Origin of the sequence: Rhodococcus opacus (assembly GCF_012396235.1) — a bacterium.
GTDB lineage: Bacteria > Actinomycetota > Actinomycetes > Mycobacteriales > Mycobacteriaceae > Rhodococcus_F > Rhodococcus_F opacus.
Genome location: NZ_JAAXPA010000005.1, coordinates 115343 through 172220, shown reverse-complemented (window position 1 = coordinate 172220; position 56878 = coordinate 115343). Strand labels below are relative to the sequence as shown.

Genomic DNA, 56878 nt, shown 5'->3' with positions numbered 1-56878 from the left:
CTCGTGGTCGTTGGCGTAGTTACCCCAGCCGAGCGCGTTCATGGCCGCGGACACCTCGGTCAAATGGTCGTACATCCGGGTGACGTCGCGGGCGTCGTAACACGGCTGACGGCTGACGTCGGCGGTGTCCGCGGTGGTGAGGGCGCCGTCTCCGACGCGGTGGACGAGGAAGTACTCGATCTCCGCGCCGACGTTGACGGACAGGCCGAGATCGGACGCCTTCTTCAGCGTCTCCTTCAGGATCACCCGCGGCGCATACGGCCAGGGTTTACCCTCCACGTGCGGGTCGCAGTGCACGATCGCCAGTCCGGGCTTGACGAACGGGATCGGCGTGAACGACGAGACGTCCGGTACGGCAACGAGATCGGAATCCTTGGGCTCCTGCCCCATGTGCCCCGCCGCGTACCCGGCGAAGCCCACGCCGTCGTCCTGAAGCTGCTCGACGGCCTCGATCGGGACCAGTTTGGCGCACGGCTTGCCGGACAGCGTCACGAACAGGGCGAGGATGAAGGTGGTTCCGGTGGCCCGGGCCACCTCGGACAAGGTCTGCGGTGGGGTTGTCACGATGTTCTGCGCGGTGAACGCGTCAGCAGTGTCGACAGCCATGGGTAGCTCCTGAACTGGTGGTCTACGGGTGAGGGGGTCTGTGGGTCAGCGCATCTCGCCGGCACCCTCGTAGGGGTGCAGGCTGAAGAGGAGGTCGTCCTCCTCGAAGCGTGAGTAGCGGAAGTCGGACGGCTCGACGTTCGGGAGGCTGGTCGTGCCGTCGTCGAGGAGCATGTCGGCGACGAGGCGGCCGACCGCCGGCGAGATCTTGAAACCGTGACCGGAGAACCCGGTGGCCAGGAACAGTCCGTCGACCGGTGCGGGTCCGATGATCGGGTTGTAGTCGGGAGTGACGTCGTACGCGCCGACGTAGCTCGAGGTGATCCGCGGATCGGGCATGTCGGGCAGACGGTTCCCGAGCTTGCCGATGTTCTTCTCGATGGTGCTGTCGTCCGCGCGGTTGCTGTACTTGTCGGGGTCGATGTATTCGGGCGCAGCGTGGTCGCTGTTGCCGACGAGCAGTTCGCCGTTCGGCTCGCGGCAGATGTACTGCAGTCCGGCCAGGTCCGACAGCACCGGCACCTCCGGAGTCGGAACACCCTGATCGATCAGGACAAGCTGCGCCCGTTGGGCTTTCACCGGGATGTCGACGCCGACACCGGCGCCGAGTTCGGGGGCCCACGGACCGGTCGCGAGGATCACCTGCTCGGCATGCACTTCGTCGCCGTTCGCGAGCGTCACCCCGTAGACGCGGCCGTCCGCGTTCTGCAGCAGCGACGCCACCGGCGTGCTCTGGCGGATCGTGACGCCCAGCTTGCGGGCCGAGGCACCGAACGCCATGCCGGCCATGTACGCCTCACCGCGGCCACCGAGGGGCTCGTACGCGAAGGCGGCGAAGTCGTCGAGATGCAGCCCCGGCCACAGTTCGGCCATCTTGTCGTGGCCGATGTAGTCGACGTCGATACCGAGGCCCTGCATCATCGCGACGTTCGCCTTCAGCGGGTCGATGTTGTTCTCACCGACGCCGACCACGTATCCGCACTGGCGGAATGCCATGTCGTCGCCGAAGATCTCGGTGGCCCTGGTGAAGATTTCGACGCCGTACCACGACATCGCCGCCAGCGACGGCGACCCGTAGTGGCACCGGACCACGCCACTGGACTTGCCGGTCATACCCGAGCACAGGGTGTCACGCTCGAGGACCAGGACATCGGTCTCTCCGCGGTCCGCGAGCGACCACGCGATGGCGAGACCTTCGAGTCCCCCACCGACGATCACGAACTTTGCTGTCTGTGTCACGTTGCTTCCTTCATTCGGCCGGATGATCGGGCGCTGTCGGCATGGGTAGCGGTTCGTTTCATGTCATGAATCGCTGTTGTTCACTATGAAACAGTTCTACTATGTCGATCGTGTTACGGCAACGTTGTTGGTGCATCACCAATTTACGGCGTTCAAACGCTCTTTCAATAAATATCCTCGCTCTGATCTGCACGTTTCCGGCTCTGTCCGATTGATTTACGTCATCGAAATACGTCGTGTGGTTTCCTGTTGCTACTCCTCGTTTCATGCAGAGGAGGTCGCGGACCCAACTCACCACACCTTCAGGGAGAACCCATGACCACGACCGACAAGCCCACCGCCGTCCCGTTCCGCGTCACCGCTGGATTCCACGAGAACCTGCCTCAGATGCCGGTCTCGGAGTACCCGGGCACCAAGGGGTACATCGACGACGTCTTCGCCAACCCGGACGGCTCGGAGATGTCGGCCGGCTACTTCGAACTCCAGCGCACCGACGCCCCGCTCGACTACTACTACGCCTACGACGAGATGAAGGTCGTCCTCGAAGGGGAGTTCACCCTCGAGAACCTCGACACCGGCCAGGTCGAGGTGGCGAAGGCGAAGGATGCGATCTTCTTCCCCAGGGGCTCGCGTATCCGCTTCACCACCCCCGACCGCGCACTGGCCTACTTCGTCGGCCACCGTTCCTTCGCTCCCTGATCCGCGATGACGGTATCGATGAGGTCGACCAGCGTCCCACGGTGGCGATCCGACTACTCGGCCGTCGACGACCTCGGAGCGGGCGCTCTCGTCACCCGCTACGTACTGGTCTCGGAGCGCTCGGTCGGCGCACAGGTCATCCGTGAGCTGTCCGAGCGCGTGGCGCCCGTTCCCACTCGCACGGTGATCGTGGACGACGGGGCCGGATCCGGGTTCGGCGGGCTCGGCGAACTGCTGTCCGAGGCGCGCATCGGGTGGCGGTTCGTCGTGGCGGGCCCCGAGCGCATGGTGGGAGCGGTGCGTGCCCGGCTGATCTCCGCGGGCGCGTTGCCCGCCGAGATCGCCGCGATCATCGCCCCCGACGCCCCGGTGCGCGACGTGTTCTGCGCGCACTGCCATACCACGTCGCCCTCGGTGCCGGTCGCCATCGGCGGCCGGACACCGTGCGCCGGTTGTTCCGCCGAACTCACCGTCTACTACCACTACTCCCGACGCCACAGCGCCTACCTGGGATATCGAGCCGACTCGGAGGAACTGCCATGACCACGGCCCTCGAAACAGTTGCGGGCGAGAGCATCACCGGAGGGCTCACCCTGACAGTGCGCGAGGCACGGCTGCTGTGTCCGGGCATCCGTCACGTCGTCCTCGCGGACCCGGCAGGCCGCACCCTGCCGTCGTTCACCCCGGGCAGCCACATCGCCGTCACCTGGGCCGAGGGTCGGCAGAATTCCTACTCGCTCACCGGCCCCTCGATCGAGCCGGACCACTACGCGATCTCGGTCCGGCTCGACGAGAACGGCCACGGGGGTTCGCGCTGGGTCCACGACCTCCAGCCGGATCAGCGCATCCGTGTGAGCCTTCCGCGGAGTGCGTTCGCGCCCGTGCTCAATGCTCGGCACCACCTGCTGGTCGCGGGTGGAATCGGCGTCACACCGATCCTGTCGCACGTCCGGGCCGCGCTCGAGTGGGGTCGTTCGTTCGAAGTGATCTACTCTTTCCGCGACCAGTCGGGAGCGCACGCCGACGAGTTGGCGGCGCTGTGCGGTGACCGGATGATCACGGTCTCCACGCCCGGAGAACTCGCGGACCAACTTATCCCGAAGCTGGCGGACCAGCCACTCGGTACCCACGTCTACACGTGCGGTCCCGCGCCGATGATCGCGGCGGTGGCCGAGTGGGCCCGCGACTGCGGCTGGCCGCCGGGGCGCGTGCACTCGGAGGCGTTCGGGGCGGGCCCGCTGCCCGAGGGGGCGCCCTTTGCCGCCACGCTCGGGCGCACCGGAATGATCGTGCCCGTGCCCTCGGGAACCAGTCTCCTCGAAGCGTTGCTGGACAAGGGAATCAACGTTCCGAACCTCTGCCGACAGGGTGTGTGCGGCGAATGCCGGTTGCCGGTTCGCGGCGGTGAGATCGAACACCGCGACCTCTTCCTCACCGAGGAGGAGAAGGCCTCCGGAGATTCGATCATGCCGTGCGTATCACGTTCCGCAGGAGACCGATTGGAGCTGGATCTGTGACAACCACCGACTCGCGCGCCGACCACATCGCGCGCTTTCCGTTCCCCTTTCCCCGCGACCAGTACCGCTACAGCACCAACGTCGAACCGGCCGGACACTCGACCGACACCGCCACCGGCAGCTGGGGTGAGACCCGCATCGCCATCGACGCCGACTACCACCGCGAACTCGCCGAACGCGAGCGCATCCTGGCCGAGGATCCGTCGCGGCACCAGTGCCTGCCCCACATGGTCCCCGCCGCGTGGGACGCGATGCTCACGCTGATGCGCATGCTCGCCGACGAATACCCCGGCACCATGACCCTCGAACGGCGCGAGGGCAGCTGGTTCTGGAAGAACGACCTCCTCGGGATCGAGCACAGCTTCGTGTTCGGCGATCTCGACACGTTGCCGGCGCCGCCGCTGGTATACATCTGCGGCCAGATCCAGGAAGACGTCGTGCTGCTCGACCAGCGTGAGGGCGAATTGTGGGGCGACGCCGGACTGGTGACGTTCGCGGCGGACTGGTCCTTCGGATTCGACGTGGGCATGAGCTTCCTCGAAATTCACGGCCCCGTCCCGCGAATTCACAGCGAGAAGATCATCACCCGCGCACACAACTTCCTGATGCGGCTCGAGCCCGGCCAGAGCTACCGGCGCACCAACTGGTCGTTGACCGTGGACGGCAAACTCGACACCTCGACCGAGACCTATCCCCGGTGGGGGAAGGACCGGCGCACCCTCGCCGACGGTCCGCTGGACGAGGTCGGGGACCGCCTGTTCCTGAGAACCGAAGTGCAGCATCTGATCCGGCTCGCGCACTCCGGCACCGTCATGTTCCTGATCCGGACGTATCTGCTTTCGTTCCGGGACGTCGCATCCGTTCCGGAGTGGGGCGATCGGCTGTACCGGGTACTCGAGGACCTCCCGGTGGACATGGCCGAATACAAGGGCATCAGCCGCACCCGGGAACCCGGCATGAGATGGCTGCTGACCCATGGGAATGTCGCACCGTGACGCTGGCCGACGGGCGGCCGCGGAGGTCGGCATCCCAGAGCGATCAGGCTCTCGACCTCGTTCTCGCGACGGTCTCCGTGATCGCCCGCGACGGCCTGCGCGGTCTGACGACCCAGGCCGTCGCCCGTGAGGCCGGCGTTTCGGACGAGGGCGTCCTGCACAGTGTCGGATCGACGGACGCCCTCGTCGACGCCGCACTCCGTTACGCACTGGACAAGAGCGCGAGCGTCTTCGCCGACATCGCCGCCGGATCGTCGCTCGACCACTTCGTCGAACACCTCACCGACCTCGTCGCCCGCGACCCCGACCTCCAGGTCTTCCAGTACGAGTTGATGCTCGAGTCCCGGCGCACGCCACGCCTCGACCCGCACGTGAAACTGCTGTACGCCACGTACATCGAGGCGACGTCGCAGGCACTGACCCGGCTGGGCATCACCGCCGACGAAGACCTGACCCTGCTGGTGTACTCGGCGATCGAGGGATTCATCATGCACCAGCTGATCGCGAAGGATCGTCCCGCGACCGAGCGCGCGATCGGGCGACTATGCCGGATTCTGTCGACCGCGAGGTAACCCGGCACGTGAGTGGCAAAGTGCGCCCCGGCACGCTTTGCCACTCACGTGCGGTCGAGGATCTCCGCCACCACGACCGACGCCGGTCCGGAGACGCGCACCGACCCCCGCTCGACGAGGAGGCAGTCGCCCGGCTCGACGAGACCGAGGTCCGTCGTCAGCCGCCCACCGAGGACCAGGGCGAGAGCGGCCAGCCGTCCGTCGGCGGTCACGTCCCGCGCCGCTCCGATGTCGACGATGTTCACGGAGGCCGCGGTGGTGGTCCTGTGGACCATGACGTTGAACGCCTCGGTCGGCCCTTCCGCCACGCAGTCGGGGCCGCGCTCACCGGCGAAGGCCGTCGGACTCAGGCGCGGAATCACGGTGGGGCCGCCGCCGAAGTCGAGTGACACGGGCTGGTAGCCGATCACCGTGAATATCCGATCCACCCCGGGAAACGGCGAGAAAGTCGAGCCCGCGTCGAGCGTCGCGACGCTGAAGCGCCACCGGGACGCGGCACCGGCGGCGATCTCCGCAGTGGTGCCCGCGCCGTTGGCCCATGGGGTGGTCCGGCGATCCGAGCGCCGGATGATGCGGGCCTCGCGAACTGTGGTCACTCCTTCTCCTCACCTAGAGAGTTCACTGCCAAGATACTTTGTTTCGCACATCGGCACGCAGGCGCACGCCGAATTCCGTTACGCAGTTGTCACGCGGCGAACCATTTCCGCAATCTCCGCTTTGGTTCACTGACACTAGACATTGATTCCCAAAGGCGGACACGACAAGTGTCGCGCCATCCTCGATCAAGGTGGACGACTATGAACGAAGCAGTCGCTGCGGCCGACACCGCCTGGGTTCTTGCGGCCTTCACGGCAGTGAGCCTCATGGTGCCGGGCCTGGCAATGTTCTACGGCGGAATGGTCAGCGTGCGCAACACCCTCAACATGGCCATGATGACGTTCGGCGCGTTCGCCGTCGTCGGCGTGCTGTGGATCGTGTTCGGCTACTCCGCCGTGCTGGGTAACTCCCTCGGCGGTCTCGGCATCCTGGGCGACCCCCTCGAGTACTTCGGCTCCAGTTCATTACTGGAGGCCCCCGCCGAACCCGGACTGCCGCCCGCCCTGGTCTCCGGATTCCAGCTGTTGTTCGCCGGCATCACCGTCGCGCTCATCTCCGGAGCGCTGGCCGACCGGATGAAGTTCGGTGCCTGGATGGTGTTCGCCGGACTGTGGGCCACGTTCGTCTACTTCCCGATCGCACACTGGGTCTTCGCGTTCGACTCCGAGGACGGATCGGTGATCGGTGGATGGATCGCAAACACCCTCGGCGCCGTCGACTTCGCCGGCGGCACGGCCGTGCACATCAATGCCGGCGTTGCCGCTCTCGCGGTCGTCCTGGTCCTCGGGGCCCGCAAGACGTTCCCCGTCTCGCCGCGCCCGCACAGCCTTCCCCTGACCATGCTCGGCGCAGGAATCCTGTTCTTCGGTTGGTTCGGGTTCAACGGTGGCTCGGCTCTCTCCGCCGGAAACAGTGCGTCCGTCGTCATCCTCAACACGGTCGCCGCGTCGTGCGCCGGCATCTGCGCCTGGCTGGTCGTCGAGAAACTGCGCGAAGGCCACGCCACGTCGCTGGGCGCCGCGTCGGGTCTGATCGCGGCGCTGGTCGCCATCACGCCGGCCTGTGGCGCCGTCTCACCCCTCGGCGCGCTGGTCGTGGGAGGCGCGGCCGGCGCGGTCTGCTGCTTCGCGGTCTCCTGGAAGTACCGGCTCGGCTACGACGACGCACTCGACGTCGTCGGCGTGCACCTGGTCGGCGGCATCCTCGGTACCGTTCTGATCGGTTTCCTCGCGGATCCGGCCGCTCCCAGCGGTGCGACGGGACTCTTCTACGGTGGTGGCGTCGACGTGCTGTGGCGCCAATGTGTCGCCGTGGCAGCCGTTCTCGCGTACTCCTTCGCGGTCACGCTGGTGATCGTCCTCGCACTGAAGAAATTCATGGGCATCCGCGCCGACCAGGAAAGCGAATACGACGGTCTCGACGTCTCCGTCCACGGCGAGACGGCCTACGTGCTCGATGCCGTCGGCCTGACCGGCGCCTCGAAGCACGGCACCGACGCGGTGCTCGGTGCAGAAGCGATCACGACCAGGGCGGCGGACCCCGCGAAGGCCTGATCCAGCGTCCGACACAGGCAGTGGCCCAGCCCCGCGGAATGCTGTGGGGGCAGGGCCACTGCCTGTGTCCCAGCTAGGTCAGGCTCTGAGCCAGACCCCGAAGCCTCGCGCTGTAGTTGTTCGGCTGGGCCGAAAGGAACTGACTCAGCACGATCAGGTCGAATTCCTGCATGGCAGCCGAATCGGCAGTAATCGAGGCATGATTCGTCACTTCGTGCTCCAGTAGTTCGACCGCCTCACGCCACCCACGGATCGCGGGTCTTCCGAGTTCCATCTGCGGCTCGAATCGCAGTGGTTCGACGAGTGGGCTGCCGAGAATCTCCTGCAAGTGCTCCTCGAGGCTTTGGCGCGCGAGTCGGATGATCAGCTGAGTCTGCCCTTCGTGCCACTGCATGGTTGCCGGGCGGCCCGGCTGCAGAATCGACGCGACCGACATCGTCGAATCGAACTCCTCTGCGCCAGAGGTGATTCGGGCCGTACCCGACAGAGGGATCTGAACGACGTAGAAATCGCCGGGATCGTTCGGGTTCATCCGCGCATCGGTCCCGTAGTCGAAATAGTAGAGACCGATCGTGCCCGCGGTGGCCAGGTGAACCGGCTCGAGGCGGTCGAAGGGCAGCGCGGCCTTCTCTTCGGACGCTATCTGAACTGTCGATATCACGGTAACCACAACCTTTCGAACCATCCGCCACTCTACGCGCCGGCGCGGGGGCGAAGGAAGGTCGAAATCCCGATTCTGCCGTCAGTCCTCGTGATGGTCCGGGTACGCCGTGACGGCGAGGAACCGGATGGGCAACCGCACGAGATCGTTGGGCCCGTGCAGACCTTCACCGTCGAGCAGCAGCGAATCCCCCGGCCGCAGCGTGTACTCGGCTTCACCGTGCCCGTAGACCATGACACCTTCGAGCATGTAGAGCAGCTCGGTGCCGGCGTGCTGGAACAGCGGAAACGTCTCGCTGGAGTCGGTGAGCGTGACCAGAACCGGCTCGAGTCGCTTGTGCTGCCCGCGCAGTGCGCCGAGAAGTTCGTAGTGGTGCCCCACCCGGGTGCCTCGCCCGACGATGACCGCACCGTGGCCCGCCTCGACGTACACGGCGTCGCGTGCGGTGTCGGCACCCCGGAACAGGGAGGTCACGGGCACGTCGAGTCCGGCCGCCAGACGCGCCAGCGTCGACAGACTGCACGAGGTCTGCGAGTTCTCGATCTTCGACAGCATGGCCTTCGAGATTCCGACTTTGGCCGCCATGTCCCCCACGGAGAGTCCACTGGCTTTACGAAGCGACCGCACCTGCCTGGCGATCACCTTCTCGAGATCGGGCCCGGTCGGCGTATCGGACGGCACCTCACGCTCGACGGGCGCTGGGTCTCCCGTGTCGCGGTGGACCTCGGTCTCGGGTCGAGTGGTCACGTCCGCATCGTAGCAGCGCCGTTTACTGTCAGGAAACCGCGACTCACTACGCCGGACGGTGAATCGGTGCGCATACGAGCAACAACCATGCGCATGCGTGCAAGACGACGCCGCGCCCGCGCCCGCATGCTTGTGACAGCCATCACAACACCACCGGGAGAGTTGACGCTATGACCGCAGTACACGAGAACGTCAGTGCCACAGGACTTCCTGATGGAACCGCGACCGAGTTGTTCATCGGCGGGCAGTGGCGCGCGGCGTCGGACGGCGGGACGTTCACGGATCTGAACCCGGCCACCGGTCGCCCCCTCGCCCAGATCGCGTCCGGCACCGCGCAGGACATCGACGACGCGGTCCGGGCCGCCCGCACGCAGCTGAACGGTGAATGGGGTTCACTGCCCGGCGCCGCCCGCGGACGAATCCTGAACAAGGTCGCCGATCTCATCGAACGCGACGGCGAGATCCTGGCCCGGCTCGAGGCCCTCGACGTCGGCAAGCCCGTCGGCCAGCCCACCATGCTCGACATCCCGATGGCCGCCGGCACGTTCCGGCACTTCGCCGGCTGGGCCGACAAGATCACCGGCCAGTCCATCCCGACCGCCGGCTACTTCGGCCAGCCCACCCACTCGTACACCGTCCGCGAACCGGTCGGCGTGATCGGCGCGATCGTCCCGTGGAACACCCCGTTGATGATCTCGGCATGGAAGATCGCCCCCGCGCTCGCTGCCGGGAACACCCTGGTGGTCAAGCCACCGGAGGACGCACCGCTGTCGATCCTGCACCTCGCGACGCTGCTGGAGGAGGCCGGACTGCCCGCGGGCACCGTCAACATCGTGCCCGGCCTCGGCGAGGTCGCGGGCGACGCGCTCGCCGGCCACCCCGGCGTCGACAAGATCAGCTTCACCGGCAGCCCCCGCGTCGGCCGGATCATCGCCAAGCGCGCCGCCGACACGTTCAAGCGCACCACCCTCGAACTCGGCGGCAAGTCCCCGCAGATCATCCTCCCCGACGCCGACCTCGAGGCCGCCATCAACGGCACCGCGATGGGACTGTTCTTCAACCAGGGCGAGGTCTGCGCCGCGGGCACCCGCATCCTGGTGCACCGCTCGCTGTACTCGCAGGTGGTCGACGGTCTCGCCGCCGCCGCTGCCGCGCAGGTCCTCGGCGACCCGTTCGATCCGGCCACCACGATGGGCGCCCTGGTGAACGCGAAGCAGCGTGACACCGTCCTCGGCTACATCGAGGCCGGACGCAGCGAAGGCGCACGGGTCGCCGCCGGCGGTGGCCGCCCGGACGGGGACGGGTTCTTCGTCCAGCCGACCATCTTCGCGGACGCGAACAACGACATGAAGATCGCGCGAGAAGAAATCTTCGGCCCCGTCGGCACCGTCATCGCGTTCGACACCACCGACGAGGCGATCGCGATCGCCAACGCCACCGATTACGGGCTCGCCGCCTCCATCTGGACGCGCGACGTGTCCCACGCCCACACCCTCGCCGGCAAGGTCCGCGCCGGAGCGGTCGCGGTCAACGGCTGGGCACCCATCGACCCCGCCCTGCCCTGGGGCGGCATGAAGACCAGCGGCACCGGCCGCGAACTCGGCTGGGCCGGAATCGAAGCCAACACCGAGGAGAAGGTCGTCACGATCATCCTCTGACCCCCACCGCATCGACGTCGTCGGACAGGAGCAGGACTTATGAAGACCCAGGCAGCAGTGCTGTGGGAACCCGGTCAGCCGTGGCAGATCGAAGAACTGGAACTCGACCCGCCGAAGAAGGGAGAAGTGCTTCTGCAGTTGGCGGCGTCGGGGATGTGCCACTCGGACGAGCATGTCCGGGACGGCAGCCTGCCGCTCGAGTACTACCCGTTCATCGGTGGCCACGAGGGCGCCGGAGTCGTGCTCGAGGTCGGGCCCGGTGTCACCAGCATCGAGAAGGGCGATCACGTCGCTCTCGGATTCATCCCCGCGTGCGGCCGGTGCCGGCAGTGCGCGACCGGCCAATCCAGCATCTGCGACCTGGGAGCCCACCTGCTCGAGGGCTGGCAGATCTCGGACGGCACGGCGCGGCATCACGTTCGCGGCAAGGACGCCGCCATCCAGTGCCTGATCGGGACGTTCTCGCCGTACACGGTGGTCAACGAGGCGTCGTGCGTCAAGATCACGAAGGACATTCCCCTCGACAAGGCGGCGCTGGTCGGCTGCGGCGTCACCACCGGCTGGGGGTCGTCGGTGTACGCGGCCGGCGTCCAGGCCGGTGAGACCGTCGTCGTGATCGGCATGGGCGGCGTCGGGTGCGGGGCGGTCCAGGGCGCAGCGCTCGCCGGGGCGCGGCACGTCGTGGTCGTCGACCCGTCGGAATTCAAGCGGGAGCAGGCCAAGATCTTCGGCGCGACCCACACCGCGGCGAGCATCGACGAGGCGCTGCCGCTCCTCCAGGATCTGACGTGGGGCCAGCTCGCCGACAAGGTGCTCATCACCGTCGCGAATGCGAGTGGCCGCATCATCGCCCCGGCGATGAGCCTGGTGGCCAAGGGCGGCACCTGCGTCCACGTGTCGGTCGGCGACGTCACGCAGAACGACGTCGACCTGAACCTGTTCGATCTGACGGCGATGCGCAAGACCCTCAAAGGCGCGTGGTTCGGCAACGCGAACATCCGGTTCGACATCCCTCATCTGCTGCGCCTGTACATGGAGGGTCAGCTGAAGCTCGACGAGATGATCACGAGGACATACACACTCGATCAGATCAACGACGGCTACGAGGCGATGCGGAAGGCCGAGAACGTCCGCGGCGTCATCATGTACTCGTAGATCGGCACAGTCGGGAGCGGTTGGGCGCTGCACGCCTCTCCGCTCCCGGCATGGTTCCCTGTCCCATGCCGTACGTGTTCCTGATTGCCGCGATCGTCGCCGGTCTCGTCGTCTCGGGAGTGGTCGTTCTCAATCTCGGCGGAGCTCATTGATACCGTGGTCGCATGATCGCTGGTGGGGCAGGTACGTATCGTGCCTAAGCTCGTGGATCACGACGAACGTCGGCGAAGCATCACCGCCGCCGCCTGGCGGCTGATCGCCGCCCGCGGTATCGACGCCGCCAACATGCGCGACATCGCCACCGAGGCCGGCTACACCAACGGCGCCCTGAGTCACTACTTCGCCGGCAAGGACGAGATCCTCCGGACGTCGTACGAGCACATCTCCGAGGCCACCGACCGCCGGATCGCCGAGGCGCTCGGCGACGCGACCGGGCTCGACGCGCTGCGCATCCTCTGCCGCGAAGTGATGCCGATCAACGAGGAGCAACTCCTCGAGGCGCGGATCGCCGCCTCGCTGTGGCCGCGGGCCATGTACGACGAGCAGATGGCCGCGACCAACCGCCGGACGATGGACAATTGGCGTGAGCAGATGGCGATCTTCCTGGATCAGGCGCGCGAGGAGGGCTCCGTCGGCGACATCGACGTCAGCATCGTGGTCGAGCAACTCCTCAACATGATGATGGGCATGCAGATTCTGGGTGTCCTCACGCCGGGCGAAACGTCGGCGGCACGTCAGCTGGAGATGCTCGAGCAGTTCGTCGCCGCACTCTGAGCCGGCCGCGGCTCGACCAAAAACGTTGCCCCGGAATCTGTTAGCTCGGCATTATTGACCGAACGGTCAGTATGTTCGGGCGCGAAACTCACTGTTTACACGAGGGCACCTCGGCTGTAACGTACGTCACTAAGCTTTTTATTCAACACCCGTAGAACCAAAGGATCGCGACATGCCCACCCTTTCCCCTGCGCGTATCGACCACCCGCTGTCGCTGCCGACCGTCGAAGAAATCGCCTCCCTGCGCGAGATCCTCGAGGCCGCCGACGCGCTGACCGAGCAGACGAGATTCGTCTACGTCGGCCTCGAGGAACCGGACAAGTCGACGCTGTACACGGCGGAGGCCCCCGAGACCGATCGCCGCTTCCGCGTTCTGCTGCACGACATCTCGTCGCCGAACGCGGTGGACGTCGTCGTGTCCGTGACCCAGCGGTCGGTGATCAGCTCGGTGACCCTCGACGCCGTCCGCGACGGTCAGATGCCCGTCCTGGACGAGGAGTTCGAACTCGTCGAACAGGTGCTGGCCGCCGACGAACGCTGGCTCGCCGCGCTCGCCGCCCGCGGACTCGACGTCGCCGACGTCCGGGTCGCTCCCCTCTCCGCGGGTGTCTTCGACTACCCCGGCGAGACGGGCACGCGGATCCTCCGGGGGCTCGCGTTCCGCCAGGACCACCCGAAGGACCATGCCTGGGCCCACCCGATCGACGGGCTCGTCGGATTCGTCGACGTCATGAACCGGACCGTCACCGACGTTCTCGACCTCGGCGCCGTCCCGGTCCCCGAGGAATCGGGCAACTTCGACGACCTCGCCGTCACCGGCCCCCTGCGCACCACCCAGAAGCCCATCGAGATCACCCAGCCCGAGGGCCCCAGCTTCGTCGTCGACGGCAACCGCGTCGACTGGGAGAAGTGGTCGTTCCGTGTCGGTTTCGACGCCCGCGAGGGTCTCGTCCTCCATCAGCTCGGATTCGCCGACGGCGACCGGGTCCGCCCGATCATCCACCGCGCGTCCATCGCCGAGATGGTGGTGCCCTACGGCGATCCCTCGCCGGTCCGGTCGTGGCAGAACTACTTCGACACCGGCGAGTACATGGTGGGCCGCTACGCGAACGCCCTCGAACTCGGCTGCGACTGCGTCGGCGACATCACCTACTTCGACGCCGTCATCGCCGACGAGTTCGGCACCCCCAAGACGCTGAAGAACGCCGTGTGCATGCACGAGGAGGACTTCGGCGTGCTGTGGAAGCACACCGACCTGTGGGCCGGCTCCGCCGAGACCCGCCGCCAGCGCCGTCTCGTCATCTCCTTCTTCACCACCATCGGCAACTACGACTACGGCTTCTTCTGGTACCTGTACCTCGACGGCACCATCGAATTCGAGGTCAAGGCCACCGGCGTCGTCTTCACGTCGGGTCATCCGGGCGGCGACTACCCGTATGCCTCGGAGATCGCCCCCGGCCTCGGCGCCCCGTACCACCAGCACTTGTTCAGCGCCCGCCTCGACATGATGATCGACGGCGACCGCAACTCCGTCGAGGAGGTGCAGACCAAGCGGGTGAAGATGGGCCCCGGGAACCTGCACGGAAACGCGTTCACCCTCGAGCGCACGCCGCTGACGAAGGAATCCGAGGCGCAGCGCCTCGCGGACAACAGCGTCGGACGCGTGTGGCACATCAGCAACCCGAACAAGCTGAACCGTCTGGGCAAGCCGGTGGCGTACGCACTCCACCCGGAGGGTCAGCCGATCCTGCTGGCCGACGACGACTCCTCGATCGCGGCGCGGGCGACGTTCGCCACCAAGCACCTGTGGGTCACCCAGTTCGACGAGAAGGAGCGTTACGCGGCAGGGGATTTCGTGAACCAGCACGCGGGTGGCGCCGGACTGCCCAGCTTCGTGGCCGGCGATCGGGATCTGGAGAACGAAGACGTCGTCGTCTGGCACACGTTCGGCCTCACGCACTTCCCGCGACCGGAGGACTGGCCGATCATGCCCGTCGACTACACCGGATTCACGTTGAAGCCCAACGGCTTCTTCGACCGCAACCCCGCTCTCGACGTTCCCCGCACGACGTCGAAGCACTGCGCGACCGGAGGCGGCAGCTGCCACGCGGACGGGGGAACAGATGTCTGACACCACCACGGGTTCGGGAGCCGGCACGTTACGCGGATCCATCGGCGTCGTCGGGATCGTCTTCCTCGTCATCGCCGCGGCCGCACCGCTGACCGCGATCGGCGGCGCTCTGCCCGTCATGATCGCGATCGGCAACGGCGCGGGCGCCCCGACCGCCTATCTCATCGCCGCACTGGTCCTGCTCGTCTTCAGCGTCGGATACGCGGCCATGAGCAGCCACATGGTCGACACCGGCGCCTTCTACGCCTACGTCGCCAAGGGGCTGGGCGAATCCTGCGGGCTCGGGGCCGCCGGGCTCGCACTTCTGACTTACACCGCCATCCAGGCCGCCGTGTACGGTCTGGCCGCCGCGACGATTCGGGGCCTCGTGGTCCAGTACGGCGGACCCGACCTGCCGTGGTGGATGTGGGCGCTCGTGCTCATCGCACTCGTGGCCGTGCTCGGATACCGCAGCATCGACCTCGGCGCCAAGGTCCTCGGGGTGCTCCTCGTGCTCGAGATCGGCATCATCCTGGCGCTGTCGTTCGGCGTGCTGGTGCGGGGCGGGGCCGCGGGTATCGACTTCGCGTCGTTCACCCCGACGTCGTTCTTCAGCGGATCCCCCGGTGTCGCATTGATGTTCGCGATCGCGTCGTTCATCGGCTTCGAGGCGACCGCGATCTACGGCGAGGAGGCCCGCAACCCCCGGCGCACGATTCCGATCGCGACGTACGCCGCCGTGATCGCCATCGGACTGGTGTACGCGCTGGCGAGCTGGGCCGTGGTGCTCGCGTTCGGCAGCGACAACGTCTCCGCCGCAGCCGCCGCCGACACTGCCGGGCTGACGTTCGCCGCCGCCGCGCACTTCCTGGGCGGACCCGCGGCCGACGTCATGGCGATCATGCTCGTCACGAGCCTGTTCGCCGCACTCCTCGCCTTCCACAACGCCATCTCCCGGTACGTGTTCGCCCTGGCCCGCAAGGGCGCCGCTCCGCGCGCACTGTCCCGCACCCACACCAAGCACGGATCCCCGCATATCGGCTCGGTCGCCCAGACGATCTCCGCGACGGTGGTCGTGGGGGTGTTCGCCCTCGTCGGCGCGGACCCGGTGCTGGAACTGTTCACCTGGATGGCAGGTCTGGCCACCGTGAGCATCCTGGTGCTGATGGTGCTCACCAGCGTCGCGATCATCGCCTTCTTCGCCCGCACCCGGCTGGATACCCGGCTCTGGCACACGCGCATCGCTCCGGTGCTCGGATGCGTGGGTCTGGTGGCCGTCACCGGGTTGGTGCTCGACAACTTCACCACGCTGATCGGCGGGTCGGAACTGCTCGCGGACATCCTGCTGGCAGTGATCGCTCTGTTCTTCGTCGCCGGACTGGTCGTCGCCCGGGTCACCCGGCAGAGCCGGGCGGACGTCGGGCAGCGTCGCGAACTCACCCCCACGATCTGAATTCGACGATGTTCGAGATCCCTGCCGTGCACGCGGCGATGCTCGTCGGAGCGGTCGGGGCCGTCGTGCCGATGTGGCGGGCGCACGGAGCGGACTGCCGGGTGCGGATCGCGCACGGTGCGATGGCGGTGTCCATGGTCGCGATGATGATCCCCGGCGTGCCGGCGGGGATTCACCTGCTCGAGGGTGCCGTCCTCATCGCCCTCGCCGTCTTCGTCACCGGTGAGACCATGCACCGCCGGACAGCCGTTCCCTGCGCGGTGGACCTCACCGCCATGGGGGTGCTACTGCTCCTGGCCCCGACGTCCGCTCCCGCCTCGACGGCGTCGGCGCCGGCACCCTCGGGCCACCACCACGGTGGCGCAGGGATCTCGACGGGTTGGTTCCCTCTCGCTGTGCTCGTGTGCTGGGCACTGTTGACACTGCATCTCTTTCGCTCCACCCCGCGCCCCGAACACGGGTCCGGCGTCACGACCGCCGCGACGGGATCCGCACTGATGATCCTGGGCATGGCTCCCATGGCCGTCTGACATCCATCCCACCGACAGCAACCTGGAGGAACCGATGAGTTACGCCGATGCCGTCTACACCCACGGCAAGGTCTTCACCGTCGACGAGAACTTCACGATCGCCACCGCCCTCGCGGTGCGCGACGGACTCGTCCACGCGGTGGGCAGCGATGCGGAAATCGAAACCCTGATCGGGCCGGACACCGTGGTCACGGACCTCGGCGGGAAGACGATCCTCCCGGGAATCAACGACTCGCACCTGCACGCCATCGCCTACGGGCTCGACACTCCGCCGCTGTCGCTGGACGTGTCGTTCCCGGCTGTCCGGTCGATCGCGGACGTCCGTGAACTCGTGCGGGAGGCCGCCGCCGCGGCCGAGGACGGCGAGTGGATCATCGGAACCGGCTGGGACGACGGGTATCTCGACGAGTGTCTCGCCGAGGCCGGTCGGACGCCGACCCGCTGGGACCTCGACGAGGTGTCCCCGAACAATCCTGTTTTCCTGCAGGACTTCTCGCGCCACACGTCGTGGGTGAACAGCGCGGCGCTCACGCTCGCCGGGGTGGACGAGACCACCCCGTTGCCGCCGGGCAGCCTCATGCCCGTCGGTGAGGACGGCCTGCTGACCGGCATCGTCATGGAGGGTGCGCAGGCGCTGGTGCAGCGTGTTCTCCCGGCCCTCACCCGGGAGCGCCGGGAGGAGGCACTCCGCTCGGCGATCTCGATTCTGCAGAGCGAGGGCATCACCAGCTTCACCGATCCCGCGATCGGCCCCGGCGGCGAGGCCCTCGCCGGTGGCGCGATGGGCGCCGAGGGCCTCGCGGTGTATGCCGACCTCGCCCGCCGCGGCGAACTGGGCGCCCGCGTCAACCTTCTCCTCCTGCCCACCGGAATGTCCGGGTCGGCTGAGGATTTCGGACAGAACCTGGCGGACATCGAGGTCCCGGAATCGGTGGATCCGCGGATGTTCCGGGTGCTCGGGGTGAAGGTGTTCGCCGACGGCATCCCGCCGAGCAAGACCGCGTGGATGCACGAGGAGTACGTCGGCGGCGGCTGCGGCTCACTCTGCGTCGGCGGCGACACCGACGAGCGTCAGGTGTACGAGGTGACCGAGATGGTCCGCATCGGCCACGAGTCCGGCTACCAGATCGGTGTGCACGTCACCGGTGACCGTGCCATCGACACCGTCGCCGACGCAATCATCGCCGCGCAGAATGCGCACCCCCGTGAGGATGCCCGGCACTACCTGATCCACGGCGACTTCATCAGCGAATCCACCCTGAAGCGCCTGGCCGACAACGGCATCGGCGTCAACATGAACCCGACGATCAAGTGGACGATCGCCGACCTGGAGGTCGGGGTGGTCGGGACCGAACGAGCCGCCTACGAATGGCCGTATCGCAGCGCCGTCGAATCCGGGGTGCACCTGATGAGCAGTTCCGATGCACCGGTCACACCGCCCGATTGGCGCCAGGGCATCTCGACGATGATCCTGCGCGAGAGCAAGGCCAGCGGCGCAGTGAGCGGGCCCGACCAGTGCATCGGGCTCGCCGACGCCGTCCGCACGTACACGATCAACGCAGCCTGGCAGGACTTCGCCGAGGACTGGAAGGGGTCCCTCGAGGTCGGCAAGGTGGCCGACCTGTGCATCCTCGACGGCGACCTCGAGACCATCGACCCACACGACATCCCGGCAATGCAGATCGTCTCCACCGTGCTGGGTGGAGAGGTCGTGTTCCAGCGCGTCGCCGCGAGTGTCGCGTCGTAGTCGGCTTACCTATCTGAGCCGGAACGGCCCCACATCAGATGTGGGGCCGTTCCGCGGGAACCGTCGTGGACCACTCCCGTTATCCGCGGCGGGTCTTCTCCGGCACCGGAGCAAGGGCTGCTCCGTACTCGGGGCTGAGCCCGACTTCGTCGAGGAGGACCGAGAACTCCCTCATGCGAAGGGACTTGTAGTCACCAACCGTATCGGGATCGTAGGTGTAGAACCCCTGGCCGTCGCGGAGACCGTTTCGACTCGACGCCATGTTCGCGGCAATGATCTCCGGCGCCTCGAATCGATCACCGAGCATGCCCGCAAGGTACCGCGACGCGTAATACAGGATGTCGCCACCACCCCAGTCGATGAATTCGACGAGTCCGAGCACCGCGAATCGCAAGCCGAAGCCGACGCGGACAGCCTTGTCGATATCTTCGGCGCTCGCCACTCCTTCTTCGACCATCCGCGCGGCTTCGTTCATCGCGAGCGCCTGAATCCGCGGAACGATGTATCCGGCGGAGGCCGAACACACGACCGGCACCTTCCCTACCCGCTCGAGCAACCCTACGACGTCGTCGATCACAGCATCGTCTGTCTGTTCGCTTCTGCTGATCTCCACAAGAGGCATGAGATCTGCAGGATTGAGCCAGTGCGCGTTGAGGAAACGCTGCGGCCCCTCGATCAGCGTCGCAAGTTCTGTGACGAGGAAACTCGACGTCGTCGATGCCACGGGAATGTCGTGCCGGGCAACGTCGCTGATCAAGCTCAATGCAGCGGCTTTGGCAGTCATGACCTCGGGCACACTCTCGAACACCACGTCCGCATCGGACAACGCCTGCAATCCGTCCTCCCGGCCGAAGATGCTCACGCGGCCGGCGGACTCGCGCGCCTGCTCCGCTGTGATCCGCCCCAGGTCGATCTTGGCACACAATTCCCGGTCGAGATCGAGGCGAACCCGCTCCGAGTACAGCCGTTCGTCATCGGGTTCACGCACTTTCATGTCGATCAATGCGACAGATAGTCCACCGTGAATGAACGCGAGCGCAATGCCCTGCCCCATTCGTCCCGCACCGACGATTGCGACATGCGGGACCCGTCCCATCACGCCGGTACTCCGATGTGAAGCAGTTCGCGCATGTCCTCGCGCGACAGCTGCGACAGGCCAAGCCCCTCCAGCGTGCGACCCTCCTCGTACAGGTCGATTCCGCTGATCGCGGACGCGAGATTCAGAAGTCCCTGTGCGACCGGTGTCGGCACACCTGCCCACCGGCCCACCGACACCAGGAATGAGAGACCGAGGCGCGTGTCTTCGAGCATGTATCTGTGGCTGTCCAACTCGATCTTCTCACGCCAGTCACCGCTGTCCGTCAGCTTCTCGTGCGCGGCCCGACCGTACATCCACTCCTCTCCGTCCGACGAATAGTGGTCAGCCAGTGGAAAATGCGGCGCTCGGTAGCCGAGGGCTTCGCGCACTGCAATGCGCTCCCGGTCCAGCGCAGTGGTGACCCTTCTGATGGACGGCTGCGTGCCTTCGTTATGAATGTCCCACTCATCGAAATGCTCGAGAGGACCGGCGTTCATCATGATCAGCGGAGGGTGGATCACCGGCCCGGCGTTCATCAAAGCACCGCTCAGCCCGTCCTCGACAGGCTCGACGCTGGGATAGACCTCTCGTAGGACCGCCAGGGTGGAGTCTGTGAGGCGGGCCGGAAAGACCCCCGTCGGAAGCCTCGTCGCATACCCACTCACCACGACCTCGGCTGGTCCGTGCTTGCGCGCCAGATACGGCAACGTTCCTGTCTCGGCAAATGCGACATCGTGACGGTTGCCTGCATCGGCCATTGCCTTGACAAAGAGATAGCTTCCGAACGTGCCAGGTGGGAGAAACACCACCTGGCCGTTCTCGACCAGCGGCGCGAGTTGCGGCGCAAGATCGTCGTGGGTGTGTGCCGGGAGCGGGATCACAACCACTTCCGCGCCGGAGATCGCCTCGGCCAGAACACCGGTGGGCGCGATTGTGCCCGGTGTGTCACCGAGAGCAACTACCCTCTCCCCCTTGTGGTCCCGAATAGTGAGTCCGCCGTGACGCAAGATGTCGGCGAGAGCGCGGGGGTCCCGTCGCCAGAACCGCACCTCGTGCCCATTCTCCGCGAGTGCAGCCGCTGCCGCGTAGCAGCCGTGACCGCCACCGAGAACGCTAACCTTCATGTGAAGCTCTCCCTCTTCTGGCCATCTCGTGACCGGTTGGATGATCAGTGAATGCGGACGCCGCGAACCGAAGGATCGATCGCGGGATTGCCGATTTCGGTCTGGTCGAGCAAAATCGATTCCACTACCGCCTCGGTGCGTGCGCTCTCGCGGAAATAGCGGCATCCCCGCCCGAGAAGTGCCACCGTCAATACGACCGCGATTCCGATGACGACCGACATCGACGATCCCACCAGTTGCGGCGACTTGAAGTATCGGTCGGTGAGGACTGCGACGAGCGTCGTTCCTGCACCCAGTCCGACGAGGTTGGATATCAGCAGAAACAGCGCCGAAATCTGGGCGCGCACCTGGTTCGGACTGAGCACCTGCATGGCCGCGGTGGACGCCGGCATCGGGAACGATGCGAAGAACATCGCAGCGGACAGCAGCGTAATGGACTGCCAGAGTTCGGACACCTGGGTGAAGAACACCGCGGGCAGTGCCATTCCCACCGCACCGACCACGCCCGCACGCATAGCGGCATCGGTGTGCCCTCGCTGCGCCAGCCAGTCGATGAACCAACCGGCGAAGACAACCCCCGTGGTGTTCGCAACGAGGACGACAGCTCCGAGCATGTATCCGACGGTGGTCGCGCTCAGCTCGAAGTGGCGTATGTAGAAGGCCGGGGTCCACCCCATGAGGGCGAAAAGCACCATCGCATAGAACGAGAACCCGAGAAAGTGACAGGCAAAGGTACTGCGGTGCCCACCGATGAAGGCGAACGCGTTGCGCAGGGTCACCTTCTCCACCCGCCCGTCAGCGGTACGCGTCAGCCCCTTCCTGGCAGGGTCGCGCACGGTGAAAAAGATCAGTACGGCTACCAGGAGTCCCGGAAGCCCGATCACCAGGAACGTCACCTGCCAGCCGAACATCGAGCCGAGCAGGGGAACGTGCACGCTGTCGACTCCGGCAAGAAGGTTGATGACATATCCACCGATGAGGAATGCTGTGCCTCCCCCGATGAACGAACCGACGGAGTAGACGCCGTACGCCCGCCCCAGTTTCTTCTTGGGGAACATGTCGCTGAACATCGAGTAGGCAGCCGGCGAAAGCGCCGCCTCACCGACGCCGACACCGACTCGGGCAAGAAACATGTGGGTGAAATTCTTGCTGAACCCGCACAGCGCGGTTGCCAGACTCCAGAAGGCCACGCCCGCCGAGATGATCACACGCCGCGACCGCTTGTCGGCGAGTACCGCGATCGGCATTCCCATGAACGCGTAGAACAGGGAGAACGCGAGCCCGTGGAGCAGACTGAACTGCGTGTCGCTCAGCTGAAGATCGTGCTTGATCGGCTCGATCATCAACGAGAGCACTTGCCGGTCGACGAACGAGAAAACATACGCGATCATGCAGATCGTCACGACATACCACTCGTATCGATACGATCGTTCTCCCCTTTGGGGCAACTCTTGATCAGGCATCGATCAGCTCCTTCGATTGGGTCGGAGTCACACCGGGAGTAAGCATTTCCCGCAGCGGACTGTCGCAGTGGTCTCAACTTAGGTCCGGAGCCGAACCAGGGCCGAGATTGGACGATTCTGAAAATATTCGCGACCGTGATGCAGAATGAGGCGGTGCTCGACGAGATCGACTACCAGATCGCTCACGCGCTGCAGATCGCCCCGCGCGCGCCGTGGGGCGCGGTGAGCGAGGCGTTGCAGGTCAGCCCCGTCACCGCCTCCCGGCGCTGGGACAGACTCGTGCAGGACGGTGTGGCATGGGTGATCGCGTACCCCGGGCCGTCGCTCCTCAACGCCCAGTGCAGCGCATTCGTCGACGTGACCTGCGAACCCACTCGACGCGAGCATGTGACCACGTTGCTGACGACGGTGCCGCAGGTCGCGAGCATTCAGGTCGTCGCGGGTGAACAAGACCTGTTCCTGACGGTGATGGTCGCTGACCTCCGTGCACTGTCCGAGTGGATCCGGAACGACCTCAGTCGCGTCGACGGTGTTCGCGGAATCCGAACGAAGATCGTGACGCGCATTTACGGTGAGAGCGTGCGGTGGCGACTCGGGTCGCTCAGCCCGATGCAACAGCACGTGCTCAGTCCGTACGTGCCCGACACAGGCACGATGACCCGGCCACCCAGGGCAGACGAGCAGAGGCTGATGACGGCCCTCGCTCCCGACGGGCGGCGGTCGGCCGTCGAACTCGCCGAGCAGATCGGTGTCAGCGCACCCACTGTGCGAAAGCGTCTCGACCGACTCGTGAGTGAGGGAATCCTCTCGGTCCGTTGCGAAGTCGCACACGTCCTCAACGGCTGGCCGGTCACCGCCACGATCTGGGCGCGCGTTCCCGCGAAGTGTCTCGACACGGTGGGACGTGATCTCGTCGAGTACCCCGAGGTCCGTGTCTGCTGCGGAGTGACGGGACGGTCCAATCTCGTGCTCACGGTATGGCTGCGCCACGTCGGCGATCTCCAGGTTTTCGAAACCCGCTTGGAGAGAGCAACCGGAGCTTTCGGTTGTCGAACGAGAGGTGACGTTGGAGACCGTGAAACGGCTGGGAGCAGTGCTCGATACCGGCGGTCGCCGCGTCGGCACGGTACCCATAGAGCCGTAACTGTTGCCGCAATCTCGGTCGGTGACGCGCTCCGCGTGAGCAGCGGCGGCGATGGCGATGGCGATGGCGATGGCGATGGCACAATCGACCCGCGCGACGCCGGGCGTGGAGGCAATGGAGGGGGCGCGCTGCGAATCGAGGCAGTCGTGCTCTACCGAGAGCATTCCCCGGTCTACCCGATCTGCCGATTCACTGAGCCCATGCCGCCTCGGCGATCCAGTACTCGCTTCCGTTGGCGCTGATTCCGCGTTGCCAGTCGGTGGTCCGTCTCAGGTTCGGCTCGACGCGCGCGGTAGCCGCGTCGGCGCCGTCCGGTCCGTCCTCCCGGGTCTGCCAGTGGACCCAGTTCACTTCGTTGCCGTCCTCGTCGTGCACAAAGAGGTCGACGTGGTGCCACCCGTAGCGGTGGGTGTCGGCGTAACAGGTCAGGAATGTCCGGTGATGATGCGAATAGTCCACGGGGTACCTCCGGGCCGCGGTGGTGTTTCCCACCACGCTAGAACCGGACCGCGCCCAACGGAATCCAAGAAACCTTTACCCGTGTGGGGGTCGGCCGCTCAGTGGTTCGGATCGGCGGGCAACGTGAACGTGAAGACGGCCCCGTGCGGATCGTTCTCGCGTGCGGTGAGTGTCCCACCCTGGCGGGTGATGATGCGGTGGCTCAGTGCGAGCCCGATTCCGTGACCCGTGGACTTCGAGGTGAACGCGCCGTCGAAGATTCGGCCGTCCGGGATGTGCGAGAGCCCCTTGCCGTGGTCCTCGACGCTCACGACGCCCTCCGTCTCGGTGACGTCGGTGCGTACCGTCACGATGCGGTCGGCTGCCGGCCATTCCGCCATCTCGTCGATCGCGTTGAAACAGAGGTTCAGGATGACCTGCCCGGTGAGCACACGTTCGCACACGACGGCAACCGTGTCGTGCGCACGGAGGTACTCGACGTGAACTCCCTTCTGCCGCGCCCGGATGTCGATGAAATACGCGCATTCGTCGACGATGTCGTTGAGATCGACGATCTGCTGTGACTCCTCGAGTTGCGTCACGTATTCACGCAGACTCCGGACGATCTGATTGGCCCGGTCGATCTGCTTGCGCGCCTCCCCCAGGCCCCAGCTCACCTCGTCGTGACCGGTCCGGCCGTCGTCGAGGCGGCTCTGCGTTCCGGCGATGAAATTGGTGGCGGCCGCGAGCGGCTGGGCCAACTCGTGAGCGATGGCCATCGCCATGTCGCCCATCGCGTTGTAGCGGGCCAGGTAATTGAGGTACTGCGAGTCCCGTTCGTGCTCCTGCTCGGTGCGGACGTGTTCGGTGACGTCGTGGAAGAGCAGCAGGTGGCCGCTCAGATCGTTCTCGATACCGATGTGCTGGCAGCTCCCCGCATGCCACCGGCGCTCCTCGGCTGACAGTTCCACCTCGTAGCGCAGGCTCTGGGAGCCCCCGTCTGCGGTCGTCAGTTGCAGGGCGCGCCGCACGCTCTCCCGTGACTGCCCCGCCCGGCAGAACTCCGTGAAGCGTTCGCCGACAAGCGATGCCACCGGAACCTTCAGCAGCTGCGACGCCGCCTCACTCGCGTACGTGATACGGCTGTCGTCGTCCAGGACGAGGATTCCTTCGGCCATGTTCCGCAGGAACGCGGCCAGGCGGGCCTCGGTGCGGGTGAGGTCGGCCTCGGTGCGGGTGAGGTCGCGACGCATCGACGTTTCCTGCTCGATGTCGCGGAACTGCACCATCACCACGGTCCGGGCGCTCAACTCGACCCGGATCGCGATCGCCTCCGTCAGGATTTCTCGCCCGCTCTTCGCGCGATACGTCCATTCGACGACCGCCGCCCCGTTGTCGACAGCCTCCTGCAGCCACCGCCGTCCCACCGACCGGCGGTACCGCTTCGCCGGGGAACTCATGTCGGGCGCCTTGAGCGGTTTGAGTTCCTCGACCGTGAACTCGAGCAGTTCGGACGCAGCCCGGTTCGCCCAGAGGATGTCCTTGGTGGCCGCATCATGGACCAGGACGCAGTAGCGAAGGGACTCGACGAGTCGTTCGTAGTCGGACGGCGCGAGATCGGACAATGCGGCCTCCTTCGGCTCACCTCGAGTCTACTGAGCGGACGGACCGCGGACACGATAGGGAAATCCTTTACTCCGAGGCGACATCTCTGCACGTCCGCGGGAGGAAGCACCGATTGAGTGATGCCCGCCACCGCAATAGCGTGAATTCGACACGAAAAACGCATCACCCCTTCTACTTCGCGTCGATCGGAGTATTTGATGACCAACGCACCGACCCTCGACACGACGGACGCCTCCGCGAACGGGACGCTGTCCTTCGAGGACGTCCTCGAGCACGTCGCAATGCGGCGGGAAGAGTTCGCTCGCCAGAAGTTCGTGCCTCGCGACATGATCGGCGAGTTCAAGCAGATCGGCATCTACCGCGCGGCGACCCCCCGCCGATTCGGCGGCGACGCGCTGCCCCCGAGCGAGTTTCTGCGGATGATCGAACGCATCTCCGCGGTGGACGCGTCGGCGGGCTGGGTTGCGAGCTTCGGCTCCGCCCTCGTCTACCTGGCGGCACTGCCGCTCGCGACACAGGCGGAGTTGTACAAGGACAGCCCGGACCTCGTCTTCGCCGGCGGACTGTTCCCGGTCCAACCCGCCGAACAGGTGCCGGGTGGTCTGAAGATCACCGGGCAGTGGAAGTTCGCCAGCGGATGCAAGGGTGCCGACATTCTCGGTGTCGGAATCCGCGGCGGCGACTCCACAGCCGGAAAACCCCGCACCGCCCTGCTGTGGCCGAAGGACGTCGAGATCGTCGAGAACTGGGACGTGGTCGGCCTGTCGGGTACCGGAAGCCACGAACTGAAGGTCGACGGCGTCGTCGTCCCCGAGGATTGGACGTTCATCCGTGGCGGAACCCCGACCGTCGACGAACCCCTCTACCGCTACCCCTCCATCGCGTACGCCGCCCAGGTCCTGGCCGTCGTCAATCTCGGAGTGGGCCGCGCCGCGCTCGACTACGCGATCAAGGTCGGCGCGGGACGCACGGGAATCACCGGAGCGCCCAAGCTCGCCGATCGCGCCTACTACCGCATCGACCTGGCCAAGGCGGAGGCGACGCTGAGGTCCGCCCGTGCCTTCTTCTACGAGGTCACCGACGAGGCGTACGCCACGGTGGTGGCCGGTAAGCCCGTCCCGGACAAGCTTGCGGCGCTTCTTCGCCTGTCCTCGACGCACGTGGCCAAGGCGGGCGCCTCCGCCGTGCACACCGCATTCCAGTTGTCGGGCACCGGGGCGATCTACGACGGCAACGCGATGCAGCGGTACATGCGCGAGGCCCTGGTCCCGCCGCAGCATGCCTTCCTCGGCGACGGCATCTACGACAGCGCCGGTGCGGTGCTCATGGACATCCCGCCGTTCCCCGGCTTCATCTGACCACCCCGTTTCAATCGAGGAGACCAATCGTGAGTGACACCAAGACCGCACCGCTGCGAGTCCTGTTCTGCATCGGCATCAATCAGAACTTCTTCGACCTCCCGACCGGCCAGGGCGGGCTGGTGTGGAAGGCGTTCTCCGGGATGATGGACGCGGTGGCCGAGACACCGGGCGTCCGGGTGATCGGCGACATCGACGACGACAGCCACCTGGTCGGACCGTCGGACGGCTGGCCCTGGACCTGCTACATCCTCGCCGACGTCGACACCCAGGAGACCGTCAAGGCCGTCTGCAACCTCTTCCGCACCACCCCGGTCGGCGAGTACACGCTGTGGCGATACGCGAAGATCGAAGCCCGCATCGGCCGTGCGCTCACCGTCCGCGAAGACGTCGACCTCGGCGTGTGAGGAAAATGCACTCTGCGACCGCGACCGAGCGCATCGAGAGCCGCGAGGCCGTTCACCGCGTGATGTGCCGCTACATGGAACTGTGCGATGTCCCCTCCGTGGAGTTTTCGGTCGAGGAACTCGCCTCGCTGTTCACGCCCGACGCGGTGTGGGAAGGGATCGGCGCCGAGTACGCGCGCAAGTTCGGCACACGTCGGGGCCGGCCGGAGATCGTCGGAATGCTCACCGCGTACCTTCCACCGAACTCCCATTTTCGGGGAAATGTGCACCTGCTCGGGAGTGAGCAGATCGACGTGGACGGCCCCGCGGCGCGGGGGCGGTGGATCATGCAGCAGCTGTCGCGATACGAGGACGAATCGGCCGAACTGCTCGTCGCACGCATCACCGCCGAGTGTGAAGTGCGGGGCGGTATCGCCCGAATCAAGCACTTCACGACCGAGAAGCTGTTCGTCACTCGGCTCGACGAGGCGACACGACTGCTCGAATCGAATGGAAAGAGAACGTGATGACCACTTCCCTGGATCCCACCACCACTACAGACACCAACTTCGCGGCCCTCGCCACGGACGACCGCGTGGACGGATCGCTGTACACCGACCCCGACATGTTCGAGGCGGAACTCGAAAGGATCTTCTACCGCACCTGGGTTTGGGTTGCCCACGAGAGCGAGATCCCCGAGGCCGGAAGCTACAAGATGGCGACCATCGGCCGGCAACCGGTGATCGTCAACCGCGACCGCAAGGGGAACTTCAATGTCCTGCTGAACCGGTGCCGCCACCGCGGGGCCAGCGTCTGCGAGGTCCCCAAGGGCAAGGCGAACGGGTTCACCTGCCCCTATCACAGCTGGTCGTACGCCCTCGACGGGCGACTGCGCGGAATCCCGTACCCCGATGGTTACGACGAGGACCTCGACAAGAAGGACCTGCCCCTGCAGAGCCTGCGGGTGGAGTCCTACGCCGGGATGATCTTCGCCAGCTTCAACCCCGACGTCGAACCCCTCGACGACTTCCTCGGCGACGCGAAGGTATGGATCGACCTGTTCATGAAGCAGGGCGCCGGATACCCCATCAAGACGCAGGGCGAACATTGCTTCCGCTTCCGCGGAAACTGGAAGATCCAGTTGGAGAACACCACCGACGGATACCACTTCCCGATCGTGCACCGATCCTGGATGTCCTCCGTCGACGCCGAGACCGCCGACATGCTCTCCTTCATGACCGACGACAACGCCGTGACCCACGCTCTCGGAAACGGCCACAGCGTCGCCATCATGGTCCCGGAGCACGTCGACCTGGACCACGACGACGGCACCGAGAAGATTCAGGCCCGTTTCGACCACATCGTCGAAGAACTGTCGAAGACGATGCCCGCCGACAAGGTCCGCCGCATCGTCCGCTCCATGCACGGCGCCGGGTTCAACCTCAACATCTTCCCCAACGTCGCGATGTCGATGTCATTCTTCCGGGTACTACGCCCGATCTCGGTCGACGAGACCGAGATCCGGCACATCGCCCTCGGCATGGACGGCGGACCGGAGATCGTCAACCGCGAACGCCTCCGCATCCACGAACATTTCCAGGGCCCGTTCGGGTTCGGCAGCCCCGACGATTCCGAGGCCTGGGACCGGGTACAACGCGGATCCCGCGGCGCACCCGGAATGCCGATCATGGTGAACCGCGGTCTCAATCGTGAAGCGCTCGACAGCGACGGACACCGCACCTCGCACGTCACCGACGAGACCGGCATGCGCGAGGCCTACGCAATGTGGAAGAGGATGATGACCGATGAGGACTGATCTGATGACCGCCCAACTCGCCGACACCCGGGTACTGCAGGCGATCGAACTCATCTGGCACGAAGCGGCCCTCCTCGACGCCAAGGACTACCAGGCGTGGGACGCCCTCTGGACCGACGAAGGCCGGTACATCATTCCCATCGACCCGGACACCGACGACTTCGACGGATCCCTGAACATGGTCAACGACGACACTCGCATGCGGCGCATGCGTATCGAACGCCTGACCTCCGGATACTCGATGTCCGCGCTCGCCGCCGCCCGGACGGTCCGCACCGTCTCGCGGTTCACGGTCGAGGAGCGAACCGAGGACTCGATCACCGTGAGGTCCGCGCAAATCCTCGTGGGTTTCAAGCGCGACGATCAGCAGACCCTCGCCGCCGACGTCACGCACCGCATCCGCTACACCGAGAGGGGACCGCGGTTGGATCTCAAGGTCATCCGGCTGGTGAACTCGCAGGCAGCGGTCAACGCCTCCGGCTACCTGCTCTGACCAGCATTTTCCGAACCTCATCGATCGAACAGGAGCTCGACGTGGATTCTGTCGCAGTAGTCACCGGCGGCGGACGCGGCCTCGGTGCCGCGATCGCACACCAATTGCACGACCGCGGATACCGCGTCGCGGTCGCGGACATCGACAGCGGTGCCGCGAAAGAGACCGCGGCGGACCTGGATCCGGACGGCGACACGGCCATCGGCGTGGAGTTGGACGTCCGGAAGCGGAAGAGTTTCGAAGCCGTACGTGACCGGCTGATCCAGGAGTGGGGCGGCATCGACGTCCTCGTCAACAACGCCGGCCGGTCGCAGACGGGCACGCTGATGGACATCGCACCGGAGGAATTCTCCGACATCGTCGAGATCAACCTCAACGGCGCCTTTCTCGGCTGCCAGGTGTTCGGAAGCTATTTCGCCGAGAAGCGATACGGCAGAATCGTCAACATCGCGTCGCTGGCGGGACAGAACGGTGGCACGGCGACCGGCGCGCACTACGCCGCGGCCAAGGGCGGCGTCGGCACACTGACCAAGGTCTTCGCACGCGAACTCGCCCCGTCGGGTGTCACGGTGAACGCCGTCTCCCCTGGTCCTCTGGATCTACCGGTGGTGCGTGAGACGGTGCCCGCGGACAAGCTGGCCGCCATCCTCACCACGATTCCGGTGGGCACCCTGGGCTCGCCCGACTTCATAGCCGAGACCGTCGCCCTGCTCGCATCGCCGACGGCCGCGTCGGTCACGGGAGCCTGCTGGGACGTCAACGGCGGCCTGTACATGCGCTGACCCCGCTCCAGGGCGACGGGTCGCAGCACCGGAGGAAAAATCACCATGAGCATGTTCACTGTCACTGTTGCGGACATTGTCGAGGAAACGCCGGACATCAAATCGTTCCGGCTTGTTCGGACGGACGGTTCACCGTTCGACCCGTACCCTGCCGGCGCCCACATCGACATCCTCGGCCCCACCGAGGTCCTCACCCAGTACTCGCTGTGCAGTCCGCCGCACGAGTCCGAATCCTATGTGGTCGCCGTCAAACGCGAGACCGGACCCCGCGGCGGCTCGGCCGCACTGCACGATCGTGTGACGATCGGCAGCGAGTTGCAGATCAGCCGGCCGCGCACACTGCTCACGCTCGCCGAGGGCGCCGATCGGCACATCCTCGTGGCGGCGGGGATCGGGCTGACCCCGATGCTGAGTCTGGCGTTCGCGTTGCACCGGCAGGGACAACAGTTCGACCTGCACTACTTCGCGCGGACGAGGGCGCAGGCCGCGTTCGTCGAACTGCTGGAGAGCGCGGATCTCCGCCGGGACGTGCACCTGCACTTCGGCCTGAAGAGGGACGACCAGCTCTCCGCCCTCGAGAAGATCCTGGCGGACGCGTCCGCCGCCACGCACGTCTACACCTGTGGCCCCGAAGGTTTCATGGATCGGGTGCGAGGGTTGGCGGAACCCGCTGTCGGGGAGGACGCGGTCCACTTCGAACACTTCGAGGCGGCGACGCCTACCGCGACCGGATCGGACACGGCGTTCGAGTTGGAACTCGACACGGGCGAGGTGTTCGAGGTGCCTGCCGGGAAGTCCATCGCCGACGTACTCGAAGAGAACGACATCGAGATCGACACGTCGTGCCGGGAAGGTATCTGCGGCACGTGCGTCCTGGAAGTGCTGGAGGGCGAGCCCGACCACCGCGACAATTGCCTCACCAAGAGTGAGAGAAAGGCGGGAGACAGAATTGCCGCGTGTGTGTCGCGCGCGAAATCCGGGCGACTACTCGTCGAACTTCCCTGAAGAGAACTGAATTATTTCAGGTGACGGCAATTCCGGCCTGCAGAATATCGCGTACGAGAACCGCGATGCTTTCCGCTCCGGTCTTTTCCTTGATACGGGTGCGATGCACGTCGACCGTCTTCACGCTGATTCCCAGCTCTTTCGCAATGTTCTTGCTCGGCAATCCGTCGAGGACGAGTGCGAGGATTTCCTTTTCTCGCACCGTCAGCGCGTCTATTCGTCCCTGCAATTCCGTTCTCGTCCGACGTTCGCCGAACCGTTGACGCGCAACCCGGAGCGCGTCCTGAATGACGTCGAGCATGTGCTGCGGATCGTAGGGCTTCTCGATGAATGTCAGCGCACCCCGCTGGAGGGCCCGCACCGACATCTTGATGTCACCGTGCGCCGACACGAAGATGATCGGGATCGGGGATTCGTCGGCGAGGAGTGCCTCCTGGAGTTGGAATCCCCCGACTTCCGGCATGCGGACGTCCAGTACGAGGCAGGCCGGGATGTCGCGGCGGTACTCGTCCAGGAACGACTGAACGGAGAAGTAGTACTCCGACGTGATGTTGACCGAATCGAGTAGCCATGCAAGCGATGCGCACAACTCCTGATCGTCGTCGACGATGTAAACCCGTGTTTCTTGCTGATCCATCGAATCCTGCCTCGCACAGATGGCTTGCTTCCTCGTCCAGTCAACACCGACCGTAACGGAAGCGGTAGGCAACTGAAGGAATCCCCTACTCGGATACGCGACTTACTGCGCGAAAGTAGCGTCGCCGCCAATGTTCCAGCGCACGACGCGCGTCATATCCTTCTTGCAGGAACGCCGGCGCAACGTGGTGACACGACTTCCTGTTCCAACTCATGGAGACGAAATGCCCGAACTCACAACCATGCAATCGATCTTCCGCACCGCCATGGCGAATCTGCCGGCCGCGGTCAACATCGTGACGACCGACGGCCCTGCCGGGCGCTGCGGAATGACGGTGACCGCCGTCTGCTCGGTGACCGACTCCCCGCCCACCGCACTCGTGTGCGTGAATCAGAACAGCGCCATGCACAACGTATTCCGGAACAACGGCCGAGTCGGTATCAACGTGCTCTCCGGCGACGACGAAGAGCTGGCCATGCATTTCGCGGGCGCAACCCAAGTCGCGATGGCGGACCGGTTCCAGTGGGACATCTGGGAAGAAGACACCGACGACGGTGTTCCGATCCTGCGCGCCGCACACGTGGTGCTCGCCGGCCGGATCGCGGACAGCAAGACCGTGGGATCGCATTCGGTGATGTTCGTCGAACTGGACCGCGTGCAGACGCGCGAACACGGCGACAGCCTCGTCTACTTCCAACGCAAATTCCACCGTTTGTCGGTTCCGGTCGAGTCCCCCGACTGGCTGTTCTACGACGAATGGTCCGATCCGATCACCGTGACGCCCGCCCTCGTTCCCGCCGCAGCCGGAGGTAAATAGCCATGGTCACCTCGTCACCGCCCGAACAAGTCCCACAGAATTCCGACCTGCAGGTGCTCGCAGACACGCGTGCCGCCTTGACGTTTCGTCTCAGCGCCCTGGTCCTCGCACTGTTCCTGCCCCTGCCGATCCTCGGTGGGTTCACCTCGCTGCTCGACGGCGTCGTCTTCAGCGGTGTCACGGTGGCGTGGCTCTACGCGGTGGCGCAATTCGTCGTCGCCATCGTCGTGGCCCGGTACTACATGGCGCGGGCAGCCGAACTCGACTCCCGGACCGCCTCGCGGGCGAAAGGATAACGCGCCATGAACCTCGTCTCCGCATCACTTTTCGCGGCCCTCGTCGCTGTCACCCTGATGATCACCGCGTGGGCTTCCAAGAGGAACAAGTCCGCCGCCGATCACTACGTCGCGGGCGGCAGCCTCACCGGCAGGCAGAACGGTGTCGCCATCGCCGGCGACTTCATCTCTGCCGCCTCGTTTCTCGGAGTCACCGGTGCGATCGCGCTGACCGGTTTCAACGGGTTCTACCTCGCGGTCTTCGTGCCCGTCGCGTTCGTCCTCGCGATGCTGCTGATCGCGGAACCCCTGCGCAACCTCGGCCGCTTCACGCTGGCGGATGTCCTCGCCACCCGGTTCCCCGGCAAGGACGTGCGGTCGATGATGGCGATCAGCACGGTGGTGATCAGCGTGGTCTATCTCGTGTCGCAGCTGGTCGGTGCCGCGCTTCTGGTGTCGTTGCTGTTCGACCTCGACTACGCCGTGGCCGTGTTGATCATCGGAACACTCACCACCGCGTACACGTTGGTGGGTGGCATGCTCGCTACCAGTTGGATCCAGATCATCAAAACCGGTCTCCTCATGGTCTGCGCCGTCGTGCTGTTCGTTCTCGTGCTGGTGCGCTTCGACTTCAATCCCTTCGGCCCGTTCAGCACCGCGCTCGCCGAGTTCGGGCAGTCGTTCGTCGCGCCGCAGCGCACGTCCGGTACCGCGTCGTTCGACCAGTTGTCGCAGACCGTCGGGCTCGTGCTCGGCGTGCTCGGCCTGCCGCACGTGATGATCCGCTTCCTCACCGTTCCGGACGCGAAGCAGGCGAGAACGTCCGCCTACACGGCGATCTGGATCTTCTTCGCCTTCTACCTGCTGGTTCCCGTGCTCGGTTACGGCGCCGCCAAGCTGGTCGGTGTCGAGGTGATCAAGTCCGAGAATCGGGGCGGCAACCTCGCGGTCGCGCAGCTCGCCGAGACAGTCGGCGGCGGAGTCCTGCTGGCGTTCGTCGCGGCCGTGGCGTTCGTGACCATTCTGGCCGCGCTGTCCGGCCTGGTGATCGCCACCTCCGGTGCGATCGCACACGACCTGTACGGGCAGGTGATCAGGAACGGATCGGTGTCGGCGAAGGCTCAGCACCGCGCGGCCCGCGTCGCGACGGTGGCCACCTGCGTCATCGGTGTCGCCATCGCATTCGCGGCGCAGAAGCAGAACGTCGCGTTCCTCGCGTCACTGGGCATGTCCATCGCAGCATGTGCGAACCTACCGGCACTGCTTCTGACCATGTACTGGAAGCGCATGACGGCGCGCGCCGTCATCTCCGGGATCGTGGTCGGGCTCGTCCTGTCGGTCACCGTCATCCTGCTCAGCCCGGTCGTGCAGGGACCGGACTCCATCCTCGGATTCTCGAACCCGGCACTTGCCGTGGCACCCCTCTCGCTGGCGGTGTCCGTCATTGTCGCGCTGTTGTCGGCACCGTCCGGGGAGACGAAAGCACGAGCCGATCGCCTCTTCTCGGTGATGCGCACCCGAGCACTCACCGGGCAGACCGAGACGACGAACGACGACACGATGGTGGCGATGCAATGAGGACGGAACTCCGGTCACCGAGCCCACTCCGGGACCTGGCCGAGCAGCTGGCGACGGGCGCGACAACGCCGATCGACGTGGCGGAGGCGGCACTCGCACGGATCGCGGACCTCGAGCCGGATATCCACGCCTGGGCCCACCTCGATGCCGACTCGGTGCGGTCCGCGGCCGCCCGGATCCAGGACAGCGGCCCGGACGGCGCGCTCTGGGGCGTGCCCGTCGGCGTCAAGGATCTCATCGACGTCGCCGGTATGCCGACGCGCTGTGGCAGTGAGCTGCGGAGCACGGAACCGGCGACGACGGACGCCGACTGTGTGGCACGGTCGCGCGCACTCGGCGCGCTCCCGTTCGGCAAGACCGTCACCACCGAGTTCGGGTATTTCAAACCCGGCCCGACCCGCAATCCCCGCGCCCTGGGTCACACCCCCGGCGGGTCGTCGAGCGGCTCGGCGGCAGCGGTGGCCGCGGGCATGGTGCCGCTGGCGTTCGGCACGCAGACCGCGGGGTCGCTGACGAGGCCCGCGTCGTTCTGCGGAGTCGCAGGTTTCGTCACCGCCCACGGCGAACTTCCGACCGCGGGCATCACCGGGCTGAGTCCCAGTCTCGACACGGTGGGGCTGCTGGCACGAACCGTGCCCGATCTCCACTTCGCGTGGACCGCACTGCGCGACGGCACGCGGGCGCCCGTTCTCGAGCCTTCCGCTCCGCGCCGGCTTCGCCTCTGGAGTGGGTTCGAGCTCGGCGAGGTGTCCCGAGAGATGACGGCGGCGCTCAGGACTACCGCTGATTCCGCCGAGTCGGCGGGGATCGGGTGCCGTGAGTTGGACGCCGCCGCAACGATTGTGGCACTGACGGAACACCACCACACCGTGATGGCGTACGAGGCGACCAGGGAACGCGCCGCAGAGGCCGCGCAGACCGACAAGATCAGCGCACCCCTCGCCGAACTGTTCGCCACGGGGGCGGCGACCGCAGAAGCCGACTACCGTACCGCCCTCGCCGGAATCCGCGAGACCCGACAGCTGCTGCTCTCGACGTTGGACGAGGACGAAGCAATCCTCGGGCCCGCGGCTCTCGGCGCCGCTCCACCCGGGCACGACGCGACCGGAACGCCCATCCTGAGCCGACCGTGGCAGGCCATGGGTCTGCCGGTGGTCACGATCCCCGGGAAGCGTGACAGCGCGGGTCTTCCCCTCGGATTACAGCTGATCGGGCGTCCCGGCGCCGAGCAACGCCTGTTCGAAACAGCAGCGTGGCTGGAAGCCGTACTCTGACAACGACAGAAGGTCGTCAGTCGACGAAGATCGACGGTTGGCGATCCTTCCACGGCGCAGCCTGCTCCAACTGCGCGGCCACCTGCAGCAGCAGATCCTCTCTGCCGGTGGCCGCGACGAGCTGGACGCCAATGGGGAGGCCCTCCCTGCTCAGCGCGAGCGGCAGGCTGACCGCGGGATACCCGGACACGTTGAACGGTGCCGTGAACGGTCCGAACTCGAAGATGCGGCGTAGCCACGAGCGCAGGATCGCCGCACCCGTGGCGATCGCAGTGAGTGTCGACGCCTCGACGACGTCCTCCGCGTCGAATTGCGGGCGCGTCTCGGTCACAGTGTGGCCGATCCATTCGAGGATCTTGCCTGCGGCGATCGTGGCCGCCGATACCTGCATCTCGACCGAACTCCCGCCCCACGGCTCGGTCGTCAGGGCCACCCGCAGACGGCCGGGATCGGCGCGCATCGTGTCGGCGTAGCGACCGGACTGCGCCGGGGCGGTGTACTTTTCACCGACCGGCGGGGCGGCGACGGCGTCCAGCAAATGGGCCGTGTCGCGGATGGTCCGGGTGAGGGCGAACTCGTAGATGTGCCCGAACCCCGCCTCACCGACCAGTGGGCCGCAGGGGATTCGGCCGCGGCTCGGTTTCAGGCCGACGAGCCCGCAGCACGAGGCAGGCACCCGGAGCGAACCGGCGCCGTCGTTGCCGTGCGCATCGTCAGTGCGCCGAGGTCGGCATCGGCCTGCGCGATCGCGACGCGCGCAACGGCTTCGACCTCCGTTGCCGTCACCTCACCGGCCCGGATCAGCTCACTCAGACCGACGGCGTCGAGCCCGGTGTACTCGCGCAGTTCCAGCGGTCCCACTCCTCAGGTCGCGACGACCGATTCAGTGTGGCCCGGAGGGCCGTGCGGCGCGACCGAATTTCTGCCGCCGTCACGCAGTGATCGACAGCAGTTCCTGTTCGCGGAAGGCTCGCGGCGAGACCCCGTACGTCTCCTTGAACAGCCGCGAGAAATGCGACGAGTTGACGAGACCGTATCGGGCACAGATGGTTCCGATGCTGTCGCCGCGGAATCGGACGTCCTTGAGATCGCGGCGGCACTTCTCGAGCCTGCGGTGGCGGATCCACCCGGCCACCGTGTGTCCGTCCGCCTCGAACATCTTCTGCAGGTGCCGCGTCGATACGTGGTGGTGGGACGCCACCGTCGCGGTGTCGAGTGTGGGGTCGTGCAGGTGCGCGTCGATGAACGACCTCACACGTAGCAGCAACGACGCGCCGGGAGCGGTGGCGTCGGCGGGCGCCTCCGATTGCACCGCGGCACTGAGCAGGTCGAGCACCGCATCCTCGACGAGGGGGGTCGTCGGCATGGTGCCGGTGACGACGGAGTGGTGGAGGTTCGTCAGGAACGGCGAGACGAGCGCGCCCATGCCGGTGCTGCCCTGGATGCGGCGCGCGGAGACGGTGCCCAGTTCCCGCGAGGCGATGCGCAGTAGTTCGCGGGGAAACATCAGCACGAACATGCTGAACTCGCCCGCGAAGTGAAGGTCGTACGGCTTGCTGGTGTCGTAGACGGCGAAGTCGCCGGGCCCGAGCACGGCCTCTCGATCGTCCTGGACGATGACGCCGCTCCCCGACAGTTGCAGGCCCACCTTCACCAGGCCGGGGTCCGACCGCTTGATCGACGTGCGGGTCCGGCGGACGTCGACCGCATGTCCCCCGACCTCGCTGAGCTGCAACCCGCCGAGCGCGGTGGTGCGCAGGGTCCCCGTGAAGCGCCCCGGCCCGTCCTCCGCCGTGGACACCACGGCGAGCGGGACGAACGCCGTGGAGACTGCCTGACGCCAGTGCTCGAACTGCCCGTCGTCACGCGCGGGCCCACCACCGAGACGCACCTTCGATCACCTCACAGAGCGGAGCGGTTGTCGATCAGTCGACGTGCCTTACCGAGTGAGCGTTCGAGGTCGCCGGGAGCGACGACGTCGACCTTCACGCTCACGCCGATCCTATTCTTCACCAGCTTCTGCAGTTCACCCGCGGCCCGTGCGTGGTCGTCGGTCACGGCATCCGGACGCGATTCCACCCGCACGGTCAACTCGTCCATGCGGCCCGGGCGGTCGAGGATGCACTGGAACTGCGGGGCCAGCGCCGGCACCGCGAGGATCAGTTCCTCGATCTGGGTGGGGAACAGATTCACCCCGCGCAGGATGATCATGTCGTCGGTGCGTCCGGTGACCTTCTGCATCCGCCGCACGGACCGCGCCGTTCCCGGCAGCAGCCGCGTGAGGTCGCGGGTGCGGTACCGGATGATCGGCATGGCCTCCTTGGTCAGCGACGTGAAGACGAGTTCGCCCTCCTCACCGTCGGGCAGCACTTCCCCGGTGACCGGGTCGATGATCTCCGGGTAGAAGTGGTCTTCCCAGATGTGCAGGCCGTCCTTGGTGTCGACACATTCCATCGCGACACCCGGTCCCATCACCTCGGACAGTCCGTAGATGTCGACGGCGTCCATGTTCAGGTGCTTCTCGAGTTCGGAACGCATCTCCTCGGTCCACGGCTCCGCCCCGAACACACCGGTCCGCAGCGACGTCTTCGACGGATCGATGCCCTTCGTGATCATCGCGTCGACGATCGTGAGCATGTACGACGGGGTCACCATGATCGCGTCCGGCTCGAAGTCCTCGATCAGCTGGATCTGGCGGTCCGTCATGCCACCGGACATCGGGATCACCGTGCAGCCCAGCCGCTCCGCACCGTAGTGCGCGCCGAGGCCACCGGTGAACAGGCCGTACCCGTATGCGATGTGCACCTTGTCCGACGGCTTCACGCCACCCGCCCGCAAGCTCCGCGCGACCAGATCGGCCCAGTTGTTCAGGTCGCCCGTGGTGTACCCGACGACCGTCGGACGTCCCGTGGTCCCGGAGGACGCGTGGATGCGCGAGACCTTCTCCTGCGGCACCGCGAACATCCCGAACGGATAGTTCGCCCGCAGGTCCGCCTTCGCCGTGAACGGGAACTTCGCCAGATCGGACAGGTCCTTCAGGTCACTCGGGTGGACACCGGCGTCGTCGAACGCCTGCCGGTAATGCGGAACGTTGGTGTACGCGTGGAGAAGTGACCACTGCAGGCGTTCGAGTTGCAGCGATGAGATCCGGTCGCGCGTGGCGAACTCGATGTCCTGCGAGGGGGTGGCGATACTGGTCATTCTAGTCTCCGGGGTGGGCGGGCTGGGTATGGTCAGGCGTCGAAATCGACGGTCACGTTGTCGCTGACCGGGAAGGTCTGGCACGTCAGCACGAAGCCGGAGTCGACCTCGTAGTCCTCGAGCGCGTAGTTGCGGCGCATGTCCACGTCACCGCAGGTGATCTTGGCGCGGCACGTTCCGCAGACGCCGCCCTTGCAGGCGAACGGAAGGTCCGAGCGGTACTTCTCGGCGGCGTCGAGGATCGATTCGTCCCGCGGCAACGTCGCGGTGGTCGAGCGACCGTCGAGAACCAGGGTCACCTCACTGCTCGGCCCGGTGACGCCGGGCTCGCGGTGGGTTTCCATGGGCGGGGGCACGTCGTCGACGAAGAACAGCTCGTGATGCACGCGGCTCTTGTCGATCTGCAAGTCGCCGAGAACCGTCTCGGCGTCGGTGACCATCCCGTACGGTCCGCACAGCCAGAAGTGATCGATGTCGGCCACGGGGACCACGGCGTCGAAGATGGCCCGAAGCCGGTCGGCGTCGAGACGGCCGGTGAACAGCTCGACCTCGCGGGGCTCGCGGGACAGGACATGGATGATGTCGAAGCGCGACCCGTACGTGTCCTTGAGGTCGGCGATCTCCTCGGCGAACATCACCGAGCGGGTGCGCCGGTTGCCATACAGGAGAACGACTTCGGCCTCGGGATTCGCCAGCATCGATGCGGCGATCGACAGCATCGGCGTGATGCCCGACCCGGCGGCGATCAGCACGTGGCGACCCCCGGCCGCGGGATCGGCGACGAACGTTCCGCTCGGGCCCTGCACCTCGATCCGGTCGCCGGGGCGGACGTCGCGCACGAGCCACGTCGAGAACAGACCGTCGGACACCTCGCGCACGCCGACCCGCGGCGCGGAACCGGCGGGGGCGCAAATGGAGTAGGAGCGGCGGTGTTCGACACCGTCGATCGTCCGCCGCAGCGTGAGTGACTGTCCGGGGCCGAACGCGAACTCGTCGGCGAGCTCGGCCGGAACGTCGAACGTGACCGCGACCGCGTCGTCGCACAGGGATTCGACGTCGGCGACGGTGAGGGTATGGAATGCCCTGTTGCGCAACGCCGCACCAGGCTTCGGGGAGACCGCTGTGGTCATGGTCAGATTTCCTTCACGTGATCGAAGGGTTCGAGGCAGTCCAGGCACCGGTAGAGCGCCTTGCACAGCGTCGCCCCGAATTCCGAGTCGAGCCGCGTGTTCGCCGAGTGGCACTTGGGGCATGCCACGGGTCGCGGCTTGACGGTGAGGGTCAACGGCACCGGGCCCGATGCGCGTCGCGGCGCGGGACCGGGAGTCGAGTAACCGTTCTCGCGGAGCTTGCGCCTGCCGTTCTCGCTGATCCAGTCCGTGCTCCACGGCGGCGACAGGACGGTCCTGACCTCGACGCTGCCGAACCCGGCGTCCTGCAGGGTGTGCTCGATGTCGTCCCGCATGGTGGCCATCGCGGGGCAACCGGAATAGGTGGGGGTGATGGTCACGACCACCGACCCGTCGGCGTATTCCTCGACGTCGCGCAGCACACCGAGATCGGCGAGCGTGAGCATCGGCATCTCGGGGTCGAGCACGGATTCGGCGAGGCGACGGGCGTCGCTGCGCACGGCGGTGGTCATGTCACCACACTCCTTCGGGATGCGCCCGGGCCACGCTCTGCATCTCGGCGAGCAGCAGTCCGAGCGCCTCGGTGTGCAGCCCCTGCCTGCCTGCCCGACCGCCGACGGTGCCGACTGTCCGGCCGGTCGGGGCGGTGAGCTCGGCGGCGTGCAGCACCTGCTCGAGCACCGAATCGAATTCCTCGCGCACGTCCCGCGGGTCGACGCCCACCCCCACCGCCGCGAGCGCAAGCTCCTCGGTGGTCGGGACGAACAGTTCCTCGACGTACGGCCACACGCGGGTAAGCGCCGCTGCCATCCTGGTCTTCGACTCCTCCGTGCCGCAGCCGAGCGTCACAACCCAGCGGGCCGCGTAGTCGCGGTGGTAGGTGAGTTCCTTGACGCCCTTCACCGCGACCGCCGCGAGGACCGGGTCCCGGGACGTGCGGAGACGGTCGAACAGTGCGAGGCGCCACGTCGAGAACACCAGCAGTCGCGTGATCGACTGAGCGAAGTCGCCATTGTCGAGTTCGGCCAGCCGGGTGTTGCGGAACCGATTCTCGTCCCGGAAGAACGCGAGCGCGTCCTCGGCGGGAATCGGGCTCGTGTCGGAGATGTACGGCACCACCGACACGTCCGCCGCGGCCGCACGGGCGAGCAGCAGTCGCGCCTGACCGAGCAGGTCGAGCCCGACGTTCGCGAGCGCAACCTCTTCCTCGAGTTCCGGTGCGCGCGTGCTCCACTCGGCGAGACGCTGTGAGCTGATCAGTGCATCGTCACCGAGCATCAGGCAGTAGCCCGCCAGCGCGGAGAGGTCGACGTCCTCCGGAACCGTGGTGTCGACACCCGCGAGGGGGTCGTCGAAGCTGGTGCCGAACGCCCACTGGCCGTGGCTGTCTTCGTCGACGAGGCCTTCGTAAGCATTGTCGTGGTCGGTCATCGTCAGCCTCACATGTGGGGAACGTTGTCGGGGATCTCGTAGAACGTGGGGTGCCGGTACACCTTGTCGCCGCTGGGCGCGAAGTAGGGATCCTTCTCCGACGGGCTGGACGCCACGATCGAATTGGACCGCACCACCCAGATGCTCACGCCCTCGTTGCGGCGGGTGTAGACGTCCCGGGCGTGCCGGACGGCCATCTCGTCGTCGGCGGCGTGCAGGGATCCGACGTGAACGTGGTTGAGTCCGCGCTTGCCGCGCAGGAACACCTCGTACAGGGGCCAGTCCGCGCGCACTGCGTTGTCGTCCGTGCTCATCGTGCGTTCTCCTTGCTGCTCTCGCGGCGAGCGAAGGCCGTCGCGGCCTCCCGCACCCACGCCCCGTTCTCGTGTGCTGCCCGCCGGTTGGCGACGCGCTCGACGCTCGATGCGCCGTTGCCCTTGATCACCTGCATGAACTCGCTCCAGTCGGGCTCGCCGAAGTCGTGAGCGCCGCGCTCGGCGTTCCACTTCAGGTCCGGATCCGGGAACGTCACGCCGAGCACCTCGGCCTGCGGGATGGACATGTCGACGAACCGCTGACGAAGTTCGTCGTTGGTGTGCCGCTTGATGCGCCACTTCATGGACTGCTCGGAGTTGGGCGACTGATCGTCCGGCGGTCCGAACATCATCAGCGCCGGCCACCACCAGCGGTTCACCGACTCCTGCACCATCTCGCGCTGGGCGTCGGTGCCGCGCATCATCGTCATCAGCAGTTCGAAACCCTGACGCTGGTGGAAGGACTCCTCCTTGCACACCCGGATCATCGCCCGCGCGTACGGACCGAAGGAGCTGCGGCACAACGGGACCTGGTTGCAGATCGCGGCGCCGTCGACGAGCCAGCCGATCACGCCGACGTCGGCGTAGGTCAGCGTCGGGTAGTTGAAGATCGAGGAGTACTTCTGCTTGCCCTCGATGAGCTTCTCGGTGAGGTCGGCGCGGTCGGCTCCGAGCGTCTCGGCCGCCGAGTACAGGTACAGGCCGTGTCCGGCCTCGTCCTGGACCTTCGCCATGAGGATCGCCTTGCGACGCAGCGACGGCGCACGGGTGAGCCAGTTGCCCTCCGGCTGCATGCCGATGATCTCCGAATGCGCGTGCTGCGCGATCTGCCGGATCAGCGTCTTGCGGTAGCCGTCGGGCATCCAGTCCCGCGGCTCGACCCTCTGGTCGGCTGCGATGGTGTCATCGAAGAGCTCTTGCAGCTCATCGGAAGCGTGTGACGTGGTCATATGTCCTACCTCTATTACCGAATGATCGGTTGGTATCAAGTATGCATGTCAGCCCCCGCCCACACAAGGGCGGGAGCCGAATTACGTCAGTGGCCTTCGAAGGCGGGCGTGCGCTTCGCGAGGAACGCGTCGACCGCGCTGCGGTGATCCTTCGACCGGCCGAGCTGCTCGGCGGCCTCGCGCTCCCGCTCGAGCGCCTCCGACAGCCCGCTCGACGCTGCCGAGACCAGCGACTTGACCTGCGCGTACGCGGCCGTGGGACCGTCGGCGAGCTTCCGCGCGAGCGCGGTGGCCGCGTCCCCGAGTTCGGCGTCGGGCACCACCCGGTGCACCAGCCCCCAGTCCAGCGCCTGCGCCGCCGTGAACCGGTCGCCGAGCATCATCAGCCCGGTCGCCCGGCTCGCTCCCAGCGCCTGCACCAGGGTGTGGCTCAGCCCGGAGTCGCCGGCCAGCGCGATCCCCGTGAACGCCGTGGCGAACTTCGCGCCCTCCCCTACGATCCGGATGTCGGCGGCCAGGGCGATGCCCAGCCCCGCCCCGACGCAGGCCCCGCCGACCGCGACGACGACCGGGACGCGGACCCCGGCCAGCGCCCGGAGCAGCGGGTTGTAGTGCTCGGCGACGGTGTCCATCGCGTGCGCGGCGTCCGCCTCGAGGCCGGCCACGTGCTCGGCCAGGTCCTGGCCGACGCAGAAGTTCTTGCCCTCCGCCTGCAGCAGCAGGGCGCGCACGCCGTCGTCGGAGGCGACCTTCTCCACCGCCGCCAGCAACTGCTCCTTCACCGCGCGATCCAGGGCGTTGGACGCGCCCGCGCGGCGCAGGGTGATAGTGGCCAGTCCCGCGTCCACGGAAAGTCCGACCACGTCGTCAGTGCTCATGAGAATGTGCCTCCTGCTGGTTGTGGTGTGCGTGGCCCGGTCAGGACCAGGTGAAGAACCCCTGGCCGGTCTTGCGGCCGAGTTCCCCGTTGGCGACCTTCTCGCGCAGCAACGCCGGCGGCGCGAACCGGTCGCCGAGCGTCTTCGCGAGGTGCTCGGCGATCGCGAGCCGGACGTCCAGTCCGACCAGATCGGTGGACCGCAGCGGTCCCATCGGGTGGCGATAGCCCAGTTCCATGGCCCGGTCGATGGACTCGGCGTCGGCGACGCCTTCCTCGAGCATCCGGATCGCCTCCAGCCCGAGGCACACGCCGAGACGGCTGGTCGCGAAGCCGGGGGAATCATTGACCAGCACCTCGGTCTTACCGAGCTGGGCGACCCACTCCCGGACCTTCTCGACGACACCGGCATCGGTGGCGGGGGCGCGGACGATCTCGACGAGCGTCGACGCGGGAACCGGATTGAAGAAGTGCATGCCGATCAGCCGGGCCGGGTCGCTGAGGGCATTGCCGAGTTCGGCGATCGAGATCGAACTGGTGTTGCTGGCGATCACCGTCGACGGGTCGACCGTCTTCTCGACGAGCGAGAGCACGGACAGTTTGAGGTCCACCAACTCCGGCACCGCCTCGACCACCAGATCCAGGGCCGGCGGAAGCGCGTCGGGGGCGGCCACCGTGGACACCCGTCCGAGGATCGTCGCGGGATCGACGTCGCCGAGCTTGCCGCGTTCGTGCGCGCGGTCCAGTCCGTCGGACACCCGCTTCAGGGCCGCCTGCCGGTCGCCGCTCTCGGCGATGGTGACGGTGGAGCCGAGGGTGGCGAAGACCTGCGCGATACCCGCGCCCATCCGGCCGCCGCCGACCACTCCGACATTCTTCGGTGCTGAGCTCGTCATTTCTTCTTCTCCAGAAAGGCAGTCATGCGGTCGTGTTTGTCGCGGCTCTCGAACAGCACCGCCTGGGCGATGTCGTCGGCGAACGGGTGCGAGCCCGGTGCGTCGACGATCATCTTCGTGAGCTTGAGAGCGAGCGGCGCCGACCGCGTGATGCGGTCGATGACCTTGTGCGCTGCATCGATGTGCGCGCCGGGTGCGACGACACTCATCACGAGTCCGCTGCGCAGCGCGTCCTGCGCGTCGAGGTTCCGGCCGCCGAGCAGGACCTGCTTGGCGACGGACTTGCCGACCAGCTCGGGCAACCGGTAACTGGCCCCGGCCGCGGCCATGATCCCCAGCCCCGGCTCCGGGTTCCCGAAGACTGCGGTCTCGGTGGCGATGCGGATGTCGCACGCGTAGGACAGTTCGGCGCCGCCGCCGAGCGCGTACCCGCTCACCGCGGCCACGGTGGGCAGCGGCAGCTTCGCGATGCGGTCGAACAAGTTGCGGTTGATGCCGGCGAACGCCTCGTCGCGGCCGCGTTCGCGCAGTTCGGCGATGTCGGCGCCGCCGGCGAAGTGGTCGCCCTCGCCGGTCAGCAGCATCGGCTTCGGCGTCGCCTCCAGCGACGCGCACACCTGGTGCAGTTCGCCGATCATCTCCGCGTTGATCGCGTTGCGCTGCGCGGGACGGTGCAGCGTGACCACCATGCGGTCGTCGCGGTCCTCGATCTTCAGTGTGTTCACGGCGCCTCGATCAGCATCGCGACGCCCTGGCCGACGCCCACGCACAGCGTGGCCAGTCCGCGGCGGGCGCCTTCGCGTTCCATCCGGCCGAGCAGCGTCAGCAGGATCCGCGCACCCGAGCAGCCCAGCGGGTGGCCGAGTGCGATGGCGCCGCCGTCCGCGTTGACGATCGACTCGTCGAGCTTCAGCTGCCGGATCACCCCGAGCGACTGCGCCGCGAAGGCCTCGTTGAGTTCGGCGGCACCGAGGTCGGAGATCGACCAGTTGGCGCGGGCGAGGGCCTTGCGGGTGGCCGGGACCGGGCCCAGACCCATGACGTTGGGGGCGATACCCGCGCTGGCGCTGGTGACGATGCGGCCGCGCACGGTCAGGCCGTACTTCTCCACCGCCGCCTCGCTCGCGACGACCAGTGCCGCGGCGCCGTCCGAGAGGGACGACGACGAGCCGGCGGTCACGATGCCGCCGGTGCGGAACACCGGTTTCAGCGAGCCCAGTTTCTCCAGCGTGGTTCCCCGCCTGGGGGTTTCGTCGGCGGTCAGTTCACCGTCGCGCACCGGCACGGGCACGATCTCGCGATCGAACCGGCCCGCGTCGACCGCCGCGATCGCCCGCTCCTGGCTGCGCAGCGCGAAGGCGTCGCTCTCGGCGCGGGTGATGCCCTCGAGCGCGGCGACCTCCTCGGCCGTCTCGCCCATCGACAACGTCACCTTGCGGACGTCCGGTCCGGCCCCGGCCGGAACGTCCCGGTCGGTGGCGGTGAACCGCGGGTTCGTGAAGCGCCAGCCGAGCGAGGTGTCGGCCACCTCCCCCGGGCGTGCCCACGGGGTGCCCGGCTTGGCCATCACCCAGGGTGCGCGGGTCATCGATTCGACGCCGCCGGCGATGACGATGTCGGCCTCGCCGCTGCGGATGGTGTGCGCGGCGGAGGCCACGGCGGTCAGACCGCTCGCGCACAGGCGGTTCACCGTGTAGCCGGGAACACTGTCCGGCAGGCCCGCGAGCAGCACGGCCATGCGGGCGACGTCTCGGTTGTCCTCGCCGGCCTGGTTGGCGGCACCGAGGATCACCTCGTCGACGGCGTCACCCGGGATTCCGGCCCGGCGGGCGGCCTCGGCCACGACCAGACCGGCAAGGTCGTCGGGGCGCACTCCTGCGAGCGCTCCGCCGTATCGACCCTGCGGGGTACGGGCTCCGTCCACCAAAAACACTTCGGCCACAGTCTTCTCCTTCACGGGGGTGCCGTCTATTAATAACCGAATCTTCGGTCGGTACGCAAGAGGAGGTAGCGCACGAAAAGTTGCGATCCACCCTTGACAACCAGCGGCGGAAGCGACGATTCTGTTAACCGACCGAACGTACGGTGAAATGGAGTTGTCGTGAGCAAGTTACTGGAAAGCTACGCCGCCGGACGCTGGTACACCGCGCCGGACGAGGGAACGCCGCTGCTGAGCGCGGTCGACGGCTCCGAGGTGGCGCGCATCTCCGCGACCGGACTCGACCTCGGCGAGATGGTCACCTACGCCCGCGAGGTGGGCGGACCGGCGCTCGCGAAGCTGACCTTCCACGAGCGCGCCGCCGCCCTCAAGGCGCTCGCACTCACCCTCATGGCCGGCAAGGACGAGTTCTACGCCCTCTCCACCTCGACCGGCGCCACCAAGCGCGACTCCGGCGTCGACATCGACGGCGGGTTCGGCACCCTCCTCAGCTACGCCAGCAAGGCCAGGCGGGAACTGCCCAACGACACCGTCTACCTCGACGGCGCGTTCGAGCAGCTGGGCAAGAAGGGCACGTTCCTCGGCCAGCACGTCTACACCTCGCGCCGCGGCGTGGCCGTCCAGATCAACGCGTTCAACTTCCCGGTGTGGGGCTTCCTCGAGAAGCTCGCCCCCGCATTCATCGCCGGCGTCCCCTCGATCGTCAAGCCCGCGAGCCAGTCGGCCTATCTCACCGAGCTCGTGTTCCGTCGCATCATCGAATCCGGGCTGCTGCCAGAGGGTTCGGTCCAGCTGCTGTCGGGGAGCGCCCGCGGGCTGCTCGACCACCTCGGCGGGCAGGACTCCGTGGCATTCACCGGATCTGCCGACACCGCGGCCACCCTGCGGGCGCATCCGAACGTCGTCGGTGAGGGCGTCCACTTCAACGCCGAGGCCGATTCGCTCAACGCGTCGATCCTCGGCTCCGACGTCGAGCCCGGCAGCGAGGAATTCGACCTCTACGTCAAGCAGCTCGTCACCGAGATGACGGTGAAGGCCGGCCAGAAGTGCACCGCCATCCGGCGCGCCTTCGTGCCGACCGCACTGATGGACGACGTCATCGCCGCGGCCGAGGCCCGGCTGTCGCGCGTCGTGGTCGGCGCCCCCGACGCCGAAGGCGTCACGATGGGTGCCCTCGCCAGCCTCGAACAGCGCGACGAGGTCCTGAAATCGCTGCGCGGCCTGACCAAGACGGCGCAGATCGTGGTCGGCGACCCGGAGAACTTCGAGGTCGTCGGCGCCGACAAGGCGACGGGCGCATTCCTGCCGCCGATCCTGCTGCGCTCCGACGACAAGGACGCCACCGAACCCCACGACATCGAGGCCTTCGGCCCCGTCAGCACCGTCATCGGATACGAAAGCACCGACGAGGTCATCGAACTCGCCGCCCGCGGCAAGGGCAGCCTCGTCGCATCCCTCGTCACCCGCGATTCCGCACTCGCCCGCGACATCGTGCTGGGCCTCGCCCCGTTCCACGGCCGCGTCCTCGTCCTCAACCGCGACGACGCCAAGGAATCCACCGGCCACGGCTCACCCCTGCCCGTCCTCGTACACGGCGGCCCCGGACGCGCAGGCGGCGGTGAGGAACTCGGTGGCATCCGCGGCATCCTGCATCACATGCAGCGCACCGCGGTCCAGGCCACCCCCGACATCCTGACCGCGGTCGGAAACAAGTGGGTCACCGGTTCGCAGCGCAACGACGACGGCATCCACCCGTTCCGGAAGAACCTCGCACAGTTGCGGATCGGCGACACCATCGTCGGCGGCCCCCGCCAGGTCACGCTCGCCGACATCGACCACTTCGCCGAGTTCACCGGCGACACGTTCTACGCCCACACCGACCCCGAGGCCGCGGCCGCGAACCCCCTGTTCGGTGGCATCGTCGCGCACGGATACCTCGTCGTCTCCCTCGCCGCCGGCCTGTTCGTCGAACCGAATCCCGGTCCCGTCCTCGCCAACTTCGGCGTCGACAACCTCCGGTTCCTCACCCCCGTCAAGGCCGACGACAGCCTCACCGTCACGCTCACCGCGAAGCTCATCACCCCGCGCAGCAGCGCCGACTACGGTGAAGTCCGTTGGGATGCAGTCGTCGTCAACCAGGACGGCGATCCCGTCGCAACGTACGACGTTCTCACCCTCGTCGCCAAAGGAGAAAACGCATGAGCTTCAAGGTCGCCGTCTGCTACGGCCAGCCCGATGACCCCGAGGCGTTCGACGCCTACTACCGCGACACCCACATGCCGCTGGCCCGCAAGGTTCCCGGCCTGTCCGACTTCACCTGGGGCAAGTGCAGTGCCCTCGACGGCGGCACGCCGCCGTACTACGCGGTGGCGAGCCTCGTGTTCCCCGACGCCGCCACCATGAAGTCCGGGTTGCAGTCCGAGGAGATGAAGCAGGCGGGCAAGGACGTCCGCAACTTCGCCACCGGCGGCGTCACCATGTACGTCCAAGAAGAAGAATCCGTCTACAACCAGTAGGAGAACCATGACTGTCGACGCGTCCGCGGAATGCCGTATCGCGCGGAAGATGTTCGAGGCCGACAACGCGTCCCAGGCGCTCGGCATCGAGATCCTCGAGCTCAGCCCCGGCCACGCGGTCGCGTCGATGGTCGTGGGTGAGACCATGGTCAACGGCCACGGCATCACCCACGGCGGCTTCGTGTTCACCCTCGCCGACACCGCATTCGCGATGGCGTGCAACGGATACGACTCACCCGCCGTCGCCGCCCGCGCCGACATCCGATTCCTGACCGCCACCCGCCTCGGCGACACCCTCGTCGCCGAGGCCGTGGAGCGGGCCCGATTCGGGCGCAACGGCATCTACGACGTCACCGTCCGGCGCGGCGACGACGTCATCGCCGAGTTCCGCGGCGACAGTCGTGCGCAGCCGCGCCCGTGAGCATGTGCGCTTCGCGCCTGTGAGTACTTATTAACCGCGGGACGTTAACAAGTACTCACGGGTGCGAAGCACACAACACGTCCGATCTCCAGCGCGACCCAGACCGCACCGTCCGGTCCCACGGCGATCCCGTGCGGCTCCGAAGACGGTGTCGGCAGGTCGTATTCGGTGATGTCGCCGCCCGGCCCGATGTGTCCGATGCGGTTTGCGCCCCATTCGGTGAACCAGCAACCGCCGTCGGGGTCGGCGACGACGGCGTGAGGTCGGGCCGAGCGGTCCGGGAGTGCGAACTCGTCGATCCGGCCGTGGGCGGAGATCCGGCCGATCTGCCCGGCGCCGATCTCGACGAACCACAGCGCGTCGTCGGTCCCGCGCGTGATTCCCACCGGCCCGGCGGCGGGCGTGGGTAGAGAATGCGTCGCGACGTTGTCATCGACGTCGATACGGCCGATCGCGTTCGCCTGGTTGAGGGTGAACCACAGTGCGTCGTCCCGGCCCGACGTGATCGCCGAAGGGAACCCGCCGTCCGTGGGCAGAGGAAACTCGGTGATCTTCCCGTCAGTGGTGATCCGCCCGATCCGATCGGCATTCGTCTCGGTGAACCACAGTGCACCGTCCGGGCCGGCGACGATCCCGAACGGGCCGCTGTCCGCGGTCGGGGTCGGGAAGGAATCGATCGCACCGTCCGACGTCAGCCGCCCGATCCGGTGGTCGCGGAATCGTCTGAACCACAAGGCGTCGTCCGGACCCGACGTGATGATGGTGGGCCCACACTCCGCGGTGTCGAGCGGATACGTCGCGACTTCGCCGTCGACTGTGAGGCGCGCGATGCGACCGGCGTGGACGAGCGTCACCCACAAGGCCTGGTCGGGCCCGGCCGTGATCGCATACGGCCCCGACGTCTCGTCGGAGACGGTGAACTCCTGGATTCTCATGCGCTCCGCACCTGTGAGTACTTGTTAACCGCGGGACGTTAATAAGTACTCACGGGCGCGCAGCGCCAATGGGGGCCGCGTGCTTTCCGCGCTCGGACGCCGCGGCCTCGCGCGCTGCCCGCTCGGTGGCGGCCGCTTCGATGGCGATCGCGTGATCCACCGCGTGCGGCGCGATGCCCAGGTTGTCCAGAGTCTCCCACAGACTCGACAGAGCGGCCTTCGGGTCGAGGTAGTACTCCGACTCGCGGACGCGCCAGAACGTCCAGCCGCACCGTTTGAGTTCCTGTTCGCGTTCGAGGTCCGCGATCCGTTGTTCCGGGGTGGTCGAGAACGCGTCACCGTCGCATTCGACGGCGAGTCTCATGGTGCCACCGGTGACGACGAGGTCGATGCGGCGATTGTTCACCTCGACTTGGGAATTGACGTGGTAGCCGCGTTCGGCGATGTCGTTGAACACCCGCTGCTCGAGCAGGTTGTCGAACGGGGGGATCCGGACGTCGCGGTCGACGTCCTGCGGCATGGGGTCGGCCGGTGCCGGCGACGTCGACATCATGTAGCTGAGCAGGGAGTTGCGCAGGTCGGCCCGCTTCAGTTCGTCGACGGTCACGGAGTGGAACAGCCACAGCTGGTCCTGCGCCCGTGACGCCGCGACGTTGAACCGTCGCTTGTACTGGTTCGCCGTCAGCGGTGCAAAGTTCTGCTCGGGTCCCACGACCATCGACAGGAAGACGACGCTCCGTTCGTCGCCCTGGAAGTCGGGCGGCGTCCCGACCCGCAGTCGCCGCTGCTCCCATTGTTCGATGCCGATGCGCTTGACGAGTTCGGTTCGAATGGCGTCGACCTGGGACTGCCCCTGCAGCACGACGATTCCGAACGTCTTCCCGTCGTAGCGGGGGTCGACGAGGCATTCGATGAGCTGGTCGACGAGGGCGGCGGCCTCGACGTGGTTGGTCAGCGTCGCGTCCTTGCCCGACACAGTGGCATCGGATACGTACGTATGTTTCAGCGGCGGAAGCCGATCCGCGCCGAACTGCCGCACCGGGACCAGCGGCAGTTCGCCGTAGAACTGGGTGCTCGACCAGTTGATGATCTCGGGCATCGAGCGGAAGTGCTCGCGGAGCCGGACCACCTGCCCGAAGCTGGTGCGCAGGATCGAGAACAGGCTCGACCGCGGCGTGAGCGTGGCCTGCACGTACTCCGGAAGGTCCGGCAGGTAGGCGTCGAGCCGGGTGAACACGTCGTCGAGGGTTCCGGTGGTGGGGATGTCGGCGGGTGCGCACTGTTTGTCGTCTCCGACGACGATCACCCGCGGTGCCAGCCACAGCAGGAACAGGTTGGTGATGTCGGCCTGGCTCGCCTCGTCGACGATGACGACGTCGAAGCTGCCCGGCACGGGCGGGATCGACGCGAGGACCTGCTGCAGCGGCATCACCCACGCGGGCACCGCGCCCTGCGCCTCGCCCATCGCGGATCGTGCTGCGCTGCGGTACTTCTCGGCGTATTTACCGGCACCTGCACCGATGCTCGAGATGTGCTCGCGGTACGTCTGCAGCGCCCGCACCTGATCCGCCGTCAGATGTTCGAGGCAGTCGCGCCAGGCGGTGGCCGCCGCGAGCCGCGCCGTCAGATGCGCGAGATCCGCGTCGACGGCATTGAGTTCGGCTTCCAGTTCCTGCTCACGACCGGCACGGTGCTGTTCGGTGACCCATTGGCGGGCACGGCGCCACGCCCAGGCCTCCGACATCTGCCAGCTCATCTCGTCCCACTCGGTGAGCGCCGCCGTTCTGCGCACCAGTTCGTACAGCGCCGGGGCGACGGGTGAGAGTTTGTCGGACAGTTCGTCGAACAGTCGCTGATCCTGCTGTTCGACGCGGGCGATCGCGTAGCGGCTGAGGGCATCCGAGAGGGCCGCGTTGTCGGCCTGATCGAGCGCCGCCACCAGGGCGGTGCCTTCCGGCGACGGTCCCGCGTCGACCTCGGTGGAGACGGCCGAGACGATGGCGTCGAGTTCCGCACGGGCACTGTCCACGTCGGCACGCGTGGTGATCGCCTCGGCGGCCCCGGCCACCGCGACGGCATCCGCGAGAGTGCGGATCCGCGGCGCGTTCGGGGACAGTGCGAACAGTTCGCGGGCCAGCGCGTCGCGGGAGACGAGGAGGGCGCGCACCCGAGCCACCCGGCCGACGATCATGTTGAGGCTGTCGACCTGGACGGCACGGGATCCGTTCATGTCGACCGGAATCCGGAGGTCCGCCAGCAGGGTGGCGGCGGTCTGCGCGGCGTCGTGGGCGCGCAGGTGCTCGGTCACGAGCCGCACCGTGGCGGCGGTCGTGGCGGGTGCGCCGTCGACGGTGGCATCGAGGCCGAGTTCTTCGACGGCCTTCTGCTCTTCGCTGCGACGGAAACGTGCCTTCCACTCGACGGCGCCGGATTCCATCGCGACGGCGAGTGCACCGACCGCCTGCAGTGCGGGTCGGGTCATGACGGCGCACTGGACGTCGTGCGCACCGATGTAGCGGTCGGCGGCCGCGGCCGCCTCGACGATCGCGGGCAGGGCGTCCAGCCGACCCCACAGGTGCGTCGCACGGCCGGAGAGGACCGTGTCGGCGAGGCCCTGGAACTGGCCGTCGAGGTCGAGGACGTCGTGAGCGCGGGCCTGCAGTTCCTTGCAGTGCCGGCGAACGGTGTACGCGGTCTCGGGGTCGACGCCCCCGAGGACCTCGAGCAGATGCGCCGACTGCGGGGTGTCGATGGGGATACTGGTCGACGCCCGCGAGCAGAGTCGTTCGAGTTCGGCCCGGTTGGGCAGCAGCGAGTCGAGCACGGGAAGCGTCTGACGGGACCGCCGCGCCCGTTCGGGGGATGCGGTCACCGAGAGGCGGCGCAGCGTCTCGACCTCGGTGCCGGTGAGGGGCGGCTGCTCGCTCAGCAGCGGACCGGGAAGCCACTCGAAGGCATCCTGCAGACCCATGACCTTGCGGACGATGGTGGCGGCGGTGCCCTCGTAGCCGTCCGCCACAGCGTCGTGGAGGTAGGTCTCGGACTCGCGCAGCGCCTTCACCTGCTCGAGCACGACGGCCCGCTTCTGCACGGCCTCGTCCCGCTGGGCGCGGAGATCGGCGATCTTCTGGCCCTCGCTGTGCGGGTTGAACGACGACTTCCGTTCGGCGATCGTCGCGACGCTGCGGGTGAGCTCGTCCGAGCCGCCGCGGGAGAGATCGGTGATGGAGACGCACAGTTCCTGCATCTCGGGCGGGAGCTTGTCCCTCAGCACCCGAAGCGCCTGCGCCTTCTCGCTCGTGACGAGCACCCGCTGGCCGCGCGCGAGCAACGCCGACACCAGGTTGGCGATCGTGTGGGTCTTGCCCGTGCCGGGCGGGCCCTCGACCACCACTCCGCTGTCGCCGCCGAGCCGCTCGATGATCTGCGACTGCTCGGCGTTGGCCGGGAGCGGGAAGAGCGGGTCCTCGGCGAGCGTCGACGAGGTGGCGGCGCCGGTGCGCTCGAGCCACGACAGCCGGTCTGCCGGCTCGATCGCCTCGACCAGCTGCGCGAGCCCGAGGGGAACGGTCGCGCCGTCGCGTTCGAGGTGGGAGATCATCTGCTCGTAATACTCGACCAGCGCGAACGCACTGCGCTTCCGCAGGACCAGGGCCGGCGACAGCGTGAGGGTGCCGTCGGCGTCGGCGTCGGGTGGCCGGACGCCGTCCCGCACCGTGACAGGCGTCATCAGCGACTTCGGTGCCCACTCCGCGAGCAGTGCGCGAACGCCGTCGCTCAGCGGCGACGCGGCCGTGTCCTGCAGTTGCTTCTGCAGCGGCATCGCGTGCGCGCTGTCGTAAATGTCCAGTCCGGTGAACAGCTGGGAGTCCTCGAGCCGGGGCTGCGAGCCCGCGATCAGCCGCACCAGCAGGTCGCCGGTCCGGGGGTCGCGGTGGATGCTCGCGGACTGGGTGACCAGGTGGGTCTGGACGCCGTCGACCGGACCGGCGCCCGCCAGGGTCAGCAGACCGGACGCGAGAACAAGTTCGATCGACTCGGGGCGGGCGTTCAGCTCCTGCAGCATCCGCTGCAACGACTGGTACAGATCGGCGTGCGGGCGACGCTCCCGGTCGGCCTTCGCCCACGCCTGCCAGCGCGGCACGTAGGCGTCGAACGCCTGCCGGAAGTCATACGCGCGACGCACGTCGTATTCCTCGTCGGAGTCCTCTGCGTAGGCGTCGGACGCGTTCAGTTCGAGATCGGAACGCGAGCTGTCGGAGCGGGCCGACGCATCCACCCAGCCGGCCAGGACCGTGGGCAGTTCCGGCGGATCCTCGACACCGATGAGGGGCACGCGCAGGACGATGTCACCCTGCGCGGCGTCGGAATCGAGTTGGATCGTCCGGCCGTCCTGATGCAGCCATTCGACCTGTTCGTGCTGGTCGACGCGGAGGACCGGCTTCGTGCGAGCCCTGACGATCTCACGCAAAAACTGCAGCAGGCGCTGGACGCGGCCTGCGAGCTCGGCGTCGTTTTCGGGACTCGACAATGTAAACCTCTGCGAATTCTCGGTGATGACGTGCGCGTGCCCCCGCAGTGCACACTATCGGGTCGAGGGGGTGAACTTCGAGGCGTCATCCCCTGGCAGAGGGACTGGACGGTCGCTCGAGGTGCCGCACGGACCTCGATTCGTACCGGCCGGTCTCTACTGTTCACCCGTGCCGGCGGTGAAGTCCCCGGTCTGCTTGCGCATCGGTTCGTTCGCCTCGAACACGTCGCGGAGTTCGGGACGGAACGGCAGCAGTGCCGGGATGGGGCGTGGAAACGTCGGTCGAGCGCGAGGACGGCAGAAGGACGCGGCCGCTCAGCGTCCGCCGCGTCGCAGGGTCACGCGATAGGTGTAGTGCTCGGGCAGGAAGTAGCTGACCGCCAACTCGACGGTCCGCCCTTCCGAATCGGAATAGAGGCGGTCCACCCGCAGCATCGAATGGCCTTCGGGGCAGCCGAGTTCGCGGGCCACGTCCGCGGGGGCGGGTGCGACCGTGATCGATTGCGCCGCCTCGATGATGGGGCTGCGCAGGTGCGGCTCCAGCAGACCAATGATCGTGTACGCACTGACGGCGCCCTCGGACATCTCGGGTGCGTCGACGACGAGCCGGGCGATCTCGTCGGGAAGGTACACGGTGGTCAGCACGAACGGGGTGTCGTCGTGGCGTCGCCGGAACACGACCGTGTGGACGAGGTCGGTGTCGAGGCGGAGCCTGCTCGCGGCCTCGATGTCGACCCGGCGGCGCAGCGGGGAGACCACCTCCATGGTGGTGTCGGTGGACAGATTCATCAGATCCTCGATCGACCCCAGCTGACGCAGGTATCGGCCGTCGGACTCGGCTGCGAACGTCCCGCGGCCCGGGACCCGGTAGACGATGCCCTCGGCTACCAGGTCCTGGAATGCGCGCCGCACGGTCTGCCGGCTCACGCCGTGCTGTTCCGCGAGCTCGAATTCGGTAGGGAGCTTGAGGCCGCCGCGGTACTTGCCCGCGGCTATGTGTTCACGGAGCTGCTTCGACACCAGCTGGTACGCCGGCTCCGTCTCTCGTTCTCGTTCCCTACCGTTCATCGCGCACCGATCCTACGTGCAGGTTGCCGGACTACAGACCGCCCCGCGACACGAGTTGCGAGACGATGACGTTGCGCTGGATCTCGTTGGTGCCCTCGCCGACGATCATCAGTGGGGCGTCGCGGAAGTACCGCTCGACGTCGTACTCGGTGGAATAGCCGTAGCCGCCGTGGATGCGCACCGCGTTGAGGGCGATGTCCATCGCGACTTCGGACGCGTACAGCTTGGCCATGCCGGCCTCCATGTCGCACCGGTCGCCGCTGTCGTACTGCTCGGCCGCGTGCCAGGTCAGCTGCCGTGCCGCCGTCAGCTTGGTTGCCATGTCGGCCAGGTAGTTGCCGATCGACTGGTGCTTCCAGATCGGCTTGCCGAAGCTCTCCCGCTGCTGCGCGTAGGCGAGGGAGTCCTCGAGCGCCGCCGTGGCCACGCCCAGCGCCCGGCAGGCCACCTGGATGCGGCCGGTCTCGAGGCCCTTCATCATCTGCGCGAACCCCTTGCCCGGGGTGCCGCCGAGGATCGCCGTGGCGGGGGTGCGGTAACCGTCGAACGACAGCTCGCACGTCTCGACGCCCTTGTAGCCGAGCTTCGGTAGATCCCGCGACACCGTCAGACCGGGACCGTGTTCGACCAGGACGATCGAGATGCCCTTGTGCTTGGGGGTCGCGCTCGGATCGGTCTTGCAGAGCAGCGCGATCAGGCCGGATCGGCGGGCGTTGGAGATCCACGTCTTCGAACCGGTGATCACCAGATCGTCGCCGTCGG

Annotated in this window: 56 protein-coding genes (2 of these 56 cut by a window edge); 28 read left to right on the top strand and 28 right to left on the bottom strand. The window is 66.9% G+C overall.

Annotated features, from left to right (window positions below; genetic code table 11):
* Positions 1-606, bottom strand: the start of a protein-coding gene (gene glnT / locus HGB39_RS08425) for a type III glutamate--ammonia ligase (protein WP_005255994.1). The gene continues 756 nt to the left of window position 1, outside the view; the window shows 606 of its 1362 coding nt (coding positions 1-606); its start codon is at positions 604-606; its stop codon lies beyond the left edge, outside the window.
* A 45-nt stretch (positions 607-651) separates the two neighbouring features.
* Entirely contained in the window at positions 652-1845 is a 1194-nt protein-coding gene (locus tag HGB39_RS08420) for an NAD(P)/FAD-dependent oxidoreductase (RefSeq protein ID WP_005569856.1), read from the bottom strand.
* 315 nt (positions 1846-2160) lie between these two features.
* Between HGB39_RS08420 and HGB39_RS08415 the strand changes: the two genes are divergently transcribed.
* The 5 genes from HGB39_RS08415 to HGB39_RS08395 are packed head-to-tail and all read left to right on the top strand — an operon-like array spanning position 2161 to position 5628.
* Positions 2161-2544, top strand: coding sequence for a cupin domain-containing protein (locus HGB39_RS08415; RefSeq protein ID WP_005250830.1), 384 nt, complete (start codon positions 2161-2163; stop codon positions 2542-2544).
* A gap of 6 nt (positions 2545-2550) precedes the next feature.
* The gene (locus tag HGB39_RS08410; RefSeq protein WP_043791430.1) at positions 2551-3087 is read left to right on the top strand and encodes a dimethylamine monooxygenase subunit DmmA family protein; all 537 of its coding nucleotides are present in this window, start codon (positions 2551-2553) and stop codon (positions 3085-3087) included.
* Positions 3084-4061: a PDR/VanB family oxidoreductase gene (locus HGB39_RS08405; RefSeq protein ID WP_005569853.1), complete on the top strand. Its 978-nt coding sequence runs from the start codon at positions 3084-3086 to the stop codon at positions 4059-4061. The genes HGB39_RS08410 and HGB39_RS08405 overlap by 4 nt, the downstream gene beginning before the upstream one ends.
* The gene (locus HGB39_RS08400) at positions 4058-5056 is read left to right on the top strand and encodes a heme-dependent oxidative N-demethylase family protein (RefSeq protein ID WP_005569852.1); all 999 of its coding nucleotides are present in this window, start codon (positions 4058-4060) and stop codon (positions 5054-5056) included. Before HGB39_RS08405 ends, HGB39_RS08400 begins: the two co-directional genes overlap by 4 nt.
* Positions 5053-5628 (top strand): TetR/AcrR family transcriptional regulator, encoded by a 576-nt coding sequence (locus HGB39_RS08395; protein ID WP_005569851.1) that lies wholly within the window; start codon positions 5053-5055, stop codon positions 5626-5628. Before HGB39_RS08400 ends, HGB39_RS08395 begins: the two co-directional genes overlap by 4 nt.
* Positions 5629-5672: 44 nt before the next feature.
* On the opposite strand, the gene HGB39_RS08390 is transcribed toward HGB39_RS08395, so the two are convergent.
* Positions 5673-6224, bottom strand: coding sequence for a HutD/Ves family protein (locus HGB39_RS08390; RefSeq protein WP_005569850.1), 552 nt, complete (start codon positions 6222-6224; stop codon positions 5673-5675).
* 201 nt (positions 6225-6425) lie between these two features.
* Between HGB39_RS08390 and HGB39_RS08385 the strand changes: the two genes are divergently transcribed.
* The gene (locus tag HGB39_RS08385) at positions 6426-7778 is read left to right on the top strand and encodes an ammonium transporter (protein WP_005569849.1); all 1353 of its coding nucleotides are present in this window, start codon (positions 6426-6428) and stop codon (positions 7776-7778) included.
* A 73-nt stretch (positions 7779-7851) separates the two neighbouring features.
* Here HGB39_RS08385 and HGB39_RS08380 read toward each other — a convergent pair whose 3' ends face one another.
* Both HGB39_RS08380 and relB read right to left on the bottom strand, forming a co-directional pair.
* A complete protein-coding gene (locus HGB39_RS08380) occupies positions 7852-8463 on the bottom strand; it encodes a cupin domain-containing protein (protein WP_052024030.1) in 612 nt (203 codons plus the stop codon).
* 57 nt (positions 8464-8520) lie between these two features.
* Positions 8521-9186 carry a type II toxin-antitoxin system RelB family anti-toxin gene (gene relB / locus HGB39_RS08375; RefSeq protein WP_005255983.1) on the bottom strand — a complete coding sequence of 222 codons (666 nt, stop codon included), beginning with the start codon at positions 9184-9186 and terminating at the stop codon, positions 8521-8523.
* A 170-nt stretch (positions 9187-9356) separates the two neighbouring features.
* Here relB and styD point away from each other — a divergent pair, with 170 nt between their 5' ends.
* The 7 genes from styD (at position 9357) to HGB39_RS08340 (ending at position 18613) form a co-directional block, all read left to right on the top strand.
* Complete coding sequence (gene styD / locus HGB39_RS08370) at positions 9357-10844, top strand: phenylacetaldehyde dehydrogenase StyD (RefSeq protein ID WP_005255982.1); 1488 nt, start codon at positions 9357-9359, stop codon at positions 10842-10844.
* 39 nt (positions 10845-10883) lie between these two features.
* Positions 10884-11999 (top strand): NDMA-dependent alcohol dehydrogenase, encoded by a 1116-nt coding sequence (locus HGB39_RS08365; RefSeq protein ID WP_005569846.1) that lies wholly within the window; start codon positions 10884-10886, stop codon positions 11997-11999.
* Positions 12000-12203: 204 nt separating this feature from the next.
* Complete coding sequence (locus tag HGB39_RS08360) at positions 12204-12773, top strand: TetR/AcrR family transcriptional regulator (protein WP_005569844.1); 570 nt, start codon at positions 12204-12206, stop codon at positions 12771-12773.
* A gap of 172 nt (positions 12774-12945) precedes the next feature.
* Complete coding sequence (locus tag HGB39_RS08355) at positions 12946-14904, top strand: primary-amine oxidase (protein WP_005569842.1); 1959 nt, start codon at positions 12946-12948, stop codon at positions 14902-14904.
* Positions 14897-16336 (top strand): APC family permease, encoded by a 1440-nt coding sequence (locus HGB39_RS08350; protein ID WP_005569840.1) that lies wholly within the window; start codon positions 14897-14899, stop codon positions 16334-16336. The genes HGB39_RS08355 and HGB39_RS08350 overlap by 8 nt, the downstream gene beginning before the upstream one ends.
* Positions 16337-16344: 8 nt before the next feature.
* Positions 16345-16866 (top strand): hypothetical protein, encoded by a 522-nt coding sequence (locus tag HGB39_RS08345; protein ID WP_064080434.1) that lies wholly within the window; start codon positions 16345-16347, stop codon positions 16864-16866.
* 34 nt (positions 16867-16900) lie between these two features.
* Positions 16901-18613: an amidohydrolase gene (locus HGB39_RS08340; protein WP_064080433.1), complete on the top strand. Its 1713-nt coding sequence runs from the start codon at positions 16901-16903 to the stop codon at positions 18611-18613.
* Between the two features lie 79 nt (positions 18614-18692).
* Here the strand turns inward: HGB39_RS08340 and HGB39_RS08335 are convergent, their stop codons facing one another.
* Genes HGB39_RS08335 through HGB39_RS08325 form a run of 3 tightly spaced genes read right to left on the bottom strand, consistent with a single transcriptional unit; the run spans position 18693 to position 22206 of the window.
* The gene (locus HGB39_RS08335; RefSeq protein WP_005564749.1) at positions 18693-19709 is read right to left on the bottom strand and encodes a 3-hydroxybutyryl-CoA dehydrogenase; all 1017 of its coding nucleotides are present in this window, start codon (positions 19707-19709) and stop codon (positions 18693-18695) included.
* Positions 19709-20815 (bottom strand): NAD/NADP octopine/nopaline dehydrogenase family protein, encoded by a 1107-nt coding sequence (locus tag HGB39_RS08330; protein ID WP_054245634.1) that lies wholly within the window; start codon positions 20813-20815, stop codon positions 19709-19711. The genes HGB39_RS08335 and HGB39_RS08330 overlap by 1 nt, the downstream gene beginning before the upstream one ends.
* 44 nt (positions 20816-20859) lie before the next feature.
* Complete coding sequence (locus tag HGB39_RS08325) at positions 20860-22206, bottom strand: spinster family MFS transporter (RefSeq protein ID WP_205627330.1); 1347 nt, start codon at positions 22204-22206, stop codon at positions 20860-20862.
* Between the two features lie 210 nt (positions 22207-22416).
* On the opposite strand from HGB39_RS08325, the gene HGB39_RS08320 reads away from it, so the two are divergent.
* Positions 22417-23664, top strand: a complete 1248-nt coding sequence (locus tag HGB39_RS08320) for an Lrp/AsnC family transcriptional regulator (RefSeq protein WP_005574574.1) — start codon at positions 22417-22419, stop codon at positions 23662-23664.
* On the opposite strand, the gene HGB39_RS08315 is transcribed toward HGB39_RS08320, so the two are convergent.
* Positions 23612-23881 carry a hypothetical protein gene (locus HGB39_RS08315; RefSeq protein WP_043793924.1) on the bottom strand — a complete coding sequence of 90 codons (270 nt, stop codon included), beginning with the start codon at positions 23879-23881 and terminating at the stop codon, positions 23612-23614. The two genes, HGB39_RS08320 and HGB39_RS08315, sit on opposite strands and share 53 nt — an antisense overlap.
* A 98-nt stretch (positions 23882-23979) precedes the next feature.
* Positions 23980-25485: a PAS domain-containing sensor histidine kinase gene (locus HGB39_RS08310; RefSeq protein WP_005574576.1), complete on the bottom strand. Its 1506-nt coding sequence runs from the start codon at positions 25483-25485 to the stop codon at positions 23980-23982.
* A 198-nt stretch (positions 25486-25683) separates the two neighbouring features.
* On the opposite strand from HGB39_RS08310, the gene HGB39_RS08305 reads away from it, so the two are divergent.
* From HGB39_RS08305 to HGB39_RS08275, 7 genes are read left to right on the top strand one after another with little or no spacing between them, the layout of a single operon-like run.
* Entirely contained in the window at positions 25684-26844 is a 1161-nt protein-coding gene (locus tag HGB39_RS08305) for an acyl-CoA dehydrogenase family protein (protein ID WP_005574577.1), read from the top strand.
* A 29-nt stretch (positions 26845-26873) separates the two neighbouring features.
* Positions 26874-27251, top strand: a complete 378-nt coding sequence (locus HGB39_RS08300; protein ID WP_005255968.1) for a hypothetical protein — start codon at positions 26874-26876, stop codon at positions 27249-27251.
* A 5-nt stretch (positions 27252-27256) separates the two neighbouring features.
* Entirely contained in the window at positions 27257-27757 is a 501-nt protein-coding gene (locus HGB39_RS08295; protein WP_005255967.1) for a nuclear transport factor 2 family protein, read from the top strand.
* Positions 27757-29046, top strand: coding sequence for an aromatic ring-hydroxylating oxygenase subunit alpha (locus HGB39_RS08290; RefSeq protein WP_005574578.1), 1290 nt, complete (start codon positions 27757-27759; stop codon positions 29044-29046). Before HGB39_RS08295 ends, HGB39_RS08290 begins: the two co-directional genes overlap by 1 nt.
* Positions 29036-29539 carry an aromatic-ring-hydroxylating dioxygenase subunit beta gene (locus HGB39_RS08285; protein ID WP_005255965.1) on the top strand — a complete coding sequence of 168 codons (504 nt, stop codon included), beginning with the start codon at positions 29036-29038 and terminating at the stop codon, positions 29537-29539. The genes HGB39_RS08290 and HGB39_RS08285 overlap by 11 nt, the downstream gene beginning before the upstream one ends.
* Positions 29540-29580: 41 nt before the next feature.
* Positions 29581-30321 carry an SDR family NAD(P)-dependent oxidoreductase gene (locus HGB39_RS08280; protein WP_005255964.1) on the top strand — a complete coding sequence of 247 codons (741 nt, stop codon included), beginning with the start codon at positions 29581-29583 and terminating at the stop codon, positions 30319-30321.
* Between the two features lie 45 nt (positions 30322-30366).
* Positions 30367-31326 carry a PDR/VanB family oxidoreductase gene (locus HGB39_RS08275; RefSeq protein WP_005574580.1) on the top strand — a complete coding sequence of 320 codons (960 nt, stop codon included), beginning with the start codon at positions 30367-30369 and terminating at the stop codon, positions 31324-31326.
* A gap of 16 nt (positions 31327-31342) precedes the next feature.
* Here HGB39_RS08275 and HGB39_RS08270 read toward each other — a convergent pair whose 3' ends face one another.
* The gene (locus tag HGB39_RS08270) at positions 31343-31963 is read right to left on the bottom strand and encodes a response regulator transcription factor (protein ID WP_005250795.1); all 621 of its coding nucleotides are present in this window, start codon (positions 31961-31963) and stop codon (positions 31343-31345) included.
* Positions 31964-32186: 223 nt separating this feature from the next.
* On the opposite strand from HGB39_RS08270, the gene hpaC reads away from it, so the two are divergent.
* The 4 genes from hpaC to HGB39_RS08250 are packed head-to-tail and all read left to right on the top strand — an operon-like array spanning position 32187 to position 35907.
* Positions 32187-32780, top strand: a complete 594-nt coding sequence (gene hpaC / locus HGB39_RS08265; protein WP_005574581.1) for a 4-hydroxyphenylacetate 3-monooxygenase, reductase component — start codon at positions 32187-32189, stop codon at positions 32778-32780.
* A gap of 2 nt (positions 32781-32782) precedes the next feature.
* Entirely contained in the window at positions 32783-33076 is a 294-nt protein-coding gene (locus HGB39_RS08260) for a DUF485 domain-containing protein (RefSeq protein ID WP_005255961.1), read from the top strand.
* A 6-nt stretch (positions 33077-33082) separates the two neighbouring features.
* The gene (locus HGB39_RS08255) at positions 33083-34633 is read left to right on the top strand and encodes a solute symporter family protein (protein ID WP_005255960.1); all 1551 of its coding nucleotides are present in this window, start codon (positions 33083-33085) and stop codon (positions 34631-34633) included.
* On the top strand, positions 34630-35907 hold the full coding sequence (locus HGB39_RS08250; RefSeq protein ID WP_005574582.1) for an amidase: 1278 nt from the start codon (positions 34630-34632) through the stop codon (positions 35905-35907). Before HGB39_RS08255 ends, HGB39_RS08250 begins: the two co-directional genes overlap by 4 nt.
* Positions 35908-35923: 16 nt before the next feature.
* Here the strand turns inward: HGB39_RS08250 and HGB39_RS39825 are convergent, their stop codons facing one another.
* The 13 genes from HGB39_RS39825 to HGB39_RS08190 form a co-directional block, all read right to left on the bottom strand.
* Positions 35924-36583 carry an amidase family protein gene (locus HGB39_RS39825; RefSeq protein ID WP_064080432.1) on the bottom strand — a complete coding sequence of 220 codons (660 nt, stop codon included), beginning with the start codon at positions 36581-36583 and terminating at the stop codon, positions 35924-35926.
* Positions 36550-36768 (bottom strand): hypothetical protein, encoded by a 219-nt coding sequence (locus tag HGB39_RS38485; RefSeq protein ID WP_005566108.1) that lies wholly within the window; start codon positions 36766-36768, stop codon positions 36550-36552. Before HGB39_RS38485 ends, HGB39_RS39825 begins: the two co-directional genes overlap by 34 nt.
* 70 nt (positions 36769-36838) lie before the next feature.
* Positions 36839-37798 (bottom strand): AraC-like ligand-binding domain-containing protein, encoded by a 960-nt coding sequence (locus HGB39_RS08240; protein WP_005566106.1) that lies wholly within the window; start codon positions 37796-37798, stop codon positions 36839-36841.
* Between the two features lie 11 nt (positions 37799-37809).
* On the bottom strand, positions 37810-39108 hold the full coding sequence (gene paaK, locus HGB39_RS08235; protein WP_005566104.1) for a phenylacetate--CoA ligase PaaK: 1299 nt from the start codon (positions 39106-39108) through the stop codon (positions 37810-37812).
* 32 nt (positions 39109-39140) lie between these two features.
* Positions 39141-40238 carry a 1,2-phenylacetyl-CoA epoxidase subunit PaaE gene (gene paaE / locus HGB39_RS08230; RefSeq protein ID WP_005566103.1) on the bottom strand — a complete coding sequence of 366 codons (1098 nt, stop codon included), beginning with the start codon at positions 40236-40238 and terminating at the stop codon, positions 39141-39143.
* A gap of 2 nt (positions 40239-40240) precedes the next feature.
* The gene (paaD, locus tag HGB39_RS08225; protein WP_005566102.1) at positions 40241-40750 is read right to left on the bottom strand and encodes a 1,2-phenylacetyl-CoA epoxidase subunit PaaD; all 510 of its coding nucleotides are present in this window, start codon (positions 40748-40750) and stop codon (positions 40241-40243) included.
* Position 40751: 1 nt separating this feature from the next.
* Positions 40752-41669: a 1,2-phenylacetyl-CoA epoxidase subunit PaaC gene (gene paaC, locus HGB39_RS08220; RefSeq protein WP_043789503.1), complete on the bottom strand. Its 918-nt coding sequence runs from the start codon at positions 41667-41669 to the stop codon at positions 40752-40754.
* An 8-nt stretch (positions 41670-41677) separates the two neighbouring features.
* Positions 41678-41983: a 1,2-phenylacetyl-CoA epoxidase subunit PaaB gene (gene paaB / locus HGB39_RS08215; protein WP_005250775.1), complete on the bottom strand. Its 306-nt coding sequence runs from the start codon at positions 41981-41983 to the stop codon at positions 41678-41680.
* Positions 41980-42933: a 1,2-phenylacetyl-CoA epoxidase subunit PaaA gene (gene paaA / locus HGB39_RS08210; protein ID WP_005250773.1), complete on the bottom strand. Its 954-nt coding sequence runs from the start codon at positions 42931-42933 to the stop codon at positions 41980-41982. The genes paaB and paaA overlap by 4 nt, the downstream gene beginning before the upstream one ends.
* Positions 42934-43019: 86 nt before the next feature.
* The gene (locus tag HGB39_RS08205) at positions 43020-43811 is read right to left on the bottom strand and encodes an enoyl-CoA hydratase-related protein (RefSeq protein ID WP_005255950.1); all 792 of its coding nucleotides are present in this window, start codon (positions 43809-43811) and stop codon (positions 43020-43022) included.
* Positions 43812-43851: 40 nt separating this feature from the next.
* Positions 43852-44706, bottom strand: coding sequence for a 3-hydroxyacyl-CoA dehydrogenase family protein (locus HGB39_RS08200; protein ID WP_064080456.1), 855 nt, complete (start codon positions 44704-44706; stop codon positions 43852-43854).
* Positions 44703-45431, bottom strand: coding sequence for an enoyl-CoA hydratase/isomerase family protein (locus HGB39_RS08195; protein WP_005565787.1), 729 nt, complete (start codon positions 45429-45431; stop codon positions 44703-44705). Before HGB39_RS08195 ends, HGB39_RS08200 begins: the two co-directional genes overlap by 4 nt.
* Positions 45428-46648, bottom strand: coding sequence for a thiolase family protein (locus HGB39_RS08190; RefSeq protein ID WP_043789348.1), 1221 nt, complete (start codon positions 46646-46648; stop codon positions 45428-45430). Before HGB39_RS08190 ends, HGB39_RS08195 begins: the two co-directional genes overlap by 4 nt.
* A 159-nt stretch (positions 46649-46807) precedes the next feature.
* Here HGB39_RS08190 and paaZ point away from each other — a divergent pair, with 159 nt between their 5' ends.
* The 3 genes from paaZ to paaI are packed head-to-tail and all read left to right on the top strand — an operon-like array spanning position 46808 to position 49582.
* Positions 46808-48847 (top strand): phenylacetic acid degradation bifunctional protein PaaZ, encoded by a 2040-nt coding sequence (gene paaZ, locus HGB39_RS08185; RefSeq protein ID WP_005565790.1) that lies wholly within the window; start codon positions 46808-46810, stop codon positions 48845-48847.
* Entirely contained in the window at positions 48844-49161 is a 318-nt protein-coding gene (locus HGB39_RS08180; protein ID WP_005565792.1) for an EthD family reductase, read from the top strand. Before paaZ ends, HGB39_RS08180 begins: the two co-directional genes overlap by 4 nt.
* 7 nt (positions 49162-49168) lie before the next feature.
* The gene (gene paaI / locus HGB39_RS08175; protein ID WP_005250762.1) at positions 49169-49582 is read left to right on the top strand and encodes a hydroxyphenylacetyl-CoA thioesterase PaaI; all 414 of its coding nucleotides are present in this window, start codon (positions 49169-49171) and stop codon (positions 49580-49582) included.
* A gap of 44 nt (positions 49583-49626) precedes the next feature.
* On the opposite strand, the gene HGB39_RS08170 is transcribed toward paaI, so the two are convergent.
* The 4 genes from HGB39_RS08170 to HGB39_RS08155 all read right to left on the bottom strand — a co-directional run.
* Complete coding sequence (locus tag HGB39_RS08170) at positions 49627-50517, bottom strand: Vgb family protein (RefSeq protein WP_005565795.1); 891 nt, start codon at positions 50515-50517, stop codon at positions 49627-49629.
* Positions 50518-50566: 49 nt separating this feature from the next.
* Positions 50567-55048 (bottom strand): PDDEXK-like endonuclease domain-containing protein, encoded by a 4482-nt coding sequence (locus HGB39_RS08165; RefSeq protein ID WP_064080457.1) that lies wholly within the window; start codon positions 55046-55048, stop codon positions 50567-50569.
* A gap of 315 nt (positions 55049-55363) precedes the next feature.
* Positions 55364-56116 (bottom strand): GntR family transcriptional regulator, encoded by a 753-nt coding sequence (locus HGB39_RS08160; protein WP_005250759.1) that lies wholly within the window; start codon positions 56114-56116, stop codon positions 55364-55366.
* A gap of 31 nt (positions 56117-56147) precedes the next feature.
* Positions 56148-56878 carry the 3' portion of an acyl-CoA dehydrogenase family protein gene (locus HGB39_RS08155; RefSeq protein ID WP_005565798.1) on the bottom strand. The gene runs 421 nt beyond the window's last position, so the window shows 731 of its 1152 coding nt (coding positions 422-1152); its start codon lies beyond the right edge, outside the window — the gene reads right to left on this strand; its stop codon occupies positions 56148-56150.

Excerpts from the sequence above, each read along its gene's own strand:
- HGB39_RS08255 (WP_005255960.1), top strand. The coding sequence starts at position 33,083 with ATGAACCTCGTCTCCGCATCACTTTTCGCGGCCCTCGTCGCTGTCACC.
- paaK (WP_005566104.1), bottom strand. The coding sequence starts at position 39,108 with ATGACCAGTATCGCCACCCCCTCGCAGGACATCGAGTTCGCCACGCGC.
- styD (WP_005255982.1), top strand. The coding sequence starts at position 9,357 with ATGACCGCAGTACACGAGAACGTCAGTGCCACAGGACTTCCTGATGGA.
- HGB39_RS08160 (WP_005250759.1), bottom strand. The coding sequence starts at position 56,116 with ATGAACGGTAGGGAACGAGAACGAGAGACGGAGCCGGCGTACCAGCTG.
- hpaC (WP_005574581.1), top strand. The coding sequence starts at position 32,187 with ATGCCCGAACTCACAACCATGCAATCGATCTTCCGCACCGCCATGGCG.
- paaA (WP_005250773.1), bottom strand. The coding sequence starts at position 42,933 with ATGACCACGTCACACGCTTCCGATGAGCTGCAAGAGCTCTTCGATGAC.
- HGB39_RS08180 (WP_005565792.1), top strand. The coding sequence starts at position 48,844 with ATGAGCTTCAAGGTCGCCGTCTGCTACGGCCAGCCCGATGACCCCGAG.
- paaE (WP_005566103.1), bottom strand. The coding sequence starts at position 40,238 with ATGACCACAGCGGTCTCCCCGAAGCCTGGTGCGGCGTTGCGCAACAGG.
- HGB39_RS08295 (WP_005255967.1), top strand. The coding sequence starts at position 27,257 with ATGCACTCTGCGACCGCGACCGAGCGCATCGAGAGCCGCGAGGCCGTT.
- HGB39_RS08285 (WP_005255965.1), top strand. The coding sequence starts at position 29,036 with ATGAGGACTGATCTGATGACCGCCCAACTCGCCGACACCCGGGTACTG.
- HGB39_RS08200 (WP_064080456.1), bottom strand. The coding sequence starts at position 44,706 with ATGACGAGCTCAGCACCGAAGAATGTCGGAGTGGTCGGCGGCGGCCGG.
- HGB39_RS08270 (WP_005250795.1), bottom strand. The coding sequence starts at position 31,963 with ATGGATCAGCAAGAAACACGGGTTTACATCGTCGACGACGATCAGGAG.
- HGB39_RS08275 (WP_005574580.1), top strand. The coding sequence starts at position 30,367 with ATGAGCATGTTCACTGTCACTGTTGCGGACATTGTCGAGGAAACGCCG.
- paaD (WP_005566102.1), bottom strand. The coding sequence starts at position 40,750 with ATGACCACCGCCGTGCGCAGCGACGCCCGTCGCCTCGCCGAATCCGTG.
- HGB39_RS08340 (WP_064080433.1), top strand. The coding sequence starts at position 16,901 with ATGAGTTACGCCGATGCCGTCTACACCCACGGCAAGGTCTTCACCGTC.
- HGB39_RS08325 (WP_205627330.1), bottom strand. The coding sequence starts at position 22,206 with ATGATCGCGTATGTTTTCTCGTTCGTCGACCGGCAAGTGCTCTCGTTG.
- HGB39_RS08250 (WP_005574582.1), top strand. The coding sequence starts at position 34,630 with ATGAGGACGGAACTCCGGTCACCGAGCCCACTCCGGGACCTGGCCGAG.
- HGB39_RS08260 (WP_005255961.1), top strand. The coding sequence starts at position 32,783 with ATGGTCACCTCGTCACCGCCCGAACAAGTCCCACAGAATTCCGACCTG.
- HGB39_RS08410 (WP_043791430.1), top strand. The coding sequence starts at position 2,551 with ATGACGGTATCGATGAGGTCGACCAGCGTCCCACGGTGGCGATCCGAC.
- HGB39_RS08415 (WP_005250830.1), top strand. The coding sequence starts at position 2,161 with ATGACCACGACCGACAAGCCCACCGCCGTCCCGTTCCGCGTCACCGCT.
- HGB39_RS08330 (WP_054245634.1), bottom strand. The coding sequence starts at position 20,815 with ATGAAGGTTAGCGTTCTCGGTGGCGGTCACGGCTGCTACGCGGCAGCG.
- HGB39_RS08170 (WP_005565795.1), bottom strand. The coding sequence starts at position 50,517 with ATGAGAATCCAGGAGTTCACCGTCTCCGACGAGACGTCGGGGCCGTAT.
- HGB39_RS08205 (WP_005255950.1), bottom strand. The coding sequence starts at position 43,811 with ATGAGCACTGACGACGTGGTCGGACTTTCCGTGGACGCGGGACTGGCC.
- paaB (WP_005250775.1), bottom strand. The coding sequence starts at position 41,983 with ATGAGCACGGACGACAACGCAGTGCGCGCGGACTGGCCCCTGTACGAG.
- HGB39_RS08385 (WP_005569849.1), top strand. The coding sequence starts at position 6,426 with ATGAACGAAGCAGTCGCTGCGGCCGACACCGCCTGGGTTCTTGCGGCC.
- HGB39_RS08345 (WP_064080434.1), top strand. The coding sequence starts at position 16,345 with ATGTTCGAGATCCCTGCCGTGCACGCGGCGATGCTCGTCGGAGCGGTC.
- HGB39_RS08380 (WP_052024030.1), bottom strand. The coding sequence starts at position 8,463 with ATGGTTCGAAAGGTTGTGGTTACCGTGATATCGACAGTTCAGATAGCG.
- paaC (WP_043789503.1), bottom strand. The coding sequence starts at position 41,669 with ATGACCGACCACGACAATGCTTACGAAGGCCTCGTCGACGAAGACAGC.
- HGB39_RS08305 (WP_005574577.1), top strand. The coding sequence starts at position 25,684 with ATGACCAACGCACCGACCCTCGACACGACGGACGCCTCCGCGAACGGG.
- HGB39_RS08355 (WP_005569842.1), top strand. The coding sequence starts at position 12,946 with ATGCCCACCCTTTCCCCTGCGCGTATCGACCACCCGCTGTCGCTGCCG.
- HGB39_RS08350 (WP_005569840.1), top strand. The coding sequence starts at position 14,897 with ATGTCTGACACCACCACGGGTTCGGGAGCCGGCACGTTACGCGGATCC.
- paaI (WP_005250762.1), top strand. The coding sequence starts at position 49,169 with ATGACTGTCGACGCGTCCGCGGAATGCCGTATCGCGCGGAAGATGTTC.
- HGB39_RS08335 (WP_005564749.1), bottom strand. The coding sequence starts at position 19,709 with ATGGGACGGGTCCCGCATGTCGCAATCGTCGGTGCGGGACGAATGGGG.
- HGB39_RS08365 (WP_005569846.1), top strand. The coding sequence starts at position 10,884 with ATGAAGACCCAGGCAGCAGTGCTGTGGGAACCCGGTCAGCCGTGGCAG.
- HGB39_RS08290 (WP_005574578.1), top strand. The coding sequence starts at position 27,757 with ATGACCACTTCCCTGGATCCCACCACCACTACAGACACCAACTTCGCG.
- HGB39_RS08405 (WP_005569853.1), top strand. The coding sequence starts at position 3,084 with ATGACCACGGCCCTCGAAACAGTTGCGGGCGAGAGCATCACCGGAGGG.
- HGB39_RS08320 (WP_005574574.1), top strand. The coding sequence starts at position 22,417 with ATGCAGAATGAGGCGGTGCTCGACGAGATCGACTACCAGATCGCTCAC.